General features: G+C 66.6%; 52 protein-coding genes (2 of these 52 cut by a window edge). 21 read left to right on the forward strand and 31 right to left on the reverse strand.

The annotated features are described in order from the left end of the window. Positions 1-430 carry the start of an MBL fold metallo-hydrolase gene (locus ABQ039_RS01195; RefSeq protein WP_184609816.1) on the reverse strand. The gene continues 626 nt to the left of window position 1, outside the view, so the window shows 430 of its 1,056 coding nt (coding positions 1-430); it begins with the start codon at positions 428-430; its stop codon lies beyond the left edge, outside the window. Positions 431-531: 101 nt separating this feature from the next. On the opposite strand from ABQ039_RS01195, the gene ABQ039_RS01200 reads away from it, so the two are divergent. Next, positions 532-1,164 (forward strand): TetR/AcrR family transcriptional regulator, encoded by a 633-nt coding sequence (locus ABQ039_RS01200; protein WP_184609818.1) that lies wholly within the window; start codon positions 532-534, stop codon positions 1,162-1,164. A 158-nt stretch (positions 1,165-1,322) separates the two neighbouring features. On the opposite strand, the gene ABQ039_RS01205 is transcribed toward ABQ039_RS01200, so the two are convergent. From ABQ039_RS01205 to ABQ039_RS01220, 4 genes are all read right to left on the reverse strand, one after another. Further along, positions 1,323-1,670 (reverse strand): VOC family protein, encoded by a 348-nt coding sequence (locus ABQ039_RS01205; RefSeq protein WP_184610428.1) that lies wholly within the window; start codon positions 1,668-1,670, stop codon positions 1,323-1,325. Positions 1,671-1,747: 77 nt separating this feature from the next. Next, the gene (locus ABQ039_RS01210) at positions 1,748-2,476 is read right to left on the reverse strand and encodes a helix-turn-helix domain-containing protein (protein WP_349778245.1); all 729 of its coding nucleotides are present in this window, start codon (positions 2,474-2,476) and stop codon (positions 1,748-1,750) included. Positions 2,477-2,621: 145 nt separating this feature from the next. Then, positions 2,622-3,884 (reverse strand): cation:proton antiporter, encoded by a 1,263-nt coding sequence (locus tag ABQ039_RS01215; RefSeq protein ID WP_184609822.1) that lies wholly within the window; start codon positions 3,882-3,884, stop codon positions 2,622-2,624. Positions 3,885-4,226: 342 nt separating this feature from the next. After that, the gene (locus tag ABQ039_RS01220; protein WP_184609823.1) at positions 4,227-5,183 is read right to left on the reverse strand and encodes a LysR family transcriptional regulator; all 957 of its coding nucleotides are present in this window, start codon (positions 5,181-5,183) and stop codon (positions 4,227-4,229) included. 119 nt (positions 5,184-5,302) lie between these two features. On the opposite strand from ABQ039_RS01220, the gene aceB reads away from it, so the two are divergent. From aceB to ABQ039_RS01240, 4 genes are all read left to right on the forward strand, one after another. Then, positions 5,303-6,919: a malate synthase A gene (aceB, locus tag ABQ039_RS01225; protein ID WP_349778244.1), complete on the forward strand. Its 1,617-nt coding sequence runs from the start codon at positions 5,303-5,305 to the stop codon at positions 6,917-6,919. Positions 6,920-7,097: 178 nt separating this feature from the next. Beyond that, positions 7,098-8,393 (forward strand): isocitrate lyase, encoded by a 1,296-nt coding sequence (aceA, locus tag ABQ039_RS01230; RefSeq protein ID WP_039517647.1) that lies wholly within the window; start codon positions 7,098-7,100, stop codon positions 8,391-8,393. Between the two features lie 312 nt (positions 8,394-8,705). Beyond that, positions 8,706-9,782 (forward strand): diguanylate cyclase, encoded by a 1,077-nt coding sequence (locus ABQ039_RS01235; RefSeq protein WP_184609825.1) that lies wholly within the window; start codon positions 8,706-8,708, stop codon positions 9,780-9,782. Positions 9,783-9,785: 3 nt separating this feature from the next. Then, complete coding sequence (locus ABQ039_RS01240; RefSeq protein ID WP_184609826.1) at positions 9,786-12,446, forward strand: putative peptide modification system cyclase; 2,661 nt, start codon at positions 9,786-9,788, stop codon at positions 12,444-12,446. Here the strand turns inward: ABQ039_RS01240 and ABQ039_RS01245 are convergent. Beyond that, positions 12,386-12,724 (reverse strand): NHLP-related RiPP peptide, encoded by a 339-nt coding sequence (locus tag ABQ039_RS01245; protein WP_349778243.1) that lies wholly within the window; start codon positions 12,722-12,724, stop codon positions 12,386-12,388. The two genes, ABQ039_RS01240 and ABQ039_RS01245, sit on opposite strands and share 61 nt — an antisense overlap. 95 nt (positions 12,725-12,819) lie before the next feature. Between ABQ039_RS01245 and ABQ039_RS01250 the strand changes: the two genes are divergently transcribed. Continuing rightward, positions 12,820-14,028, forward strand: a complete 1,209-nt coding sequence (locus ABQ039_RS01250) for a putative peptide maturation dehydrogenase (RefSeq protein WP_184609827.1) — start codon at positions 12,820-12,822, stop codon at positions 14,026-14,028. A gap of 149 nt (positions 14,029-14,177) precedes the next feature. On the opposite strand, the gene ABQ039_RS01255 is transcribed toward ABQ039_RS01250, so the two are convergent. From ABQ039_RS01255 to ABQ039_RS01270, 4 genes are all read right to left on the reverse strand, one after another. Next, positions 14,178-16,265 (reverse strand): S9 family peptidase, encoded by a 2,088-nt coding sequence (locus ABQ039_RS01255; protein WP_184609829.1) that lies wholly within the window; start codon positions 16,263-16,265, stop codon positions 14,178-14,180. Between the two features lie 103 nt (positions 16,266-16,368). Continuing rightward, positions 16,369-18,396: an acetyl/propionyl/methylcrotonyl-CoA carboxylase subunit alpha gene (locus ABQ039_RS01260; protein ID WP_184609831.1), complete on the reverse strand. Its 2,028-nt coding sequence runs from the start codon at positions 18,394-18,396 to the stop codon at positions 16,369-16,371. A gap of 242 nt (positions 18,397-18,638) precedes the next feature. Then, complete coding sequence (locus ABQ039_RS01265) at positions 18,639-20,249, reverse strand: carboxyl transferase domain-containing protein (protein ID WP_184609833.1); 1,611 nt, start codon at positions 20,247-20,249, stop codon at positions 18,639-18,641. A 10-nt stretch (positions 20,250-20,259) separates the two neighbouring features. Further along, positions 20,260-21,423: an isovaleryl-CoA dehydrogenase gene (locus ABQ039_RS01270; protein ID WP_349778242.1), complete on the reverse strand. Its 1,164-nt coding sequence runs from the start codon at positions 21,421-21,423 to the stop codon at positions 20,260-20,262. Between the two features lie 128 nt (positions 21,424-21,551). Here ABQ039_RS01270 and ABQ039_RS01275 point away from each other — a divergent pair, with 128 nt between their 5' ends. The 3 genes from ABQ039_RS01275 to ABQ039_RS01285 all read left to right on the forward strand — a co-directional run bounded on the left by ABQ039_RS01275 (position 21,552) and on the right by ABQ039_RS01285 (position 23,157). Next, entirely contained in the window at positions 21,552-22,172 is a 621-nt protein-coding gene (locus ABQ039_RS01275; RefSeq protein WP_154831231.1) for a TetR/AcrR family transcriptional regulator, read from the forward strand. Between the two features lie 86 nt (positions 22,173-22,258). Then, entirely contained in the window at positions 22,259-22,633 is a 375-nt protein-coding gene (locus tag ABQ039_RS01280; RefSeq protein ID WP_016902050.1) for a hypothetical protein, read from the forward strand. After that, positions 22,630-23,157, forward strand: coding sequence for an RES family NAD+ phosphorylase (locus ABQ039_RS01285; protein WP_349778241.1), 528 nt, complete (start codon positions 22,630-22,632; stop codon positions 23,155-23,157). The genes ABQ039_RS01280 and ABQ039_RS01285 overlap by 4 nt, the downstream gene beginning before the upstream one ends. A gap of 9 nt (positions 23,158-23,166) precedes the next feature. Here ABQ039_RS01285 and ABQ039_RS01290 read toward each other — a convergent pair whose 3' ends face one another. From ABQ039_RS01290 to ABQ039_RS01305, 4 genes are read right to left on the reverse strand one after another with little or no spacing between them, the layout of a single operon-like run. Further along, positions 23,167-23,502, reverse strand: coding sequence for a DUF3325 domain-containing protein (locus ABQ039_RS01290; RefSeq protein ID WP_016902052.1), 336 nt, complete (start codon positions 23,500-23,502; stop codon positions 23,167-23,169). Next, positions 23,499-25,115 carry a PepSY-associated TM helix domain-containing protein gene (locus ABQ039_RS01295; protein WP_349778240.1) on the reverse strand — a complete coding sequence of 539 codons (1,617 nt, stop codon included), beginning with the start codon at positions 25,113-25,115 and terminating at the stop codon, positions 23,499-23,501. The genes ABQ039_RS01290 and ABQ039_RS01295 overlap by 4 nt, the downstream gene beginning before the upstream one ends. Next, positions 25,112-25,423: a DUF3649 domain-containing protein gene (locus tag ABQ039_RS01300; RefSeq protein WP_024939006.1), complete on the reverse strand. Its 312-nt coding sequence runs from the start codon at positions 25,421-25,423 to the stop codon at positions 25,112-25,114. Before ABQ039_RS01300 ends, ABQ039_RS01295 begins: the two co-directional genes overlap by 4 nt. A 25-nt stretch (positions 25,424-25,448) precedes the next feature. Continuing rightward, the gene (locus tag ABQ039_RS01305) at positions 25,449-26,093 is read right to left on the reverse strand and encodes a DUF4198 domain-containing protein (RefSeq protein WP_024939005.1); all 645 of its coding nucleotides are present in this window, start codon (positions 26,091-26,093) and stop codon (positions 25,449-25,451) included. Between the two features lie 281 nt (positions 26,094-26,374). Here ABQ039_RS01305 and ABQ039_RS01310 point away from each other — a divergent pair, with 281 nt between their 5' ends. Next, entirely contained in the window at positions 26,375-26,893 is a 519-nt protein-coding gene (locus ABQ039_RS01310) for a cytochrome c5 family protein (protein WP_016902056.1), read from the forward strand. Positions 26,894-27,275: 382 nt separating this feature from the next. After that, on the forward strand, positions 27,276-28,994 hold the full coding sequence (locus ABQ039_RS01315; protein ID WP_184609838.1) for an ExeM/NucH family extracellular endonuclease: 1,719 nt from the start codon (positions 27,276-27,278) through the stop codon (positions 28,992-28,994). Positions 28,995-28,998: 4 nt separating this feature from the next. Here the strand turns inward: ABQ039_RS01315 and ABQ039_RS01320 are convergent, their stop codons facing one another. Further along, on the reverse strand, positions 28,999-29,385 hold the full coding sequence (locus ABQ039_RS01320) for a MerC domain-containing protein (protein ID WP_047127835.1): 387 nt from the start codon (positions 29,383-29,385) through the stop codon (positions 28,999-29,001). A 61-nt stretch (positions 29,386-29,446) separates the two neighbouring features. On the opposite strand from ABQ039_RS01320, the gene ABQ039_RS01325 reads away from it, so the two are divergent. Further along, a complete protein-coding gene (locus ABQ039_RS01325) occupies positions 29,447-30,772 on the forward strand; it encodes a GTP-binding protein (protein WP_065033127.1) in 1,326 nt (441 codons plus the stop codon). Positions 30,773-31,209: 437 nt separating this feature from the next. Here ABQ039_RS01325 and ABQ039_RS01330 read toward each other — a convergent pair whose 3' ends face one another. After that, positions 31,210-32,085, reverse strand: coding sequence for an EamA family transporter (locus ABQ039_RS01330; RefSeq protein ID WP_349778239.1), 876 nt, complete (start codon positions 32,083-32,085; stop codon positions 31,210-31,212). 66 nt (positions 32,086-32,151) lie between these two features. Here ABQ039_RS01330 and ABQ039_RS01335 point away from each other — a divergent pair, with 66 nt between their 5' ends. The 5 genes from ABQ039_RS01335 (at position 32,152) to ABQ039_RS01355 (ending at position 36,106) form a co-directional block, all read left to right on the forward strand. Continuing rightward, on the forward strand, positions 32,152-32,814 hold the full coding sequence (locus ABQ039_RS01335; protein WP_065033153.1) for an alpha/beta hydrolase: 663 nt from the start codon (positions 32,152-32,154) through the stop codon (positions 32,812-32,814). Positions 32,815-32,892: 78 nt separating this feature from the next. After that, entirely contained in the window at positions 32,893-33,987 is a 1,095-nt protein-coding gene (gene zapE / locus ABQ039_RS01340) for a cell division protein ZapE (RefSeq protein WP_026064606.1), read from the forward strand. Between the two features lie 147 nt (positions 33,988-34,134). Beyond that, positions 34,135-34,596 carry a MarR family winged helix-turn-helix transcriptional regulator gene (locus ABQ039_RS01345; protein ID WP_184609844.1) on the forward strand — a complete coding sequence of 154 codons (462 nt, stop codon included), beginning with the start codon at positions 34,135-34,137 and terminating at the stop codon, positions 34,594-34,596. 105 nt (positions 34,597-34,701) lie between these two features. Further along, the gene (locus ABQ039_RS01350) at positions 34,702-35,130 is read left to right on the forward strand and encodes an organic hydroperoxide resistance protein (protein WP_016903614.1); all 429 of its coding nucleotides are present in this window, start codon (positions 34,702-34,704) and stop codon (positions 35,128-35,130) included. Between the two features lie 274 nt (positions 35,131-35,404). Continuing rightward, complete coding sequence (locus tag ABQ039_RS01355; protein ID WP_184432496.1) at positions 35,405-36,106, forward strand: alpha/beta fold hydrolase; 702 nt, start codon at positions 35,405-35,407, stop codon at positions 36,104-36,106. Between the two features lie 253 nt (positions 36,107-36,359). Here the strand turns inward: ABQ039_RS01355 and ABQ039_RS01360 are convergent, their stop codons facing one another. Then, positions 36,360-37,169, reverse strand: a complete 810-nt coding sequence (locus tag ABQ039_RS01360; RefSeq protein WP_374057835.1) for a DUF2884 family protein — start codon at positions 37,167-37,169, stop codon at positions 36,360-36,362. Between the two features lie 221 nt (positions 37,170-37,390). On the opposite strand from ABQ039_RS01360, the gene ABQ039_RS01365 reads away from it, so the two are divergent. Continuing rightward, positions 37,391-37,795, forward strand: coding sequence for a hypothetical protein (locus tag ABQ039_RS01365; protein ID WP_039528967.1), 405 nt, complete (start codon positions 37,391-37,393; stop codon positions 37,793-37,795). 77 nt (positions 37,796-37,872) lie between these two features. Here ABQ039_RS01365 and ABQ039_RS01370 read toward each other — a convergent pair whose 3' ends face one another. From ABQ039_RS01370 to ABQ039_RS01385, 4 genes are all read right to left on the reverse strand, one after another. Beyond that, positions 37,873-38,175 carry a hypothetical protein gene (locus ABQ039_RS01370; protein ID WP_024938997.1) on the reverse strand — a complete coding sequence of 101 codons (303 nt, stop codon included), beginning with the start codon at positions 38,173-38,175 and terminating at the stop codon, positions 37,873-37,875. Between the two features lie 143 nt (positions 38,176-38,318). Further along, positions 38,319-39,122: a 2,5-didehydrogluconate reductase DkgB gene (gene dkgB / locus ABQ039_RS01375; protein WP_024938996.1), complete on the reverse strand. Its 804-nt coding sequence runs from the start codon at positions 39,120-39,122 to the stop codon at positions 38,319-38,321. Between the two features lie 73 nt (positions 39,123-39,195). Next, a complete protein-coding gene (locus ABQ039_RS01380) occupies positions 39,196-40,224 on the reverse strand; it encodes an NADP-dependent oxidoreductase (protein WP_349778238.1) in 1,029 nt (342 codons plus the stop codon). 116 nt (positions 40,225-40,340) lie between these two features. Continuing rightward, the gene (locus tag ABQ039_RS01385) at positions 40,341-41,312 is read right to left on the reverse strand and encodes an aldo/keto reductase (protein WP_024938994.1); all 972 of its coding nucleotides are present in this window, start codon (positions 41,310-41,312) and stop codon (positions 40,341-40,343) included. A gap of 232 nt (positions 41,313-41,544) precedes the next feature. Between ABQ039_RS01385 and ABQ039_RS01390 the strand changes: the two genes are divergently transcribed. Next, complete coding sequence (locus ABQ039_RS01390; RefSeq protein ID WP_024938993.1) at positions 41,545-42,399, forward strand: class I SAM-dependent methyltransferase; 855 nt, start codon at positions 41,545-41,547, stop codon at positions 42,397-42,399. 355 nt (positions 42,400-42,754) lie between these two features. Next, positions 42,755-43,333: a pseudouridine synthase gene (locus ABQ039_RS01395; protein WP_184614723.1), complete on the forward strand. Its 579-nt coding sequence runs from the start codon at positions 42,755-42,757 to the stop codon at positions 43,331-43,333. Positions 43,334-43,737: 404 nt separating this feature from the next. Here the strand turns inward: ABQ039_RS01395 and ABQ039_RS01400 are convergent, their stop codons facing one another. Both ABQ039_RS01400 and hrpB read right to left on the reverse strand, forming a co-directional pair. Continuing rightward, positions 43,738-44,169: a hypothetical protein gene (locus ABQ039_RS01400; protein ID WP_016903604.1), complete on the reverse strand. Its 432-nt coding sequence runs from the start codon at positions 44,167-44,169 to the stop codon at positions 43,738-43,740. A gap of 331 nt (positions 44,170-44,500) precedes the next feature. After that, on the reverse strand, positions 44,501-47,002 hold the full coding sequence (hrpB, locus tag ABQ039_RS01405) for an ATP-dependent helicase HrpB (protein ID WP_184609850.1): 2,502 nt from the start codon (positions 47,000-47,002) through the stop codon (positions 44,501-44,503). A 182-nt stretch (positions 47,003-47,184) separates the two neighbouring features. Here hrpB and ABQ039_RS01410 point away from each other — a divergent pair, with 182 nt between their 5' ends. Next, positions 47,185-49,302, forward strand: coding sequence for a methyl-accepting chemotaxis protein (locus ABQ039_RS01410; RefSeq protein ID WP_184609853.1), 2,118 nt, complete (start codon positions 47,185-47,187; stop codon positions 49,300-49,302). A gap of 632 nt (positions 49,303-49,934) precedes the next feature. Here ABQ039_RS01410 and ABQ039_RS01415 read toward each other — a convergent pair. The 8 genes from ABQ039_RS01415 to ABQ039_RS01450 all read right to left on the reverse strand — a co-directional run. Continuing rightward, on the reverse strand, positions 49,935-50,408 hold the full coding sequence (locus ABQ039_RS01415) for a DUF1456 family protein (RefSeq protein WP_016901421.1): 474 nt from the start codon (positions 50,406-50,408) through the stop codon (positions 49,935-49,937). 104 nt (positions 50,409-50,512) lie between these two features. Further along, on the reverse strand, positions 50,513-50,872 hold the full coding sequence (gene uraH, locus ABQ039_RS01420) for a hydroxyisourate hydrolase (RefSeq protein ID WP_016901422.1): 360 nt from the start codon (positions 50,870-50,872) through the stop codon (positions 50,513-50,515). Continuing rightward, positions 50,842-52,263, reverse strand: coding sequence for an FAD-dependent urate hydroxylase HpyO (gene hpyO, locus ABQ039_RS01425; protein WP_349778237.1), 1,422 nt, complete (start codon positions 52,261-52,263; stop codon positions 50,842-50,844). The genes uraH and hpyO overlap by 31 nt, the downstream gene beginning before the upstream one ends. Next, on the reverse strand, positions 52,260-52,751 hold the full coding sequence (gene uraD / locus ABQ039_RS01430) for a 2-oxo-4-hydroxy-4-carboxy-5-ureidoimidazoline decarboxylase (RefSeq protein ID WP_016901424.1): 492 nt from the start codon (positions 52,749-52,751) through the stop codon (positions 52,260-52,262). The genes hpyO and uraD overlap by 4 nt, the downstream gene beginning before the upstream one ends. After that, positions 52,748-53,143, reverse strand: a complete 396-nt coding sequence (gene hpxZ / locus ABQ039_RS01435) for an oxalurate catabolism protein HpxZ (RefSeq protein ID WP_349778236.1) — start codon at positions 53,141-53,143, stop codon at positions 52,748-52,750. Before hpxZ ends, uraD begins: the two co-directional genes overlap by 4 nt. After that, positions 53,140-54,030, reverse strand: a complete 891-nt coding sequence (gene puuE / locus ABQ039_RS01440; protein ID WP_349778235.1) for an allantoinase PuuE — start codon at positions 54,028-54,030, stop codon at positions 53,140-53,142. The genes hpxZ and puuE overlap by 4 nt, the downstream gene beginning before the upstream one ends. Further along, positions 54,027-55,283 (reverse strand): alanine--glyoxylate aminotransferase family protein, encoded by a 1,257-nt coding sequence (locus ABQ039_RS01445; protein ID WP_184457827.1) that lies wholly within the window; start codon positions 55,281-55,283, stop codon positions 54,027-54,029. The genes puuE and ABQ039_RS01445 overlap by 4 nt, the downstream gene beginning before the upstream one ends. Beyond that, positions 55,273-55,938: the 3' portion of an allantoate amidohydrolase gene (locus ABQ039_RS01450; protein ID WP_349778234.1), read on the reverse strand. The gene runs 606 nt beyond the window's last position; 666 of the gene's 1,272 nt are visible here — the last part of the coding sequence; the start codon falls outside the window, past its right edge — the gene reads right to left on this strand; the stop codon is at positions 55,273-55,275. Before ABQ039_RS01450 ends, ABQ039_RS01445 begins: the two co-directional genes overlap by 11 nt.

Genomic DNA, 55,938 nt, shown 5'->3' on the forward strand with positions numbered 1-55,938 from the left:
TGCTGGCGCGGTCGAGGTGGTCGTAATGGTTGTGCGACAGGATCACCCCGGCCAGCGGCGGCAGCTCGTCCAGCGCGATCGGTGGCGCATGGAAGCGCTTGGGCCCGGCGAACGGCACCGGCGAGGCGCGCCTGGAGAACACCGGGTCGGTCAGCCACAGGCCACCGCCCAGCTTCATCAGCACGGTGGAATGGCCCAAGCGATACAGGCTGCGATCGGGCGCGGCAAGCAGTTGCGCGCGTGTCAACGGCTGCACCGGCAGTGGCGCGGACGGCACCGTGGTGCTGGGTTTGTTGAAGAGGAACGTCCAGATCAGGCCGATCTGCTTGCGCAGGCTGAGCGCGGTGGTCGGCAGCGGCAACGCATTGCGGAACCGGCCGCCGCGAAACTGCGGCGAATCGGCATACGGGGAGGGGCGAGAGGAAGCCATGGGGAGTTCGACCGGGGCAGGGAACGGCAGCAGGAGGAAATTACACCGAGCAGTGTAGTTTCATTCCGCTGAAAGTAAACTGTCGGGTGTAAAATGATCCGATGTCGAGCGCATCTTCCCCCCGGCCCGCGCCGCAGCGGCTGACCGACCGCAAGCGCCACGCCATCGTCGAGGCGGCCATTGTCGAGTTCCGCCAGCATGGCTTCGAGGCCACCAGCATGGACCGCGTGGCGGCCACTGCGGGCGTGTCCAAGCGCACCGTCTACAACCATTTCCCCAGCAAGGACGCGCTGTTCGGCGAGATCCTGCGCGGGCTGTGGCAACGCAGCGCCGACGCGGTGAATCTTGTCTACCGGCCCGACCAGCCGCTGCGCGCGCAGCTGATCCAGCTGCTGCAGCAGAAACTGCACCTGCTCGACGACCCGGCGTTTATCGACCTGTCGCGTGTCGCCATTGCCGAAGGCATCCATTCGCCCGAGCGCGCGCGTGCGCTGATCGCGCAATTGGGCAGCAAGGAAGAAGGCACCACCACCTGGGTGCGCGCCGCACTGGCCGACGGCCGGCTGGCGGGCGTGGAGCCGGAGGTCGGCGCGCAGCAACTGCAGGCGTTGATCAAGGGCTTTGCGTTCTGGCCGCAGATCGCCATGGGCCAGCCGCCGCTGTCGCCGCAGCAACGCACCCAGGTGGCCGAATCGGCAGTGGCGATGTTCCTGGGTTTGTACGGGCGCGAGTGATGGCCTGCGATGCGCGTGCCGGCGCAGCGCCGTCCCGCATCGCAGGCCGGATCTTCCTCGCGTTGCATGTCGACCGCAGCGCTGCAGCTGCAACGACTGCGTCTTGCGCCGCGCTGTCTGTGCAACCCATGCCGCTGCAGCCTGCGCATGTTGCGCGCTCAGTCCTTCGACCACACCGCCAGCGCATAGCCATGCGGATCGGTGAAATGAAAACGTCGCCCGCCGGGAAACGCAAAGACCGGCCTGGTGATCTGCCCGCCCGCCGCTTCGATGCGTGCCTGGCTGTAGGCGAGGTCGTCGGAGGCCAGTACCACCAGCGCACCACCGGGCTGGGTGGGGCCGTGGAAGAAGCCACCGCTCAGCCGGCCGTCGCGGAATTCGCAGTAATCCGGGCCGTAATCCTGAAACGTCCAGTCGAAGGCTTGCCCGTAAAAAGCCTTGGCGGCGGCGATCGAGTCGACGGCGAATTCGAGGTAGTCGATGCGGTGCTGCGGCGTGTTGTCGATCATGGCGTGGCGTCCTCCGGGAGTGGAGGTACAGCATGCAGTCGGCGCGCGTGCCTGGCTTGGCGAAAACGGCCAACTCAGCGTGCGTGGCGCCGTACCAAGACGCGTGGGCTCAGGCCGGTGAGCTGGCGCGCATCGCGCACCAAGTGCGGCGCATCGCCGTAACCGGCATCCAGCGCGGCGTCGGTCAGACTGCGGTGCTGGCCGGCGATACGCAAAAAGCGCTGCAGACGCAGCACCCGCTCCAGCGTCTTGCTGCCATAGCCGAACGCATCCTGGCAGCGACGGCGCAACAAGCGCTCGCTGAGACCCAGGGCCTGGGTCAATTCGCTCAGCCGGGCGGGGGTACCGGCACTCAATCGATCGAACAGCCACGCCATCTGGCGGTCTTGCGATGTGCCGTGCTGTCGACACAGCGCCTGCAAGGTGTGCAGCGGGTCGGCACCGTCTTCCAGGCGGTGTTGCCAGGTGCGCCCTTGCACGCCCCACAGCGATTCCAGTGCAACGCGTTGGTCGGCAATGGCATGTAGCGGGAGCTTCAGCAGGCCGGCTGCCGCACCCGCTGCCAGGCGCACCCCGCTCAGCGCACTGCCCGGTGCCAGCGCTGCCATGGCGGCGGCGTGATCGGGCCCGGCAACCAACAGCAGCGTGCCATCCCAGATCAGATCGACGCTACCATCGGGCAAGACCAGCACGGGGTCCGTTGCGGCCGTGCCCTGGCGAAATCGCCAACTGCACTGCAGCTGCGCGTGTAACGCCGGCGGTGCCGGGCTTTCGGCATAACAGGACTCGGAGAGTTCGGACATCAGTGCGTTGTGCGAAGAGGTGGATGCCGTGCAGCTCGGTGGCCGCGGCGATGAGAGTGCATGGCGTCGACCGCATTCGGTCGACATCGCAGGCCCGTGCCGACGCAACCATCGTGGCCGCATCCGGCAGGCTGGCGCTGCCTCGTCAATGCGGGCGGTTGCCCGCGCCCAGCACGTTGGCGGTGACAGTGTGCCGGCCGCGTTGCAACCAGGCCACCATCGGCGAGGCCATCACCGTGGTCACCAGCGTCATGCCGAACAGCAGGGTGAACAGGTCCGGCCCGATCACGCCGCTATCCAGGCCGATCTTGATTACCACCAGTTCCATTAGGCCGCGTGCGTTCATCAGCGAACCCACGCTCAGGCTATCGCGCCAATCGTGGCCGCTCAGGCGCGCGCCCAGGGTGCAGCCGAGCAGCTTGCCGGTGACCGCCACGCCGACCACCAGCGCAAAGCCGGCCACACCTGCGCCGACGAACACACCGGGGCTGGTGGCCTGGCCGGCGACCGCAAACAGCACCGGCATCAGCAAGGTGATCGCCAGGGGTTCGATGTGCCCCGCCAGGTGTTCCAGCAGGCGGTCATCGCGCGGTACGCAGATGCCGAACAGGAATGCGCCGAAGATCGCATGCAGGCCGATCCATTCGGCCGCTGCGGCGCAGGCCAGCACACCGATCAGCACCCACACCAGCGCAGTCGGCGCATAGCTTCCATCGCTTGCGCGCGGCTTTAGCACTCGCGCATACACCGGCTTCAACACGCCGAACACCACCGCAATCAGCACCACCGCACCGGCCGCAGTGAACGCAACGCCGCCATGGCTGTTGCCGCCGGTCAGGGTGAGCACGATCGCCAGGAACATCCACACCGTGGCATCGTCGATCACCGCCGCGCCCAAAGCCAGGCGGCCGGCCGGCGTACGAGTCATGTTGCGGTCCTTGAGGATGCGTGCCAGCACCGGAAACGCAGTCACCGACATCGCTGCGGCAATGAACAAGGCGAAGGGCCAGAAGCCGATGTCTTGTGGAGCAAAGCGCGCAAACAACCACGGTGCGGCGGCCAGCCCCAGCAGCAACGGCAGCACGATACCGGACAGCCCCACCAGCACCGACGCGCGCACCTGCGCAGTGGTGCCTTCCGGCGCACGCAACTCCACGCCGACGATGAACATGAAAAGCACCACGCCGATGTTGGCCAGGCCCGACAGCGGCGGCAAGCTACTGGAGGCGAACAACACGCCATGCAACTCCGGCAGCCACGCGCCGAATGCAATCGGCCCCAGCAGCAGGCCGGCGGCCATCTCGCCGATCACCGGCGGCTGCCCGAAGCGTTGCAGCAGCGCACCGCATGCACGCGCCGCGCCCAGTATCAGCGCCAACTGCACCAGCAACAGCATGGTCGGATTCATTGCGTCAGCCTTGGTTGGTTGAGTCGGCTCGCTTTTGCAGTGCGGGACGGCTGCGCATCTGGTCAGTTGTTTCCCCGGACTGATCAGCAGACATGCCTTCCCCATAGCATCGGCGTAGTCTATGACGACAACCGCCGTGCAGTGGCATCGAGCCGACATGATGCGGCGCAGTGCGGAGTGATTCGTACTGCAGCAGGAACCACCCGTCGGTGCTGCTTGTGTGCGCTTGCGCATGCCGCACACGGCATCGCAGATGGAGCGCGCGTAGCAGCCTCATGCGCCGTGCCTGGCGAGCAAGCTCAGGCGCGATCTGAGCTCACGCGCGCACAGCCGGCAGCAGACTCACCGCTCCGAATCGCCACTCTCGTCATACCCGCGCGGGGTAAACAGATCCGGCTGGATCAGCTCGATGAAGGCACGCGCCTGCGGCGACAGATATTTGCCCTTGCGCACCACCACGCCGTAACTGCGGGTGGGGAAATAGTCCTTGAGCGAGCGGGTGGCGAGTTTGTCGCGGTCTGCATCGGTGACGCAGATCGCGGTGACGATGGAGATGCCCATGTCCATCGCCACGTATTGCTTGATCACTTCCCAGCCGCCCACCTCCAGCGCCACGGTGTAGGGCACGCGTGCCTGCTGGAAGATCAGATCGACCAAGCGATAGGTCACCTGCCGGCGCGGTGGCAGGATCAGCGGATACGGCGACAGATCCTGCAGCGTGACCGTGGACTTGCTGGCCAAGGGGTGGTCGGGCGGGGTGATCAGCAGCTGTTCGAAGCGATACACCGGCGCGTAGTTGAGGTCGGCCGGCACGTCCAGCATCGAGCCGATTGCCAGGTCCACCGCGTCTTCGCGCAGCAGGTCGGTGCCGTCGGCGCTGATGGCGTTGTGCAGGGTCAGCCGCACGTCCGGGTGGCACGCGCGGAAGTTCGCCACGATGCGCGGCAGCAGGTACAGGATGGTGGAGCTGTTGGCGGCGATATTGAGCTCGCCCGCATCCAGCCCGCGCACCTTCTCGCGAAAGCTCGCCTCCAGCCCATCCAGGCTCTCCACCAGCGGCAGCGCCATGTCGTAGAGCAGCTGGCCCTCGCGGCTGGGTGCCATGCGGCGCCCCGAGCGCTCGAACAGGGCCACCCCCAGGTCGCGTTCCAGCGCTTGCAGCTGCAGGGTCACTGCCGGCTGACTCACATATAGCGCCTCAGCTGCCCGTGAGACAGACCCCAGACGCACCGTTTGGCAGAACGCGCGCAGCGGCTTGAGCCGGTCGGATTTGTAGGAAAATCGCGGGGTTGGCGCCATCTGGGTATGTTCTGAAACCCAATATAAGTCAAGCTTATTTACAGCATTGATAAAACTGCTTTGTCAAATAGTTGCCAGCGGCGCACGGTGCAGGTCCGGACGCACAAGGACTCCCCGACATGTCTGCCACCGCTTTTGCCCCACGTCCCACCGAACGCGCCACGCCCGGTCTGTCGCTGACCACGCAGATCGCAGGCCAGGCAGAACTGCTGCCGGCCGCCGCGCTGGCCTTGCTGGTGTCGTTGCACCGCGCGATCGAACCCGGTCGCCAGCAGCGCCTGGCCCGCCGGCGCGCCCGCCAGGCCGAGTTCGATGCCGGCCAGCTGCCGGACTTCCGCCCAGACACCCGCGCCATCCGCGATGGCGACTGGCGCGTCGCCGCACTGCCGTCGGCGCTGCAGGACCGCCGGGTGGAGATCACCGGCCCCACCGATCCGAAGATGGTCATCAACGCGCTGAACTCCGGCGCCAAGGTGTTCATGGCCGACTTCGAGGATTCCACCGCGCCGACCTGGCGCAACCTGCTGGCCGGCCAGCGCACGCTGGCCGCTGCGGTACGCGGCGATCTCAGCTTCGATGCGCCCAACGGCAGGCACTACGCGTTGCGCCCGGAAGCCGAGCGCGCCGTGTTGATCGTGCGCCCGCGCGGCTGGCATCTGGATGAGAAGCACGTGCTCATCGATGGGCAGCCGCTGGCTGGCGGCCTGTTCGATGCGGCGGTGTTCGCCTTCCATAACGGTTGCGCGCTACTGGCCAAGGACCGTGGCCCGTATCTGTATCTGCCCAAGTTGCAGAGCATGGAAGAAGCCGCGCTGTGGGAGACCGCGCTGGCGCATATCGAAGCGATGCTGGGCCTGCCGCACGGGCAGATCAAGGTGACCGTGCTGATCGAAACGCTGCCGGCGGTGTTCGAGATGGACGAGATCCTGCACGCGCTGCGCGAGCGCATCGTCGGGCTCAATTGCGGCCGTTGGGATTACATCTTTTCGTATCTGAAAACTTTCCGCGCGCATCGCGACCGCGTGTTGCCCGAACGTGGCCAGGTCACCATGACCCAGCCCTTCCTCAAGGCGTATTCGGAAGTGTTGATCAAGACCTGCCATCGCCGCGGCGCCCATGCGATGGGCGGCATGGCGGCGCAGATTCCGATCAATCACGACGAGGCCTCCAACGAGCAGGCGATGGCGCGCGTGCGTGCCGACAAGCTGCGCGAAGTCAGCGCCGGCCACGACGGCACCTGGGTGGCGCATCCGGCGTTGATTCCGGTAGCGATGAAGATCTTCGACGAGCACATGCCCACCGCGCATCAGCAGCATGTCTTGCGCAACGACGTGCAGGTGACGCGCGACATGCTGATCGCGCCTTCGCCGGGCACCGTCACCCGCGCCGGGTTCGAAGGCAATGTCGAAGTCTGCGTGCGTTATCTGGCCGCCTGGCTGGACGGCAATGGATGCGTGCCCATCCACAACCTGATGGAAGACGCCGCCACTGCCGAAATCAGCCGCGCGCAGCTGTGGCAGTGGTTGCATCACGGCCAGCACCTGGACGACGGCACTGCGATCGATCAGCCCCTGTTGCAGGCCACGTTGCGTGCGCTGCCGGCACGCCTGGGCGCGACCGATGCACTGCCCGGCGCCGCACGCATTGACGACGCCATTGCACTGCTGGACACACTCAGCCGTGCCGATGCGCTGGCCGACTTCCTCACCGTGCCGGCGTATCGCCTGATCGATTGAGCCAACGCTGCAGCGACACGCCGGCGCACGCGCGCTGTCGCTGCAATCCATCCACGTCATGCACCACACCGCCGGTTGCGCCCACGCGCGCAACGACGGCCTTGCCATGCCCGGCGCGTATCAATGCGCCCCTTCCTTCCTCGTTGCATCCGTCGTATCCCTGCCAGGAGAACGCACCATGAGCAGCACACTGCAGACCGCCGAACAGATCCAGCAAGACTGGGCCAGCAATCCGCGTTGGGCCGGCATCACCCGCAACTACACCGCCGCCGATGTGGTGCGCTTGCGCGGCACCGTGCATGTCGAGCATTCGCTGGCGCGGCTGGGCGCGGACAAGTTGTGGAATGCACTGCACGCCACGCCGTTCGTCAATGCGCTGGGCGCGTTGACCGGCAACCAGGCGATGCAGCAGGTCAAGGCCGGGTTGAAGGCGATCTACCTGTCCGGCTGGCAGGTCGCCGCCGATGCGAACCTGGCCGGGCAGATGTATCCGGACCAGTCGCTGTATCCGGCCGACTCGGTGCCGGCGGTGGTCAAGCGCATCAACAACACCTTGTTGCGCGCCGATCAACTGCATCATGCCGAAGGCAATGACGACATCGACTTCCTGCAGCCGATCGTGGCCGATGCCGAGGCAGGCTTTGGCGGCGTGCTCAACGCCTTCGAGCTGATGAAGGCGATGATCGAGGCCGGCGCGGCCGGGGTGCACTTCGAGGATCAACTGGCATCGGTGAAGAAATGCGGCCACATGGGCGGCAAGGTGCTGGTGCCTACCCGCGAGGCAATCGAAAAGTTGAATGCCGCGCGTCTGGCGGCCGATGTGCTGGGTGTGCCCACGCTGCTGATCGCGCGCACCGATGCCGAGGCGGCCGATCTGATCACCAGCGACGTGGATGCCAACGACCAGCCGTTCACCACCGGGCAGCGCACCGTCGAAGGCTTCTTCAAGACCCGCAACGGGCTGGATCAGGCCATCAGCCGCGGGCTGGCCTATGCGCCGTACGCCGATCTGATCTGGTGCGAGACCGGCAAACCGGATCTGGAATTTGCGCGCGCCTTTGCGCAAGCCATCCATGCCAGATTCCCCGGCAAATTGCTGGCCTACAACTGCTCGCCGAGCTTCAACTGGAAGAAGAACCTGGATGACGCCACCATCGCCAGATTCCAGACCGAGTTGGCGAGCTACGGCTATAAATTCCAGTTCATCACCTTGGCCGGCTTCCATGCCTTGAACTACGGCATGTTCAACCTGGCGCACGGCTACGCACGCCGCCAGATGAGCGCCTTCGTCGAGTTGCAGCAGGCCGAGTTCGCGGCGGCCGAGATGGGCTTTACCGCAGTCAAGCATCAGCGGGAGGTGGGCACCGGCTATTTCGACGCGGTGACGCAGGCGATCCAGCAGGGCCAGTCGTCCACCACCGCGCTGCGTGGCTCGACCGAGGAAGAGCAGTTTCACGGCGAAAAGGCCGCATAACCCAGCGCGCAGGCGCCGCGACCGCGTGCCGGCCGGCCGACGGGTGAAACGGAGCAGCGGGCTTCGCCCACCGCCAAGCCCCCGCTAGCACCGCAGAGCAACGCTGGGGTGGTGGTGGCCTGTCGGAGAGGATGGCGGGCTCTGCCGGGAGCAGGGGAGAGGGGCTCGGGAAACCGAGCCCGATTTTTTTTGCCAATACCCGTCATTGCGTCTCAAGCTTAATGAGAGGGAGTGTGACCTGGTGCTGAACAAAACGCTCCTGTACGATGCTGAGGCAGGCCGGCGCTGCAGGTCGGTCTAAGGGATTTTGGGATGACGTGCCATAACACTGCCGGCGCAGTGGAGCCGACGGGGAGCGTTGCAAAGACGCTGTCGGACGGGCTGCATGCGCTCATGACTGCCGAAGAGCTGGGGTTTTTCGCCCGCTTTGGCCGCGCCCGCGAATTGGCCGCCGGCCAGGCGCTGTTCGAGCGCGGTGCAGTGGGCACGCAGATGTTCATTGTGGTCAGTGGTCAGATCGATCTGGATTTCGGCGAAGACCTGATGCTCAAGCACCTGGGCCCGGGCGAATTCTTCGGCGAACTTGGCCTATTGATCGGCGACCATGCGCGCAGTGCCGGCGCCAGCGCATCCACCGACACCCGTTTGATCGAACTGGCGCACGAGGACTTCCAGCGCCTGGTCGATCACGACCCGTCGATGGTGGCGCATTTCCTGCGCCGCTCCATCGTGCGGGTGGTCAACAACGAGCAGCTGCTGATCCGCCAGCTGCGCCGGCGCAACCACGACCTGGAAGCGGCGCTGGACAACCTCTACGTCACCTCGCACCAGCTCAACCACACCGAGGAACTCAGCCGCACCGACGAACTCACCGGCCTGCACAACCGCCGCGGGCTCGCCCTGCATCTGCAGGAATGCCGGCGCGCCGGTCGCGTGCCCGGGGTGGGCCTGATCCTGATCGATTGCGACCGTTTCAAGCGCATCAACGACGAATTCGGCCATCTCGCTGGCGACCGCGTGCTGCAGAACGTCGCCCACGCGCTGCGTTCGGTGATCGCCGACGGTGACCTGGCCTGCCGGCTCGGCGGCGACGAATTCTGCGTGCTGGTCGCGCAGGGCACCCGGGAGCTGCTGCACCACATCGGCGAATGCATCCTGCGCGCAGTGGAAGCGCGGCTGTGCAATGGCCAGAGCGAGCAGGGCTGCTCGGTCAGCCTGGGCCTGTGCATGATCGATGCCGACGCGGCATGGAACGATTGGTACACGCTGGCCGACAGCGCGCTGTACGAAGCAAAGCGGCAAGGCGGCAATGTGCTGTGCATGCATGAAGCGCTGGGGTCGGGCAGCACGCAGCCACCCGGCAACGCAGCCACGTCGGACAATCGCTGAGCAATGAGCGCCCGCACCCACGCACGCAAGGATGCGTCGTCGGAAGCGATCCAGGCGCCGCGCTTGCGCACATTGCTGCTGACCGACCTGTGCGACTCGACCGCGCTGGTCGAGCGCATCGGTGACAACGCCGCCGCTGCGCTGTTTCGCGAGCACGACCGGCTGGTGGTCAAACTGCAGCAGCAATGGCGTGGCCGGCTGATCGACCGCTCGGACGGATTGTTGCTGTTGTTCGACCGCCCCATCGACGGCCTGGGCTTTGCGCTGGATTACGCCCGTGGCCTCAAGGCGATGGGCGATGCCCGTGCGCTCACGCTGTGCGCGCGGCAGGGCCTGCACGTCGGCGAAGTGCTGACCTGGCGCAATAGCGACGAAGCGGTCAGCATCGGTGCCAAACCGCTGGAAGTCGAAGGCCTGGCCAAGCCCACCGCCGCGCGCCTGATGTCGATGGCGCGGCCCGGGCAGATCCTGTTGTCGGCAGTGGCCGAATCGTTGACCCACCGCGCCGCACGCGAACTGGGCGACCGCGGCGAACGCATCCTGTGGAAATCCCACGGCCGCTGGCGCTTCAAGGGCGTGCCCACGCCGATGGAGATCTATGAGGTCGGCGAGATCGATGTCACGCCATTGCGTACGCCGAAGCATTCGCCGAAGGCATGGCGGGATATTCCGCTGTGGCGGCGGCCGGCGGCACTGTTGGCGGAAACTGCCTTGGTCGTCGCCGTGTGCGTGTCGGCGTGGTTTTTCACCCGTTCCGAGCCAGCCATTGCGTTCTCCGAACGTGGGTGGGTGGTGGTCGGAGATCTACGTAATCTCACCGGCAATACGTTGCTCGACAGTTCGCTCGACCAGGCGCTGCGCATCAGCCTGGAGCAGTCGCGCTACGTCAATGTCCTGAGTGAGATGAAAGTGCGCGACACCATGGCGCGGATGAAGCGCGATCCGGATCGCGTGATCGTTGATCGCGCTATCGCCTCGGAAGTGGCGCTGCGCGATGGTGCAAGCGCTGTGCTGCTGCCGACTGTCGCGGAGATTGGCGGCAAGCTTCGTTTCAGCGTTGAATTGGTGGATCCGCGGACCCAGACCACGGTTTACTCGGAGTTTGTGCAAGGCGATGGCTTGCCATCGGCACTGTCCTCGGTGGATCAGGTGACCCGCAAGCTCAGGCAGGGGCTGGGTGAGGTGGTGGCCTCGATCGACAAGAATTCCGTGCCGTTACCCGCCGTGACCACGTCCAGCCTGGATGCGCTGCGGGCTTATGCCCTGGGGGTTGACGCAACGGCGCAAGGCCAATGGAAAGAAGGGTTGGAACTGTTCGAGCGCGCGGTGGCCATCGATCCGGAATTTGCGCTCGCGTATCTGGGGGCGGCACGCATCAAGGTGGCTATCTCCGATCGCCGTGGTGCGCTTCCGTACCTGGAGAAGGCAATTCGTTTCCGTCAGCGTTTGCCTGAGCGTGACCAGTTGTACATGGATGCATGGGCAGCCGAGTTGCTAGCACCCGACAAGGCATTGACGCTGTGGAGAACGCTGGCCTCGCTCTACCCGGACAATTTTGCCGGCACCGCGAACGCATCGTGGCACCTGTTCGTTGCCAATCGTTTTGCCGACGCGTTGCCGTACGCGCAGGCGGCCGATGTTCCACAGGACCCGCTGCGCGCGATCGCGACCGATCGGGTTGGACGCATTTTGCTGGCACAGGGAAAGGCCGAAGCGGCGCTGCAACGCTTTTCCATTCCCGGCGATGCCGATCGCGCCGGCCCGCTGCGGCGCCAGGCGAACGCGCTTGCGGTGTTGAACCGCCATGTCGAAGCGAAGCAAACGCTCGGCAGGATCATCGAGCAAGGCTATGCCAACGACGATGTGGTGCCATTGATCGATCGCACCAGCATCGCAATCGATCAGGCCGACTGGAGCGCAGCACGTGCAGCGATCGCACAAGGTCTGACGCGCAGCAAGCAAGGCGACGATTTCAACCGTCGCCAGTTCTCGGTCATTGCGGTGACAACCGATGCGTTGGTCGATCCGTCCCTGGCGACGGCGGCAGCGCTCAAGCCGACGTTCGATCGGCTGGTGTCAGCTGTCATTGACGGCGGGTCGGCAACGGTAAACCTGCAGGACAATGCCGCAATGGTATTGATCCTCGCAAGCCAGGCGCAGCGGAGCGGCGATAACAGCCTCACCGCCCACGCGCTTGCGGCGATCAAGCCGGCGCTTGTGCATGAAACACCGGTGCTTGCCGACCTGCGCGCCATTGTCGAAGCCCAGCAGCTGGCACTGTCGGGCGACCGTGCAGCAGCCATCGCGCGCCTGCCGGTCAATGACGATGATCTTTTCCAGACACGCGTGACGCTGTACACGCTGTTGCACGACAGCGGTCGGCACGCTGAAGCGTTGCAACAGGCACGTTGGCTGCTTCTCCATCGCGGGCGTGCTTACATCGAAGCAAATGCGTCGCAAACGCTGCAGCCGCTCAATGTTGCCGATGCGCGTCTGGCCCAGCTCTGGATGGCCGAATCGCTGCATGCACTCGGCCGTAGCCAGGAGGCGCGCGAACAGGCCCAGGCATTTGCGCGCGCCTGGCCTTTACCGAGTCTGCCTGCTTACTTGCGTAACAGGGTCGAACGCATGCTGTCCGATTCGAAGGCGAAGATCACGGTGTGATTGGCCTTTTCGGTCAGGTAGCTCTGCAGCTCGGCGCGAGCCGCTGCAATGTCCTGCTTGGATGCGAGCTGATTGGTGTTCATGCAGTAATAAGCGTCTCCTACGCCGGGGACGGCGTTGTCCGCACTCACGCCAGGTGCGCCGATCTGGGCAAGCGCCTGCGCCGGATTGCATTGAAAGCAGTCGCGGAAGTCGTCATCGGTTGCCAGTAGCTCCAGCAGCTTGTCGGCTGTGGATGCATCAAACGGGAGATGGGTGTCATTGGCTGCGTCGGTCATGGTGTGGCTTGCCTGGAAGGTGAGGGAGTGTGCTGTTGTATGACGTGGGACCTGACACAATATCGACCGTACTCATGCGTCCTTGAGATGTTCCTATGCAAATTCGTCGCTGTGCCACGTTGTTTTTTGAACTGCGCGACGATTCGGTGTTTGATCTTGCACGATTGCTTGCCGGGGGCGATGGCCTGCGTCGCCGCACACGATGGCTGGCGCTCGCGCCTCATCTTGAGGCGGAGGTGGAGGTTTCAGAGGAAGAGCGCGAATGGCTGGGCGAGTTGAGTTCCTCGCGCTGGCAGTCCATCGATCAGGTGCATCCGTTGCCAATCTGGGCGGAGCGTTTGATCGAGCAAGGTCTTGTGATCAGCGATCAACCACAACATGTTCAGCACCGCCGCAACGACGAGTGCGTGCAGCAGCAGCGCTGGTGGCCATTGGCTGCGTTGTGGCATCGATCCGCGCGCTGGAGCGGCGAAGACAGCGTGGCCACCATGGAAGCGCATGGCCTGACAACTGCAGAAGGCATGGTCGGCCGACTGGGCGCCCCCCCGGCAGAAATCGTAGACCGAGGCGAGGGTGGCGTCGAAGCGCGCATTGCCTTGCCGCGGTCAACCCCGGGCACATTCGATGAGCTGCTGTCGCGTCGCGTCACCTGTCGCAATTTCGATACGCAGCGTCCACTGTCATCCATCTTGCTCGGCCAGATGCTTGAGCGCAGCGTCATGGCAAGCGCGCGCATCGAAGTGGGGCACGACACCGCATTCTTGAAGAAGCCGGTACCGTCGGGGGGGAGTCTCCATCCCACCGAAACCTATTTGCTGGTCCAGCGTGTCGAGGGAATGACGAGCGGTCTCTATCACTATCGCCCTGTCGATCATGCTTTGCAGCCATTGCAGTCGCCGCCGCAACCGCTGGTGGACTTCGCGCGTCGCGCCGTGTCCGGGCAGCACTGGTTTGCCGATGCGCCGGTGCTGGTGATCCTGGTGCCGCGATTTTTACGCAGTTTCTGGAAGTATCGAAACCACGCCAAGGCCTACCGCGCGATGATTCTGGATGTCGGCCATATCGCGCAGACGCTTTATCTGAGCGCAACCGACCTGGGGCTGGGAGCGTTTGTCACCTCGGCGATCAACGAGGTGGACATTGAACAGGCGCTTGGCCTGGACGGCCTGCAGGACGGCCCACTGGCCATCTGCGGATTCGGTTGGCGTGGCGAGGAAATGAACAATACCGAGCTGGATCCCGGCGGGGCAGTGTGGCCGGCTGGTCGTGATCCAGAGGCGGCCAAGGACATCGGATCCCATTAGCGAGAGACCATCACACATCTTTCGATCTGGACCGCTTGGCGAGGGAAGTCAGGCATGCCGGCTAGTTGGAGAACCTCGCTACAACCGTCAGCGCTCGTCGTTGCAGGCGAGCGCTGACGTCGATCCAAAGCAAGCACTTCGCAATGGCGTTACCGCCGAATCGCCTGCGTATGCGTCTTCAATGCATCGCTCAGACCGTTCACCTTGTCGGCGCCTTCCGGCACGGTGATGCTGGAGCCGGTCAGGTCGTCGCCGATCGGTTGCACGCGGCCGCCCAGGCACTGGCCCAGGAACCCTTCGGTCACTGCGTTGAAGGCCTTGCTGTTTTCCGGGCGGCGGAAGCCGTGGCCTTCGTCGGGGAACAGCACGTAGGTGACCGGAATGTTCTTGGTCTTCATCGCGTTGACGATCTGGTCGCTCTCGGCCTGCTTGACGCGTGGGTCGTTGGCACCCTGGCCGATCAGCAGCGGCTTGCTGATCTTGTCGACATGGCTGAGCGGGGAGCGCTCGGTCAGCCACTGCTTGCCGGCCTCGGTGGCCGGGTCGCCCATGCGTTTGGTCAGCTGCTTGTAGAAGCTGGCCCAGTACGGCGGCACGGTGCCGAGCAAGGTGTTGAGGTTGGCCGGACCGACGATGTCCACGCCGCACTTGAACGCGTCCGGGGTGAAGGTCAGCCCGACCAGCGTGGCGTAGCCGCCATAGCTGCCGCCCATGATCGCCACGTCCTCGGGCCTGGTCACACCTTGCTTGACCGCCCACTGCACGGCGTCGAGCAGGTCGTCGTGCATCTTGCCGGCCCACTCGCCGTTGCCGGCATTGGTGAAGGCCTTGCCGAAGCCGGTGGAGCCACGGAAGTTCACCGCCAACACCGCATAGCCGCGATTGGCCAGCCACTGCTCATACGGCCCGTAGCCGTAGCTGTCGCGCGCCCACGGGCCACCATGCACGAACAGCACCAGCGGCACCGGCTTGTCGGCCTTGCCATCGTGATTGGCGTCAGCCTCAGAGGGCAGGGTGAGATAGCTGACCAGCTTGAGGCCGTCGCGCGCGGTCAGTTCCTGCGGCCACATCGGGACCAGCGGTTTGCCGTCGAGCGCGGGGCGGGCGGAGAACAATTTGGTCAGCTTGCCGCCATCTGCACGGTCGTAGCGGTAGTAGCTTAGCGGTGTCTCTGCCGCCGAATACCCCACGATCCAGATGCGATCGTCGAGCGTGCGTGCGGCAACGCTGGCATCACCGCTGCCGAGTGACTTGAGCTTTTGCAGGTCGGCGGCAATGCCGGTGTCCAGCGCCTTCCATTCCTCGCGCAGATAGTCGGTGGACACGGCCTGCACCACGCCGGTCCTGGGGTCGTTCAAGGTGGCGCCGACATCGGTGCGCGGGTTTTCGAACAGCAGCGTGCGCGCATTGCTGGCGGTGTCGATGGCATACAGTGCCGCGGTGTCGCGATTGCGCGAATCGTGCATGTACAGCGTCTTGCCGTCGTCGGTCAGTCCGTCGGGCGAGGTGTTGCTGACATCCTCGAACGGGATGCGGTCCACGCGCTTCCAGCGCTTGCCATCCGGTACCAGCAGCTCTCTGCCGGCATCGTCGGTGGCGCGCGTGGCGTAGCGCAGCTGGTAGTTGCCGTCGAGCAGATAGGAATCCAGGCTGTCGGTGTTCTGCTGCACCAGGCTGCGCTTGCCCGAGGCCAGGTCCACCCGATACAGGTCATGCCATTTGGGATCGCGGTCGTTCATGCCGACCATGATCGACTCGGGGTGCTGCGCGCTGACGCGATACACCTCGGCGTTGGTCTTCTTGAACGGGGTGAGGTCCTTGCTGCTGCCATCGCTCAGATTCACCGAGAACAGATGGAAGTCTTCGTCGCCGCCATTGTCGCGCAGGTACAGCAACGTGTTGGGTTGATAGGTCCAGAAATAAGTGCGGATGCCGCGTGCGGTGTCCTTGGTGATCGCGCGCGCCTGATCCGGTGCATCCACCGGGGCGACCCAGACATTGAGCACGCCCTCCAGCGGCGCGACCCAGCTGAGGTACTTGCCATCCGGGCTGATGCTCACGTTCGCCCGTTCCGGGTTGCCGAACAGCGCATCGCGGGTGATCAGTCCGGGGGGGGCCGCGGGTGCTTGCGCAGCGGCCGGTGCCGGCGTGGCGGCCTTGTCGGTGGTGGGCGCGGCGTTGTCGCTGCAGGCGGTCAGCGCGAGCAGCATGCTGGAAACAAGAAGCAGGCGTTGCATGGACGTCTCCGGTCTGGGGCGCGGCCACTCCGGCCGCTTTCCCCCACGCTAGGGCGAGGGCCGGCCCCTGCGGACGTGCCGTTGGTCACGCCACCAGGCGCCGCTACGCAGACGCGGACACAAATTCCACCAACGCGACACCCTCGGCGACCAGCTCGCCCTCGGCCACCAGGTACGCCGCCACCGTGCCGTCGCCGGGCGCGTGCAAGGTGTGCTCCATCTTCATCGCTTCCAGCACCACCAGGGCCTGGCCGCGGGTGACCGACTGCCCCACTGGGGCGACCAGCGACACGATGCGGCCCGGCATCGGTGCGGTCAGGCCACCGGTGTCGTGCGCGGGCTGATCGGCTTCGGCCAGCGTGTCATGGTGGCGGAAGGTCGCCCGCTGCGTGGCATCGCGCAATGTCAGGGTGTCACCGTCGCGCAGGACCTGCATGCGCCATTGTCGGCCATCCATTTCCACGCGCAGTGCATCGCCCTGCAGGTGGTAGCGCAGCGTGTAGGTATCGCCTGCAGTCGTGACCTGCCAGCCATCGCCAAGCGGGCGCACGCCGAACTGGCGGCGCTCGCCTGCGGCCTCCAGCGTCATGGCGTGCGCGGCATGCGCACCGATGCGCCAGCCATCGGTGTGCTGCCATGGCGAAAACGGGTCGGCCGGATCGGCGGCGGCCTTCGGCAACGCGTCGGCAATCAACGCCGCTGCCAGGCACCACCAGGCATTGGCCGGACTGACCGCCTGGGGAAACAACACGGCCTGCTCGCGTTCGATCAGCGCGGTATCCAGATCGGCAGACGCAAACGACGCCGTGCCGATCAGGCGCGCAAGGAACGCGCTGTTGGTGGTCACGCCCACCGCATGGAATTGCGCCAGCGCCTCGCGCATGCGTGCCAGGGCGGCAGGGCGATCCACATCCCATACGATCAGCTTGGCGATCATCGGGTCGTAGTAGGGGCTGATGCTGTCGCCTTGCTCCACCCCGGCATCGATGCGTACATGCGCGCCGGCTGCGGGAAACTGCAGCTGCCGCAGCGTGCCGGTCGACGGCAGAAAGCCGCGGTCGGCATCTTCGGCATACAGGCGCGCTTCCAGCGCGTGGCCATGGATGCGCAGGTCCTGCTGACGCAGCGGCAACGGCTCGCCCGCGGCGACATGCAGCTGCCACTCGACCAGGTCGGTGCCGGTGATCAACTCGGTGACCGGGTGCTCTACCTGCAGCCGGGTGTTCATTTCCATGAAATAGAAATCGCCATCCGGACCGGCGATGAACTCCACCGTGCCGGCACCGACATAACCCACGGCGCGCGCGGCATCCACGGCGGCCTTGCCCATGGCGGCGCGGCGTTGTTCGCTCATGCCGGGAGCAGGCGCTTCTTCCAGCACTTTCTGATGCCGGCGCTGCACCGAACAATCGCGTTCGAACAGATAGACGACCTCGCCCCGGGTATCACCAAACACCTGGATCTCGATATGGCGCGGCCGCTCGACGTATTTTTCCACCAGCACCTGCGCATTGCCAAAAGCCGATTGCGCCTCGCGCTGGCAGCTGGCCAAGGCCTCTTCGAAGGCCGCGCTGGTATCCACCCGGCGCATGCCCTTGCCGCCACCGCCTGCGCTGGCCTTGATCAGCACCGGATAGCCGATCGCATCGGCCTGCGCGCGCAGGAAGGCCGGCGCCTGTTCGTCGCCATGGTAGCCCGGCGTCAGCGGCACGCCGGCGCGTTGCATCAGCGCCTTGGCCGCACTCTTGTCGCCCATCGCGCGGATGGCGGCCGCTGGCGGGCCGATGAACACGATGCCAGCCTGCGCGCAGGCATCGGCAAACGCCGCGTTTTCCGACAGGAAGCCATAGCCCGGATGGATCGCCTGCGCGCCGCTTGCGCGTGCCGCCTCCAGGATCGCATCGCCACGCAGATAACTCTGCTGCGCCGGTGCGGCGCCGAGATGGATCGCTTCATCGGCCAGCCGCACATGCCGCGCATCGCGGTCGGCATCCGAATACACCGCCACGGTCGCGATACCGAGCTTGCGACAGGTGGCGATGACCCGGCACGCGATCTCGCCGCGATTGGCGATCAGGATCTTGTCGAAATAGGGCGGTCTTGCTGCGGTGGTGAGTTCGCGCTGGGTCATGACGAAGTTCTCTGCACGCCGCCATGCTGGCGGGCGCTGCGATGAAAAGACGGTTGCATGGATTGCGCGACACGCCGTGCGATGACAGCTGACGCCGCTGCACCCCAGCGCGATGCGCTGCTCGACGCAGGCAACGCGTGCGCCCTCATGCAATGCTCCAGACGACACGCAATACCTTGCTCGCAGGTGCGTGTGCACCGCCAGACAGCCAAGAGCAGCACCTGCAGACGGACATCATCACCTCACATCCGGAACACGCCAAAGCGTGTCGTCTCGATCGGTGCATTCAATGCGGCCGACAGTCCCAGCCCCAGCACGCGACGGGTATCGGCCGGGTCGATGATGCCGTCGTCCCACAGGCGTGCGCTGGCGTAATACGGATGCCCCTGCTGCTCGAACTGCGCACGGATCGGCGCCTTGAATGCAGCTTCCTCTTCGCCCGACCAGGCGCCACCCTTGGCTTCGATACCGTCGCGGCGCACCGTGGCCAAGACGCTGGCCGCCTGCTCGCCGCCCATCACGCCGATGCGCGCATTCGGCCACATCCACAGGAAGTTCGGCGAGTAGGCGCGGCCGCACATGCCGTAATTGCCGGCACCGAACGAGCCGCCGATCACCACGGTGAACTTGGGCACCTTGGCGCAGGCCACCGCCATCACCAGCTTGGCCCCGTCCTTGGCGATGCCGCCATGTTCGTATTTGCGCCCGACCATGAAGCCGGTGATGTTCTGCAGGAACACCAGCGGAATGCCGCGTTGCGTACACAGTTCGATGAAGTGCGCGCCCTTGAGCGCGGACTCGGAAAACAGGATGCCGTTGTTGGCGATGATGCCCACCGGATAGCCATGCAGATGCGCGAAGCCGGTGACCAAAGTGATGCCGTAGCGCGGCTTGAATTCGTCCAGCTGCGAGTCGTCGACGATGCGGGCGATCACCTCGCGCACATCGAAGGGCTTGCGCGTGTCGGCAGGAATCACGCCATACAGCTCGTCGGCGGCGTAGCGCGGCGGCAGCGGTGCCTGCAGTGCCAGCGATGCAGCCGGCTTGCGCCAGTTGAGCTGCGCGATGATGGCGCGCACGCGCGCCAGGGCCTGCAGGTCGTTGTCGGCAAAGTGGTCGGCCACGCCGGAGATGCGCGTGTGCACATCGGCACCGCCGAGTTCTTCGGCACTGACTTCTTCGCCGGTGGCCGCCTTGACCAGGGGTGGGCCGCCGAGAAAGATCGTGCCCTGCTCGCGCACGATCACCGTTTCATCGCTCATCGCCGGCACGTAGGCGCCGCCAGCGGTGCACGAGCCCATCACGCAGGCGATCTGCGGGATGCCGTTGGCCGACAGGTTGGCCTGGTTGTAGAAGATACGCCCGAAGTGATCGCGGTCGGGAAACACTTCATCCTGCAGCGGCAGGAACGCGCCGCCGGAATCGACCAGGTAGATACATGGCAAGCGGTTCTGCTGCGCGATTTCCTGCGCGCGCAGATGCTTCTTCACCGTCATCGGGTAATAGGTGCCGCCCTTGACGGTGGCATCGTTGGCCACGATCACGCACTCCACCCCGGACACGCGCCCGATGCCGGCCACCACACCGGCGCACGGCACCTGATCGTCGTACATGCCGTGCGCGGCCAATGGCGCGATCTCCAGCAAGGCGCTGCCCGGATCCAGCAAGGCATCGATACGCTCGCGTACCAGCAACTTGCCGCGTGCGCTGTGCTTGGCACGCGCAGCCTCACTGCCGCCCAACGCGGTCTGCGCCAGCGTGCGGCGCAGATCCTCCACTACGGTGCGCATCGCAGCAGCGTTTTGTTGGAAGCTCTCGCCGCTGACCTGCAGCTGGCTGGTGATCGCGCTCATGGTGGCTCCGTCAGGCGGTGCGTTCGAACAGCTCGCGGCCGATCAACATGCGTCGGATCTCCGAGGTGCCCGCGCCGATTTCGTACAGCTTGGCATCGCGCCACAGGCGCCCGGTGGGGTAGTCGTTGATGTAGCCGTTGCCGCCCAGCACCTGGATCGCCTGGCCGGTGAGCCAGGTGGCTTTTTCGGCCGCGTAGAGAATCGCGCCGGCCGCATCCTGGCGCGTGGTCAGCCCGGCATCGCAGGCGCGCGCCACCGCATAGACGTACGCGCGGCAGGCGTTGAGCCCGACGTACATGTCGGCCAGCTTGGCCTGCATCAACTGGAAGGTGCCGATCGGCGCGCCGAACTGCTTGCGCTCGTGCACGTACGGCAGCACCACGTCCATCGCCGCGGCCATCAAGCCCAACGGGCCGCCGGCCAGCACCACACGTTCGAAATCCAGCCCGGACATCAGCACGCGCACGCCGCCGTTGAGCGTGCCCAGCACGTTCTCGGCCGGCACTTCGCAATCGGTGAACACCAGCTCGCAGGTATTGGAGCCGCGCATGCCCAGCTTGTCGAGCTTCTGCGCGGTGGAGAATCCCGGCATGCCCTTTTCGATGATGAAGGCGGTGATGCCGCGTGCGCCGGCATCCGGGTCGGTCTTGGCGTACACCACCAGCACATCGGCGTCCGGGCCGTTGGTGATCCACATCTTGCTGCCGTTGAGCACATAGCGGTCGCCGCGCGCATCGGCGCGCAGCTTCATCGACACCACATCCGAGCCGGAGCCGGCCTCGCTCATCGCCAGCGCGCCGACATGCTCGCCGGTGCACAGCCTGGGCAGGTAACGCTGCTTCTGTTCCGGCGTGGCGTTCTTGCGCAGCTGGTTGAGGCACAGGTTGGAATGCGCGCCGTACGACAGGCCGATGGCCCCGCCGGCCCGCGAGATCTCTTCCATCGCCACCACATGCGCCAGGTAGCCCATGCCGCTGCCGCCGTACTCTTCTTCCACGGTCAGCCCGAGCAGGCCCTGCTCGCCGAACAGGCGCCACAGCTGGGCAGGGAAGACATTGTCCTGGTCGGCCGTAGCGGCGAGCGGGGCAATATGGTGGCTGGCGAAGGCTGCCACGCTTTCGCGCAGCAGATCGATGTCTTCGCCAAGCGCAAAATTCAGGGACGGCACGTGCATGGAGCGACTCCGCAGGGATCGGGATGTGCCGGGTGGGAGCGGGCAGGCCGCACGGCGTTTGTGCGCAGCCTAGCGGTCCGCAATGAAAAAGTGAACTAAAATTCAACTATTGAACCCAGAATCACACCATGGCTTATCGACGCTCCGCCCTGATGGAAGAACGCCTGGCCGGCAATCGCGAACGCATCCTGCACGCGGCCCGCGCCCTGATCGCCGAAGGCGGCTACCGCAATGCGCCGGTGACCGCCGTCGCCGCTGCCGCTGGCGTGTCCACCGGGCAGATTTACCGGCACTTCCCGTCCAAGGCCGAGCTTTTCGTGGAAGTTCTCAATGCGGCGGTGCAGCGCGAGATGACCATCCTGCGCGCCATCACCACCACCCAGGCCAGCGCTGCCGAGCGCCTGCGCAACGCGATCGCCACTTTTGTACGGCGCGCGTTGGCCGGCCCGGCGTTGGCGTACGCCTTCATCGCCGAGCCGGTGGAAAGCGAGGTGGATGCCGAGCGCATCCGTGGCCGACGCCTGTTCGGCGAAGTGTTCCGTCAGCTGCTTGCCGAAGGCGTGGCGGCTGGCGAGCTCCCGCCGCAATCGCTGGACGCGGCGGCAGCCTGCATCGTCGGCGCCTTCACCGAGGCGCTGGTGGGACCGATCGCCCCCAGTCGCGGCGACCCGCAGCAGGGCGAGCAACTGGTCGAGGCGATCTGCGGGTTCTGCCTGCGCGCGGTCGGCGCGCCCCAGCCGGCCGGCTGACAGTGCACTGACTGAGCCTCTAACTGGGCTGTATGAACGCTTCTGACTGTGCATATACTGTGCACTCGCCCTGCTGGAGTCGTGCGATGGTCGCCGTTCTCAATCCCCTGGCCCTGACCGAACGCCTGCGCGTACCGGATCGCACCATCCTGTCGCCCTCGGCCATGGCCGGCCTGCTGGATCTGTCGCAGCAGGAGCTGGCCGAGCTGGCCGGTGTGCATCGCAACAGCCTGCGCGTGCATCCGGAAAGCCCGCGCGTGCAGGACCTGCTACGCAACCTGTCGCGCCTGCTGGTGGCGATGACGCAGCTCCAGCCGGACGAACGCCAGGTGGTGTTCCACCTCAAGAACACCCCGATCCCCGCGTTCGAATTCGCCACCTTGCTGGAAGTGGTCAAACAGGGCCGTACCGACGATGCGCTGACCTATCTGCGCACCGTCGCCTCGGGGGCCGCCGGTTGAAGCTGAGCGCCCCGGCGCACTGCACGCTGTATCGCGCCTTCACCCCGCGCTGGGCCGCCGAACCGCTGAGCGGCGCCGGTGCGGCACGCTCGGGCGGGCGCTTCAATCGTTTCGGGCAGCCGGCGCTGTATCTATCGCTGCAGCTGGAAACCGCTGCTGCCGAATACGCGCAGGCCGCGCTGTTCCTACCGCCATTGACCCTGGTCAGTTACGCCGCCGAGCTGCCGGCGTTGGCCGATCTACGCCTGCTCGATGCAAGCTGGGATCCGCTCTGGGCCGATTGGACCGAGGACTGGCGCAAGGCCCTGGTCAACAAGATCGAACCGGTGAGCTGGGTGCTCGGCGACATGCTGCGCGAGGCGGAGATCCCTGGCGTGATCTTTCCCAGCATGGCGTTGCCGGAGGGCATCAACGTAGTGCTGTTTCTGGACATGCTGCAGCCCGAACAGGTGTTGCGCGTGCTCGACGATGGCCGCCTGCCGCGCGACGGGCATAGCTGGGGCGATCCTCCGATCGAGGCGTAGCGAGGTCCTTCAACCCAGCAACAGCTGCAGCGCACCCGCCAGCACCGGCGCGGCCACGGCCGTGGGCAGAATCAACCCACGCCGATACGGCAGCAGCCACAGCGACAGCAGCGCGGCAGCGCCGGTCAATGTGCCCAGCCACAACACCGGGCCGATGCCCCAGCCTTGCGCGTGTACCGCCAGGCCGAAGGTGAGCAGCAACAGCAGCCAACCCAGTACGCGCAGTTGCCGCGAACGTGCGGCGCCCAGCGTGCGGCCACGCACTTCCTGCTGATGCTTGTCCATCGCCAGGCACAGCGCGGCGAATCCGGAAAAATTCAGCGCCAGCAACAGCCACACGCTCATGCGCTTTCCTGCATCGGCAGGCTGCCTTGCGCAGGCGCGGCCGCAGTGGCGCGCGCGCGTCGTGCCGATGCCGGTTGCGGCGCCTTCCAGTGTTGCAGGCGCCATCCCGCGATCCCCAGGGACACGCCAAGGAACAGGCAGACCAGATCGACCCCGGCCAGTGTCCATTGCCCGGCCGGCAACGTCACTCCCAGATGCACATCGGTGGTCATCGCATTGACCACCGGCACCAACGCGAACAAGGCCGCACCCAGATACAGCTGCAAGCTCCACATCGCACGCCGTGGCCACACGAATGCGGCCAGCAATGCGGTGGCCCATGCGACGAAGAACAGATTGGCCTCCATCGCCGCGCGCCCCTCCAGGCCCACCGGCAACAAGCGGTTGGCCCAGAAGAAACTGGCAAAGGCGATCGGCAGGCCGGCGACCGTGCCGATGTTGAGCGCATCCACCAACCGCAGCCCGAAGCCGATGCGCCCAGCCTTCAGGTGTTTGGGGCGTTCCTTCACTGCCCACATCACCACGCCGCTGGCCACCATCAGGCAACCGAGCAAGCCGGAGCCGAAGAACAGCGCGCGCATCCACGGCCCGGCGAAGTGGGCGATATGCAGGCCCACCATCACCCCACGCGTCTGGCTAGCACCGCCCGGCGGCCCGCTGCGCTGCAGGCGCTGTCCATTGATTGCATCGAACAGGATGGACGGCGCATCGGTGGAGAGATTGCCAGCGCGCTGGGTGACGCCGACCGCCGCATGCGCGTCGTTGGGAAGCGATACCGCCACGTTGCCCACCTCGCCGCCACGCCAGTCGCTGCGCGCACGCGCCATGAATTGTTCCAGCGGCAGCATGCGCGCCGGCGTGCCGGAGGCGCCTCGCGTATCGGCCACCCGGTTGGCGGACTCTTCGTAGAAACGCATTTCGTTGTCGGGGTACTGCGCCTTGATGCCCCACGGCAGGTACATGAACATCAAGGTCACGATGCCGGTGTAGGTGATCATCGCGTGGTACGGCAACGCGGTCACCGCGCTGACGTTGTGGAAATCCAGCCACGAGCGCAGGCCCTTGCCCGGGCGAAAGGTGAAGAAATCCTTGAAGATCTTCTTGTGCGTGATCACGCCGCTGATGATCGCCACCAGCATGAACATCGCGCAGAAACCGACGATATAGCGCGACCACATCACCGGCAGATAATGCAGATCGAAATGCAGCCGGTAGAAGAATTCGCCGCCCAGGGTGTCGCGTGCAGCGATCTCCCTGCCGGTGGCCGGGTCGATGATGGCGTTGCCGTACATCTGCCGGCGGCTGGCCGGTTTGCCATCGGCTGGCGCAGGGTTTTGCCAGTACATGCTGACTACCGGATTGCGCGTGTCCGGCAAGGTGATGTTCCAGCTCTGCGCATCGGCTGCATGCGTCTGCAGATACTGCTCGGCACTGCGCAGCGCGGTTGCGTTGCTCGCCGTGGTGGTGGGCAATTCCGGGCGCATCCAGCGGCTGATTTCGTCGCGGTAATAACTCGCCGTGCCGCCCATGAAGATCAACAGCAACACCCAGCCGACCAGCAGACCGGTCCAGGTATGCAGCCACGCCATCGACTGGCGGAATCCCTGCTTCATGCCACGCCCCGTTGCAGCCATGCGGCCAGTGCGAACATCAGCGCCGCCGGCACCGCGATGCCGGCCCAGGCGCGCCACACGCTGGCGGTGGCGAAGGCCCATAGCGGCGCGCAGGCGCACACCACGATGCCGACCAGCATGCTGGTCAACACCGCCTCGCTGCGTGGCATCGGCAGGACCAGCGCCAGCAGCAGATTGGTGGCGCTGGCGAGTGCATAGCCGCCAAACATCGCCGCCAGCGTGCGCCCAAGCACGCCCAGCCAGGGACGCCTGAACCAGGGAAGCGGCAGGGACGGTGCGGTGGACATCGGATCAGCCAGGCGTGTGGCCGACTTACTCGGCCAGGAAGGTCAACGTGCTGATGTGATGGATCATCGACACCTGCTTGCCGGCGATCTCACGCTTCACCGGCTCCTTGTTGGTGGCGACCAGGATGTGCCGGCCAGCGCGCAGCTTGGGCAGGGTCACCTGGCCCTTGGCGTCGGAGGTCAGCGTTTTCTGCCACTTCTGCGGGTCGATCACCGTCACCTCGACCTTGGGCAGCGGCTTGTTGCGATAGAGCACGGTCAGCGTGTTGCTGTCGGCGGCGGTGGGCACCAGTTCGAAATCGAGCTTGGCCGAGGGCGTGGCGCGCCCGGCGCGTGCGTAGTAGCTCACGGTCTCGAAGCCGCCGGCCTCGCCCTTCCACGGCTCGAACACGCTGTCATCGCTCAGCCAGGCATCGCCGGTGCCGGACAACGGCGCGGTGAGGAATTCGCTGCCGCGCTGCAGGGCGCCAGCCTTGCCGGCGCTGCCGAACACGGTCGGCTTGACCACGCGCTTGATCTCGTCTTCGCCGTGATCCAGGGCCTCCTGCGCCGGCTCGCCGAAGTAGATGCGCACCGGACCGCTGCCGTCGCGCTCGATCCAGATCTCGTGGGCCTGGGCAGACAGACTGATGCTGGCCAAGGCCAGGCAGGACAGCAGGAAGGACTTCATCGCGGCGACTCCTCGTCAGCGGGACCGGGCGAGGCGAGGACCGCATCACCGTGGAATGATGGGAATGATACGCAATTCCCTCAAGCGCGACCAACGTCTCATGCGGCATTGCGGCAATTCATCGGGCTGCGCGGACCGGCGTGCCTGCAAGACCCATAGCGCGCCAGGGCGCAGCGCACACCGCTGCAATCACGGTCATGCACACTGGCCAGACGGGCGCGAACTGTGCTCTATACTCCGGCGCTAGCAGAGGTCTTCGACCAACAGCCAGGGGTGAGCGCGTGCGGAATTACGACCTCGAGTTCCTGAAGAAATTCTCGATGGTGATCGGACTACTGGTGGTGATCACCCTGGGCCTGATTGCCCTGGCAGCCTATTTGCAACGCGCCATTCCCGACGAAGTCTCCCCCACCGCGGCCAAGCGCGTGCAGCAACGCATCGCCCCGGCCGGCGCGGTCTATGCCGGCACCACCGGTGCGTCCGCACAGGCCGCAGCCCAGGCGGCAGCGCTGGCCAAGGCCGCCTCGCAGTCTGCCTACGGCGGCAGCACCGACGGCAAGACCATCTTCGACAACCTGTGCACCGCCTGCCACACCACCGGCGTGGGCAAGGCGCCGACGCTGGACCATGCGCACTGGGACGCGCGCATCGCCCAGGGCAAGGACACCTTGTACAAGCACGCGATCGAGGGCTACACCGGCCCGGATGGCGGCATCATGCCGCCCAAGGGCGGCAACCCGGCGTTGACCGAAGAACAGGTGCGGGCCACGGTCGACTGGATGCTGAGCAATCTGAAGTAAGCGCCTGCAGCGCAGCAGGCGGCTGACACGAGCGGTCGGTGTGCGGCCAGGTGGCAGCGCGCGCCGTGCGCGGGTGCGTCGACCGGTCAATCGCCAGGCTTGCACGCGCTGGAGCACGCTTTAGCTTTTGTAGGCCAGCACCCATTGCGCGAGCGTTTGCACTCGCTGCACGACGTGCTTGCACGACAACCTCAGCCTTGGACGCCCAGGCCGGCGCAAGTGCTTCGGGGAATGCCTGCAGTTACCGGCATCTGTAGATCGGCCACGCTACCCACGCAGCAGCTGGTCGCCACTCGCAACGTTTTGCTAGCCTGTCGCGGTTCTCACGCGCCGCCTTCGGGGCGGCGCTTGCATGTGGTCTACGTCTTTCTGGAGTGTGTCGATGTCGCGTTGCTCGCTGGTTGTGCTCGGTGTGATCGGTCTGTTGGCGCCACTGCTGGGCAGTGCCGCCGAGGGCGCGCCGCAACGTCTGTCGATCGCCGACGTGCAAGGCGAAGACACCCGTAGCCCCTACGACGGCCGTGTGATCGACGTGGAAGGCATTGTCACCGCCGATACGCGTGCCGGTCTGGCCGGGCTGTTCGTGCAGCAGCCCGGCTTCGAGCCGCGGCGCTCGCACGGTCTGTTCGTCACCGGTGCCGGCAATGCCGAGGTGGCGGTGGGCGACCGCGTGCGCATCGTCGGCACCGTGCGCGAGGTGTCGGCAGGCGGCGAGGCGAGCCTGACCACGGTGGATGCCAGCAGCATCGAGCGACTGGCCAGCGGCCAGCCGGTGCCGGTGCGCATGCTCAGCGGGCCGCCGGCCAACTGGGAAGCGCTGGAAGGCGAGCACGTGCGCATCGCTGCGCTGACGCTCAACGGCAGCGATCGTCTGGACACCTATGGCGAGCTGGTCGCCGCGTTCGGCGGGCGCTTGTGGCAGCCCAGCGAAGTGGCCGCCGCCGGCACCCCGGCCTTCGCACAGGTGCAGGCCGACAACGCCCGTCGCCAGGTGTTGCTGGACGACGCGCGCAACGGCCGCAGCCCCAAGGCGGTGGCCTATCTGCCGGCCGATCCGGTGCTGCGCAGCGGCAGCCTGCTCAAGTCGGTCGACGGCATCGTCGACCAGCGTTACGACGGCAACTACCGCATCCAGGTGCTGAGTCCGTTGACGCTGCCGGCCATGCCGACCGCGGTGGCGCCGCAGGTTGGCGGTGACCTGCGTATCGCCTCGTTCAATCTGGAGAACTTCTTCAACGGCAATGGCCGCGGCGGCGGCTTTCCGACCAAGCGCGGTGCGCGCACGCACGAGCAGTTCCAGGCGCAGCTGACCAAGCTGGTGTCCACCATCGTGCCGTTGCACGCCGATGTGGCTGCGTTGATGGAGCTGGAAAACGATGGCAATGACGCCGATGCGGCGGTGGCGCAACTGGTCGCCGCGCTCAACGCGGCCGACAAGGACAAGGACTGGCAGTTCGTCGACACCGGCAGCGGCCCGGGCGATGACGCGATCCGGGTCGGCATCGTGTACCGCAGTTCGCAGGTCACGCCGGTTGGCAAGCCGGCCACGTTGACCGGCGGGCCGTTCGACAGCCACAGCCGGGTGCCGCTGGCGCAGGCGTTTCGCAGCACCCGCGGGGCAACCTTCGTGGTGGTCGCCAATCACTTCAAGTCCAAGGGCTGCGGCAGCGCCAGCGGCGCCGATGCCGACCAGCGCGACGGCCAGGCCTGCTGGAACGCCACCCGCACCGAATCGGCCAAGCGCCTGCACCAGTGGCTGCAGACCGACCCCACCGGCGCGCAGACCAAGCTGGCTGTGTTGCTGGGCGATTTCAACGCCTACGCAATGGAAACGCCGATGCGCAGCCTGCGCGCCAGCGGCTGGCAGGATGCCTTTGCGGTGGCCGGCGTGAAGCAGCCCTACAGCTACGTCTACGATGGCATGAGCGGGCGGCTCGACCACGCCCTGCTCAGCCCGGCGATGGCCAAGCAACTGCGCGGCGCGGTGGAATGGCATATCAACGCCGATGTCATGGACGATGCCGGCTATGCCAAGCGCAACCTGCCCGGTCCGTGGCGCAGTTCCGACCACGACCCGGTGCTGCTGGGTTTTTCGCTATAGCGCGCTAGCTGGCGCACGTCCCGGCGCGGCGGCGTAGCCGCAGGTTGAGCAGGTGCGTGCTGGCCAGCAGCAGGCTGCCGGTCACCGTGATCGGGGTTTCCCAACTGCCGCCGGCAACCCCGCTGGCGCCCAGCACCAGGCCGGCCAGGCCGAAGACCGCCAGCGCCCACACCGGCGCGGGCAGCGCATGCCGGCGATGGCTGCTCCACAGCGCGTAGCCGCTCAGCGGCACGGCAGCCGTGGCGAACACCACATGCACCCATTCGGCCTGACTCCAGGCACCCAGCAGCGGCAGTGCAGCGGCCAGCAATGGCAGCGCCAGGCAGTGCAGCAGGCACAGGCTGGATAAGGCGATGGCCGAGTTGTCCAGCACGGAAGCGGTAACGCGCATCGGGGGTGTCCTGTCGAGCGAATGTTATATAGTAACACTTCACTCCAGCCAGGCTCTCAGGATGTCCCTGTCCCCCAAGCGCGATTCACGCCTCCCCGTCACCGTGTTGTCCGGCTTTCTCGGCGCCGGCAAGACCACCCTGCTCAACCGCATCCTGCATAACCGCGACGGCCTGCGCGTGGCGGTGATCGTCAACGACATGAGCGAGGTCAACATCGACGCGCAGCTGCTGCGCGAGGGCGGCGCGGCCTTGCGACGCACCGAAGAGACATTGGTGGAATTCAGCAACGGCTGCATCTGCTGCACGTTGCGCGACGATCTGCTGCAGGAGGTACGCAAGCTGGCCGAACAGAAGCGCTACGACTATCTGTTGATCGAATCGACCGGCATCGCCGAGCCGATGCCGGTGGCGGCCACCTTTGCGGTGCGCGATGCCGACGGCTTCAGCCTGGCCGACATCGCCCGGCTCGACACCATGGTGACGGTGGTGGACGGCAGCCGCTTCCTGCAGGACTTCGGCTCGGCCGCCACGCTGGCCGAACTCGGCCAGCAAGCCGGCCCGGACGATAGCCGCGGGCTGGTGCAGTTGCTGGGCGAACAGGTGGAATTTGCCGACGTGCTGGTGATCAGCAAGTGCGATCAGATCGATGCACAGCAGCTGCAACGCCTGCGCGCGGTGTTGCGTGCGCTCAATCGCGAGGCGGCGATCGTGGACGCGGCACATGGCGAGGTGCCGCTGCGCCAGGTGCTCGACACCGGCCGCTTCGATTTCACCCGTGCGCAGCTGGCGCCGGGCTGGATGCAGGAACTGCGCGGCCAGCACACGCCGGAGACCGAGGAATACGGCATCAGCAGCTTCGTCTATCGCGCCCGCCGGCCGTTTCACCCGCAGCGTTTTGCGCGCATGGTGCAAGGCGGGCTGCCGCAGGTGATACGTAGCAAGGGATTTTTCTGGCTGGCCAGCCGCATGGATTGGGTCGGCGAATTGTCCAGCGTGGGTGGCGCGACCCAGACCAATGCAGCGGGCTTCTGGTTTGCCGCACGCCATCGCGTGGATGCGCATGCCATCGGCGAGCCGCTGCAGACCAGCATCACGCCATTGCCATATACCGATATCGGCTGGCAGCGTCAGCAGACGCAATGCTGGACCGCGCCGCTGCCGCAACCGCACGAGGTTGGCGATGCCAGCGAGTACGCCGCGATGCAGCGGCTGTGGCACCCGCTGTGGGGCGACCGTCGCCAGGAGCTGGCGGTGATCGGCGTGGACATGGATGCGCCGCGCACGCGCGCTGCGCTGGATGCCTGCCTGCTCAGCGATCACGAGCTACGCCAGGGCCCGGCGCAATGGCAACTGCTGGACGATCCGTTTCCGCACTGGCAGCGCTGATGGCGGCCTGGATCGCGCTGTCGACATCCGTTCGCGCCTGGTTCCGGATGCAATCTGCCGCAGGCTTGCATCTGCAGTGCGGCGTGCGGATGTGCCGCCACGTGGCGGTGTATCGCATGCCTCACCCGCGGCCGCCGGCCAGCGCGCACAGGCAACGGCGCTGTCCGGATCTTCCGCGGTAGCCGTTGTCGCTTGCCTTGCGATGTGCTCTTGCTTTTTCGGCAGACTGGCAACGAGAGCCGTCGTCCAGGCCGGCGACGTGAGGAGGGCGGCGACGGATGTAGGCGCCGAAGTGAGCACACCGCGACGCAATGACGGCTGCCAAACAACTGACCCATGCGCATCACAGTCCCCCTTGGGTCACTGCACGCATGATCTTCAGCGCTGCCCCTTCGAGGCGAGTGGCGAACCGGCGTCGCGCCGGCCGAATGCCGCCATCAGCCCAGCCGCATGCCCCAGGCGATCGCTGCGATTGCCGGCGCCGCCAGCAACAGCCCCACCCAGCCGCGTCGGCCGATGCGTTCGCCGAACCCCAGCTTGCCGACGAGCGCTCCCAGGATGACCACGCCCAGGTTCATGCTGGCGAAGACGGTGGCCGGGCTGTGTGGCAGCAACTGATGGGCGCGCACGTAGCACAGGATGTTGCCGAAATTGAGCGCGCCCAGGAGCACGCCGGCGAGCAGGTTGCGAAAGCTCAGGCGCGCGACACCGCCCCGGCGAACGACTTGCAGGCCAAGCATCAGCACACCTGCCAGGGCAAAGCACAGCGTCAATGACGTCAGCGACGGCGTACCGGCCTGTGCGATGTGCTTGAGCAACAGATCGATCAGGGCAAAGCCCATCCACACGCCTGCCAGCCACGGCCAGCCGATCGAGGTCGGGGCCGAATCCGTACCGGCGGCCTGCCGTGGCCGTTGCAGGATGCAGACGATGGCCAGCAGACCCAGGCCCAGTCCCGTCAGCTTCCAGGCATTGACCGGTTCACCAAAGAGCGTGAACGCCGCCGCCAGCGAGAGCAGGAGCGACAGGCGTTGGGCAATGTCGGTACGGACGATGCCGGCGGTGGCGACCGCGCGTGCCAGCAGCATGAAGATCGAGGGCAGCGCCACCGCCAATGCAAACAGTGCCAGCCAGGGCGTGGTCGGCGCGCGCAGCGTGTCCAGTGACGGATGCAGGGTCAGCCACGCCAGCAGTGCGGCGGTGGCGTAGTTCCAGGTGATCGCCTGCGCAGCATCCAGGCGATAGCGCGGCAGCAGCTTGAGAACCACCGACACCAGGACACTGCAAACGACGGCAAACAGCAGAAAATGCATGGGCAACGCAACGAAGTGTGCAGGCAGGGCGATGAACGCGGCCGGCGGGGCGGCTATTATGACGGTATGTCCAATCCCTTATTCCCCACCGAATCGGCCGCACTGACATTGGACGGGCCGGTCGGTCCGCTCGATGTCGCGGTCGATCTGCCCGAGCCGGACGTTGCCGCGCAACCGGTCACCGCCATCGTCTGCCACCCGCTCTCCACCGAGGGCGGCAGCATGCACAACAAGGTCGTCACCATGGCTGCGCGCGCGCTGCGCGAGTTGGGGATCACCGTGGTGCGCTTCAATTTCCGCAGTGTCGGCAACTCGGCCGGTGCGTTTGATCATGGCGATGGCGAGCAGGACGACCTGCGTGCGGTCGCTGCATGGGTGCGCAGCCAGCGCCCGGGCGACACGTTGTGGCTGGCCGGCTTCAGCTTCGGGGCGTATGTATCGCTGCGCGCCGCCGGCTCGCTCGAACCGCAGGTGCTGATCTCGATCGCGCCGCCGGCCGGGCGCTGGGATTTCAGCGACATGCAGCCGCCGGCGCAGTGGCTGGTGGTGCAGGGCGATGCCGACGAAATCGTCGACCCGCAGGCGGTGTATGACTGGCTGGAGACCCTGGAGCAGCAGCCCGAGCTGGTACGCATGCCCGACACCAGCCACTTCTTCCACCGCAAGTTGATCGACCTGCGCGGTGCGATCCAGCATGGTGTCCGGCGCTGGTTGCCGGCCGCCGTCTGACCGCGGCAGGGCCCATGCGTATCGCCCGGCGATGCGCCGTTGAGCGGGCAAGGCAGCAGCCGGCCCGCGGAGAACACGATGAGTGAGATGACCCCGTCGCAGCGCTACGCCGCCGGCGTACAACGCGGCGACTGGCGCGCCGACCCCGCGCAGCAGGCGGCCCTGGCCGAGCTGGACCGTATCCACGAGGCATTGGTGGACAGCGCGCAGGACGGCTGGCTGGATCGGCTGTCGGCGTTCTGGAAAAAGCCCGAGCCGGTGCGCGGGCTGTATTTCTGGGGCGGGGTGGGGCGCGGCAAGACCTTCCTGGTCGACCTGTTCTACGACGGGTTGCCGATCAAGCAGAAGTACCGCACGCACTTCCATCGCTTCATGCGCGGGGTGCACGAGCAACTGCGCGAGCACGCCGGGCAAAGCGATCCGCTGGCCAAGATCGCGCAGCAGTGGCGCGAGAATTTGCGCGTGCTGGTGCTGGACGAATTCTTCGTCACCGACATCGGCGATGCGATGTTGCTGGCGCGCCTGCTGGAACGCCTGTTCGCCGAAGGCGTGACCCTGGTGACCACCTCCAACACCGCACCGGAAAACCTCTACGCCAACGGCCTGCAGCGCGATAGCTTCATGCCGGCGATCGGCCTGCTGCAGAAATTCTGCGTGGAACTCTATGCAGAAGGCACCGAGGATTACCGCATGCGCGCGCTGACGCGCTCACCGGTGTATCGCGCGCCCCTGGATGCGCAGGCCGATGCGTGGCTGACGCAGCGCTGGGGCGAGCTGAGCGGAAATTCCGAGCCGCGCAGTGGCAACATCGAAATCGAGGCGCGCAAGATTGCCGTGCGTGCGCGCGGCAAGAGCATCGCCTGGTTCGATTTCGCCGCGCTGTGCGAGGGCCCGCGTGGCCCGGGCGATTACATCGAGATCGCGCGCGAATTCACCACCGTGTTGCTGGGCGGCATCCCGCACTTCGATCGCATGAATGAGGACGCCGCACGTCGCTTCGTCAATCTGATCGACGAGCTGTACGACCGCCACGTCAACCTGGTCTGCACCGCGCAGGACGCCCCGCCCGCGTTGTACAGCGGCCAGCGCCTGGCCGGCGCCTTCGAGCGCACCGCCTCGCGCCTGATCGAGATGCAGAGTGCCGAGTATCTGGCCACCGCACATCGGGCCTAGACATGCAGACGCGGCCCGGCCCCGGACTGCACAAGATCTTGTGACCGATCAGGACGGCGGCCTGGGCCAGTTCGGCGGCGGTGCCTGGTTACATAATGGATCAAAAAATCGCTTGCAATTAAATAGCGCGCTATGTAAATTGCAGCCATGGACACCGCCATAGCCACCACCGCCCGGACCAATGCGCTGCTGCAGCTCGACAACCAGCTGTGCTTTGCGCTGTATTCGGCCAACCTGGCGATGCACAAGCTCTACCGCGGGCTGCTGAAGACGCTGGACCTGACCTATCCGCAATACCTGGTGCTGCTGGTGTTATGGGAAACCGACGGCCGCAGCGTGTCGGAGATCGGCGAGCGCCTGTACCTGGACTCGGCCACGCTGACCCCGCTGCTCAAGCGGCTGCAGGCTGCCGGGCTGGTCACCCGCACACGCGCCGCCAGCGACGAGCGTCAGGTGATCATTGCGCTGACCGATGCCGGCCGCGCACTGCGCGCCAAGGCCGGCGCGGTGCCGGAGCAGGTGTTGTGCGCCTCAGCGTGTTCGTTGGACGAATTGCGTCAACTCAAGCAGCAGCTGGAAACGCTGCGCTCAAACCTCGGCACGGGGTGAGCGTGTTCCGCATCGCCCACACTTTTTGCAACATGTCGTACACGATTCAATCGTCAACTACTCAGCTACATCACGCGCTGACAGCGCTCATTCTGGAGAACCACCATGGCCTCACCTGAAAAAGTCCTCTACACCGCCCATGCCACTGCCACCGGCGGCCGCGAAGGCCGCGCCGTGTCTTCCGACAAGGCGCTGGACGCCAAGCTGTCCACCCCGCGCGAGCTGGGCGGCGCCGGCGGCGACGGTACCAACCCGGAGCAGCTGTTCGCTGCCGGCTACGCCGCCTGCTTCATCGGCGCGATGAAGGCTGTCGCGGCGCAGGACAAGCTCAAGCTGCCGGGCGAAGTGAGCATCGACAGCAGCGTCGGCATCGGCCAGATTCCGGGCGGCTTCGGCATTGCCGTGGAGCTGCGCATCGCAGTGCCGGGCATGGACCAGGCCGAACTGCAGACGCTGGTCGACAAGGCCCACCAGGTCTGCCCGTACTCCAACGCGACCCGCGGCAACATCGACGTCACCCTGACCCTGGCCTGATCCACGCCAGCACCACGCGTAACACGTGGTGGAGTCAGAAACGGCCCGGCGCCTGCGTCGGGCCGTTTTTGTTGCAGCAGCAGCGCTGCCCTGAAGAACACAGGCAGCCGGCGTCGCTGTGTCAGCGCGACCTGGCATGGACGCAAGACACGCCAACGAGGCGATGCACCCGCGTCCGGGTGCGCACGCACGCGCTGGCGATGGGCGTCACCGCGCGGCACACTGTTGCAATGACAGTGCCTGCTTCTGCGATCCCGATCGGACTTCCCTGCGCATGAGCGCAACGCGTCCCACCTTGTTGCTGCTCCCCGGTCTGCTCAACGATGCGCAGCTGTGGCAGGCACAGCGCGTGGCCCTGGCCGAGCTTGCCGACTGCGTGGTCGGCGACATCACCCAGGGTGAGAGCATGCGCGCGCTGGCGACACAGCTGCTGGCGCAGATGCCTCCGCGGTTTGCACTGGCAGGATTTTCCTTGGGTGGCTACGTCGCGCAGGAAATCCTGCGTATCGCGCCGGAGCGCGTGGAGCGGCTGGCCTTGCTGGACACCTCGGCGCGTGCCGATTCGCCCGAGCGTGCGGCGCAACGGCGCGCGCAGGAAGCGAGCGTGCGTGGCGCCAGTGCCTTCCACGGATTCGGCGAACGGCTGCTGCGGCACTACGTGCATCCCTCGCGCTGGCAGGACGAGGCCTTGCTGGAGCGGGTGCGTGGCATGACCCAGCGCCTGGGCGTGGAGGTGTTCCTGCGGCAGAACCGGCTGGAGCGTGAAGACGGCCGCGCGCTGCTGCGCGCCTATGCCGGCCCGCTGCTGGTGCTGTGCGGCCAGGACGATGCGATCACCCCGCCGGCATTGCACGAGGAAATGGCCGCACTCGCAGTGCACGCGCGCTTGGTGCAAGTGCCTGCGTGTGGCCATCTGTCGCCGCTGGAACAGCCGCAGGCAGTGTCGGATGCACTGCGGCAATGGCTGCTCGCCTGATACGACGACGACCGAGCTGACCCAGCCAGGCCTGCCGCCGTGCGATCCCATGCGGCGAGATGGCATCAACCAGTGCGCGATGAGGGGCTCTGAACCAATAGTCTTGGAAAGGTGATCAGGGCGCCGTCGGCTGCTACGCAGTGCCTGCATTCATGCATGCAAGGTGTCGTACGCAGTCACGGCAGCCATCTGGCCGAAGCGACTCGTTGGGCTGCCACAAGGCGTCAAGTTCCCCTGCGCTACACCGCCGCCGTCACCGCGCGGCCGTCGCCACAACGCTGTTGGATACCGGCGCATCGGCGTCGTCTTTCTGCTGATGCGTGTGGAGTTCCAGCATCTGCAGCCGCTGCCCCTGGAAGCGATATTCCAGCGCCTGCTGCACCCCATACAGGGCCTGCGCCTGCGTGCACAGCGTCTGTGCCTGCGCTTCCAGCGCCTGGCTGCGTACCTGCATCTGCTGCTCCATGTGCGCATCCAGCTGCTCGCCGCGTCGCTCCAGCTGCGCAGCGCGTCCGGTCATCACCGTCCACATCACGCTGCGGGTCAGGCTGCCGGCCAGGTCGTCGGCAGCGCGTTCGACACTGGCTTCGAAACGTTCGTCGAACAGGGCCTGCTCCCAGCGCCCACGCCCCAGCGTGGCATCGACCTGCGCGAGTGCGGTGCCGCGCAGTCGCTCCACCTTGCGCTCCTGGCGCGTGCTGTCGGTCAGCATTTGCACCACGCCGGCCAGTGCGTCGAAGCTGATGTCGACCACCGAGCGGGCAATGGCGGTCACGGCCGGCATCAGTGCGCGGGCACCCTGCTCGAGTTCGCGCAGGCGTTGCGCGTCGGCAGCGCTGATTGCTTGCGGTTGGCGATCGATGTTGAGTTCGCCACCGTGGAAGAAAATCTCGCGCGGCACGCCTTGCTTGCGACGCAGCCAGATACCGCCGCTGTCGGCCAGCAAGTCGTAGGAGGTGCTGACGTCACACTGCTGTGCGGACACCTGCGGCCTGGCGGTTGCAGCCTGTGCGCTACAGGCCGCCAGCAGCAGGAGCGGGGCCAGGAAGGTGCGGATGCGCATGGGGCGGATGCCCGGGAGTGGTGATGCGGCAGCATGGCGCGCGGCTGCACGCCGGGCCATGGGCAGGAAGTCAGGGTGCCGTAGCGGCGTTTTGGCCCCTACTGCGCAAAGCGTGAACCGGGTCGAGCATCGTTGCGCCGACATCCTGCAAACGTTTGGCTCACTTGATTCTCACGGTGTATGGTGTGAATTATGTTGCACAGCAGCATCGGAGCTCAGCAATGCTCGACTCACGCATCGAAAAGGTTGATCTGGCACTCACCGAGATTGCCAAGGACCCATCGGAGAAGGTGGCGCTGTGGCAGTGGGCGTGCCGCGAGATGCTGCACGAGACGCTGATCGGCATGCACCAGCTCTCGCACCTGGCCGGCATTTCCCAGCAGGTTGCCAACGACTGGCGCGCGCCGGTGGATGTGATCGCACCCGAGAAGCCCTATCTGGCCCCCTCCGCGCTGGCCGATCGCCGCCTGCCGCAGGTGCTCGATGGCCTGGGCAATACGCATGACGACAACGACCGCGCCACGCTGTGGCGGCTGCGCTATGCCAGCCTGATCGCCGCCACCCTGCAGGGCATGCAGGCACTGGCCGACAAGCACCGCATCGACCGCCAGGCGATGGCACTGTGACAGTGAGCTGACAGCGCTGCGCGGCCGCAAGCGCTGCGCCGGCTTCCGAACGGTCGCTTCACGTCAACATGCTTGCTTCAATGCCGGACGGCGGCCTCTTCCAGATGCCGCCACGCATGCCGCACGATCCAGCGCGCCTGGTCCCAGGGCACCGACAGCAGCGGTTGATAGTGGTAGTAGCCGTCCTGCAGCACGCGATACAGCTGCGCCTCGGTCGCGCGCGGATAGGCCAGATAGATGTCGTAGCCGAGCGTGAGTAGCCGGGCGTAATCGGCGAAGGCGTAGCCACCCAGATGGCCTTCGGCGTGGACACCGCGCCAGTAGGCGATCTCGGTGTCGAGATCGACGCTGCGGCGGGTCAAGACGGATGCGCTGTGCATGGGTAGGACTCCGTTGCCGAGACTACCCCCTGTGCCCGGCACCGTAGCAGCGCCTGCCGCGTGCAACCAGCACGCGACGACGAGCGGTCGTCACGGTGACGATGCCACGGGCCGGACAGCGCCGACCCATGGCAGCCGGGACCTCAATCCCAGTCGGGTGCGATGGCCTTCGGGTTGGCCAGCCGCTGCCCGCGGTCCAGTGCGGCGATCTCGGCCATATCCTGCTCGCTCAGCCGCAGCGTCTGCGCCTTGAGATTGCTCTCCAGATTGTCGCGCTTGGTCGAAGACGGAATCACCGAATAGCCCTGCTGCAGCGCCCAGGCCAGGGTGACCTGCGCCGGGGTGGCGTCATGGCGTGCGGCGATCGCCTGGATCACCGGGTCCTTCAGCACCTCGCCCACCGCCAGCGTCATGTACGAGGTCACGTGGATGCCTTGCTCGCGCAGGAACGCGATCAGGCTGCGGTTCTGCAGGTACGGATGCACTTCGATCTGATTGGTGGCGATGGCCTCGGCGCCCAGGATCTCGATGGCCTGCTTGATCAGCGCGATGGTGAAGTTGGAGACGCCGATCGCGCGGGTCAGGCCCTGCTGCCGGGCCTCGTTCAAGGCTTCCAGATAGTCGCGCATCGGCACCTGATCCTTGGGCGAAGGCCAGTGGATCAGGGTCAGGTCGACATGGTCGGTGCCCAGTTTGCGCAGGCTTTCCTGCAGGCTGGGCAACAAGGCGCTGCGGTCGAACTTGTCGACCCAGATCTTGGTGGTCAGATACAGCTGATCGCGCGGCAGGCCGGATGCAGCGATGGCCTGGCCGACCTGTTCTTCGTTGTCATAGATCTGCGCGGTATCGACGGCGCGGTAGCCCAACTCCAGTGCATTGCGCACCGAGTCGATGACGACCTGGTCCTTGAGACGGAAGGTGCCGAGGCCGAATGCGGGGACTGTCATTGTGTTCCTTTGGTAATCGGGAATGGGGAATCGTGAATCGCAAAAGCTGATGTCGTGGGGGCGCTGTGAGCCATTAGTCCAGTGCGACGACGGCCTTGCCGAAGTTCTCGCCGCGCAGCAGGCTGATCAGGCCCTGCGGGGCGCTGTCCAGCCCGTGCAGGACGTGTTCGCGGTACTGGATCTGGCCGTCGCGCAGCCACTGGCCCATCTCGCGCAGGAAGGCGGGCATCAGGCGGATGAAATCGTGCTGGATGAAGCCGCGCACGGTCAGCCGCTTGCGCAGCACCTGGCCCATGAACTCCGGCAGGCGATCCGGCCCCGGCAAGGCCTGGCCGCGGCTGTTGTAGGTGGCGATCACGCCGCATACCGGGATGCGCGCGAAGTCGTTCAATTGCGGCAACACCGCGTCGAAGACCTTGCCGCCGACGTTCTCGAAATAGATGTCGATCCCGTCCGGGGTGGCCGCGCGCAGCTGCTCGGCAAAGTCGTCGGCGCGATGGTCCAGCGCCACATCCACGCGCAGCACCTCGCGCAGATACCGCACCTTTTCCTCGCCACCGGCAATGGCCACCACGCGCAATCCCTGCAGACGCGCCAGCTGGGCCACGGTGGCGCCGACCGACCCGCTGGCTGCTGCCACCACCAGGGTTTCGCCGGCCTGCGGCTTGCCGATTTCGTGCAGGCCGGCGTAGGCAGTGAAGCCGGGCATGCCGTACACGCCGAGCGCGGTGCTCAGCGGCAGGGCATCGTCCTTGGGCAGCTTGCGCAACGGCGCGGTGGGCGTGAGCAGGCTATGGCTCTGCCAACCGCCGGGCAGTACCAGCAGGTCGCCTGGCTGATAGCCGGCATGGTGCGACTCGAGCACCTCGCCGACGGTGCCGCCTTCCATCACCGCGTCGATCTCCACCGGGGCGGCGTAGGACGGGCCTTCGTCCATGCGTCCGCGCATGTACGGGTCCAGCGACAGGAAGCGGTTGCGCACCAGAATCTGGTCGTGCCCGGTGGGCGGCAAGGCGACGTCTTCAATGCGGAAGTTGTCGGCGCTCGGCTCGCCGTGCGGGCGAGAGGCCAGCACGATGCGGCGATTGGTGATCGATGTCATGGGGGATTCCTTGCGGAAAGGGCCGCGCGTACGCGACCGGGGGAGCGCAGCCGCAATGGCGGCTGCGCGCGGAAAGACGCGCGTGGTCGACTGCGTGCGTGATGCAAGCCGATGCGTCAGGCTGCGTCGGCCGGCTCGGGGGCGCTTGCGGCATCGAGCTGTGCAATCTGATCGGCGCTCAACGACAGCTGCGCGGCGGCCAGCACATCGTGCAACTGGGTCACGCTGGTAGCGCTGACGATCGGTGCGGTCAGGCCGGGGCGTGCGATCAACCAGGCCAGTGCGATCTGTGCCGGTGTGGCGCGGTGGGTGGCCGCCAGATCGTCCAGCGCCTGCAGAATGCGCAGGCCGCGCGGATTGACGTATTGCTTGACCACCGAGGCACCGCGCGCGCTGCTCTTGCCGGCGTCGTCGGCGCTGCGGTATTTGCCGGTCAGAAAACCGCTGGCCAGCGAGTAGTAGCTGATCACGCCGAGCTCGCGTTCGCGCACCAGCGGCTCCAGCTCGGCTTCATAGCCGGCGCGGTCGTAGAGGTTGTATTCCGGTTGCAGGCTTTCGTAACGCGGCAACTTGTACTGCTCGGAGATATCCAGGGCATCGCGCAGGCGTGCGGCGCTGTAGTTGGACGCGCCGATCGCGCGCACCTTGCCCTGTTCGATCAAGCGGCCGAACGCGGCCAGCGTGGCTTCCAGCGGAATCGATTCGTCGTCTTCGTGCGCCTGGTACAGATCGATCACATCGGTCTGCAGGCGGGTGAGCGAATCTTCCACCGCGGCGGCGATGTTCTCCGGCGACAGGCCCGGATGCTCGCTCCATTTGGCCACCTTGGTGGCGATCAGCACCTTGTCGCGCTTGCCGCTGCGTGCGAGCCAGCGCCCGATGATGGTTTCCGACTCGCCACCGCGATTGCCCGGCACCCAGCCGGAGTACGCATCGGCGGTGTCGATCAGGTTGAAGCCGGCATCGACGAAGGCATCGAGCAACGCGAACGAGGTCGCCTCGTCGGCGCTCCAACCAAACACATTGCCACCGAACACGATCGGTTGAACCTGCAGGCCGGAGCGGCCTAGCGCGCGGGAGTGGGTCATCACGGTTGCTCCTGATTCGAACTGCCGACAGGATAGTCATGCGTGCCGATGTTGCGTGTGACACCTGCGTGGATTCAGCGTTCCGCAGATCGCCCTCATCGACTCACGTCGTCTGAACATGTCGTCCGCCGCGCCTGGTGCGGCGCGTCATGCGGCGTACGGATCCGTGCACATGGCAGGCTTCGGGCCGCATGCTAGGCTCGCGCTACTTTTTCCCGCAAAGGGCGCTGCGATGATCCGCAACAAGCTGGTGTGTGCATGTGTGGTGGGGATGGCAGTGGCGATGAGCGCGCCACTGGCAATGGCAATCAAACCGGCCGATAGCGCCAGCTTGCCGGCGCCCGATGCGGCGCTGCAAAAAGCCATCGACGGCAACTGGCGCGATCGTGTCTACGTGCAGCGCGACGTCTATCGTCATCCCGGCCAGACGCTGGCGTTCTTCGGCATCAAGCCGACCCAGACCGTCATTGAAATCACGCCGGGTGGCGGCTGGTATTCGGAAATCCTGGCGCCGTACCTGCGCGATAAGGGCAAGTATGTTGCCGCAGTGGTCGACCCGGCGGCGGTGCCGGAGGGGCGCGGCCGCGATTCGGCACAACGTGGGCGCGACGAGCTGGAGAAGAAGTTTGCCGCCAAGCCGGAGGTGTACGGCAAACCGTCGTTCGTTTCCTATGTGCCCAAGACGCCGTCGTTCGGCGTGGACAACTCGGCCGATCTGGTGCTGACCTTCCGCAACGTGCATAACTGGCGCATGGCCGGCAATGCCGAGGCGATGTTTGCCGGCTTCTACAAGGTGCTCAAGCCCGGCGGCGTGCTCGGCGTGGTCGAGCACCGTGCCAAGGCCGACGTGCCGGCCGACGACAAGAGCGGCTACGTCGGCCAGGCGCAGTTGATCGCGATGGCCGAAGCGGCCGGATTCAAGCTCGCCGGCAAGAGCGAAGTCAATGCCAACCCGCGCGACACCAAGGACTATGCCGGTGGCGTGTGGACCCTGCCGCCGAGCAACAACCACGACAAGGCCGACGACGCCAAGTACAAGGCGATCGGTGAGAGCGACCGCATGACCTTGAAGTTCGTCAAGCAGTGAGACGCGGCCTGCATGCCGACGCACGCGCGTCGGCATGCAGGTCCTGCACTGCCCGCGACGGTGCGTCGATGCTGTCATGGCGCGCGGCATGCGATGACTGCGCAATCGGCTGCACGACCGTAAGGACGGCGCGGGCAGCGCAACGACGGCCAGTTGGGCCAACGCTGCGCTGGTTTGCATGCGGCAGGCCACTGATGCACAACCGCCCCGCGTAGCGATGCCGGCTGCGTCAGCGTGCAACGCGGTTGCATGCAGCAGCACATCGCCTGCCGCCGGTGGCGCGACCTCTTCAACCCGGTGCATGACCCACGCGCCACGCGCGTGGCCTGCAACGACCTTGCGCAACAGGATTGGCATGTTGGTGTTGTTGAACAAACCCTATGGCGTGCTGTCGCAATTCAGCGACCGCTCGCAGCCGCCCAAACGCACGCTGGCCGAATTCGGCCTGCCGGCCGACGTCTATGCAGCCGGTCGCCTGGATCACGACAGCGAAGGCCTGTTGCTGCTGACCGACGATGGTGCACTGGCGCATCGCTTGACCGACCCGCGCCACAAGCAACCCAAGACTTACTGGGTGCAGGTGGAAGGCGACCCGAAGCCCGCGCAACTGCAGGCCTTGCGTGATGGCGTACTGCTCAACGACGGCCCGACCCGCCCGGCCGAAGTGCGCAGGCTCGATCCGGCACCGCAGCTGTGGCCGCGCGATCCGCCGGTGCGCGTGCGCAAGACCGTGCCCGATGCCTGGCTGGAGCTGCAGATCACCGAAGGCCGTAATCGTCAGGTGCGGCGCATGACCGCCTCGGTGGGCCTTCCGACCTTGCGTCTGATCCGCGTGGCGATCGGCGACTGGACCCTGGATGCGCTGGCGCCGGGCCAGTGGCGCATCGAACAAACGCGCGGCGCGCGTCCAAGTAGGACGCGACGCGGAGCCTGATGCATCCGGTACAGCGGTCGCTGCACCGCACGCGGCGCTGAGCTCGATGCATCTTGGACGGCGCTGCTTATAGAATCGCTCATGCGGCATGAGCAGCAGGATTGGTAACGCGAACACAGATGCAGCGGTTGCGTGTCTGCGTGGCCGATCCACCCTGCGATGCGGCAATACGGCGCGGGTCAGGCCAAGCGCGGTAATGACAAGCGCGCGGCTATGGGCAAGCAACGCGATCACACGCGATCGTTAATCGCCGCGGACCTGCACATGTAGTGCCGCATTCTTCGACCACGCGAGTGGGTGTCGATGACTTGGCGATTTAACGGTGGCATCGATCGTCGTCCACAAACAAAAACGCCACGGCGCAGGGCAGTGGCGTCATGTTTTGTGCCTGGAACGACGACGGCTTACTCGATGCCGTCGCTCGGAGTCACCGCACCGCGACGCTGGTAGGCGGCGCGACGTGCGCTGGCATTGCTGGCGTGTTCGCGGTCCAGACGGTGGACGTTGCCGCCAAGCACCTGCTGGTCACGCTGGCGCTTGCGATACACGGCATAACCGATCAGGCCCAGGCCGGCGACGGCAGCAGCCACCGTGACGGCCGGGTTGCGCTTGACCACTTTGCTGACGACCTTGCCGCCGGTGCGCACGGCACCCAGGGCAGCACCGGTCTTCAGCCATTCGCTGGCGCCCGGACCGAAATGACGCAGGCTGCTGCCTGCATGACGGGCCTGATCGCCAGCATTGGAGGCGGCGTGACGCAGATGGTCGCCCGCATTGCCAGCCAGTTCCAGGGCACGCTCCAGGGCGCGTTCGGTGATCACAGTCAGCTTGCTCATTGGAGGCGTTTCCTTTCTGAGTACGTGGGCCGCAGTGTGTGGGCTGTTGCGTATAGACGGTGTTAGCGGTGGCAGGGCTTGTTTGGGTTGCGGTTAAGTAATGATGCGGGGCGGTGCTGTGATCGGCGTTTACCTGGATCCGGTATCTACCTGGATGCGGCAGAAGCCTGACCTGGCCGGTGTCGACGCTGACGTCGCTTCTCCCGCCGGAAGTAAGGTGCCCGAAGGGTGGATGAGGGGACGGGCGAAGCCACGTGCAGTTGTAATTACAACGAGGGCTTCGCACCGTACCCGTACCCCAGCCCCTCTCCCGAGGGGAGAGGGGCTTACATCAGGTGCCGCGCGGTTTTGCCCGATGGGTTGCAGTCGCGGTCCATGGATCTTCCGGCCACGGATGTCTGGGATACCGCCCTTTCATCTCCTTCCTGACATCCGGGTACGTGGTGACCCAGAAGCTCTTCAAATCCTGCGTGACCTGCAACGGGCGTCCGCCGGGCGAGAGCAGATGCAGGGTCAGCGGGATGCGGCCGTCGGCGATGCGCGGGGTTTCAGCCAGGCCGAACAGTTCCTGCAGCTTGACCGCCAGCACCGGCGGCAACGGTTGCTCGGCGTGGTCGAGGGCGTAAACGATCTGCCGCTCCATGCCCGAGGGCACGCTGATGCGGGTGGGCGCATGGCGGTCGATCAGCTGGCGGCGGTCCCACGGCAGGGCGGCCTTGAGCGCCTCGCCCAGATTGGCCTCGTCCAGCGCATCCAGGCGGGTCTTGCCAGCGAAGGCCGGGCGCAGCCAGGTGTCCAGTGTCTCCAGCAACGCGGCGTCGGACAGGTCGGGCAGTGCAAGCTCGGGCATCCAGGCTTGCAACGACTGCAGGCGGGCCCGCCATTGGCGCAGGCCGTCGGTCCACGGCAAGGCATCCAGGCCGAGCTGCCGCACCGCCTCGGTCAGCGCACCGGCGGCTTGCGCCGGATCGACGCGGCCGGCCGGGCGGCTGTCGAGCACGATGCGGTCGAAGCTGGATTGCCGACGCGCGACCAGGGCGCGCTTGTCCGCGTCCCACTGCACCAGATCCTGCTGCACGAAACGCTCGGGCACGCTGCGGCACAGATAGCCTTCGTCCACCGGCGCTGCGCGCAACAGCAGCGCGTCCTTGGCTTCGTAACGCAACTCGCTGGCAACCAGCCAGGGTTCGCCGCGCAGGTCGCTGTGGTCGAACAGGCGCGCGCTGCGGCCGTTGGCCAGCAGGTAGCGCAACGGGTCGTTGGGATGGCGTGCGGCAATGCGGTCGGGGAAGGCGTGCGAGAGCAGGTCGCCGAGCGCGTGCGCCTCCACGCTGGCGGGCGGAGCGCTGTCGCAGCGCAGCCGCCGTCGCCATTGTTTGGCGGCGCTGTCGATCGCGGCCAGGCCGCCGCGGTTGGCATCGTGCGCGCTGCGGCCTTGGCGGAATGCGGCCAGTGCGCGCCAGCGTGCAGCCAGTCCATCGCCGCCTTGACGCAGCGGGTCGCGCGCTTCCAGCAAGGCGGCCAGGTCGCAGGCCAGCGCCACGCGTGTCGCGTCGCCAGCCTGCGCCAGCATCGCGGCCAGACGCGGATGGGTGCCCAGCGCGAGCATGCGCCGGCCCAGTGCGGTGATGCCGCCGCTGCCGGTGAGCGCGCCCAGCCGCTGCAGCAATTCGTGCGCGGCGGCCAGCGCACCGGCCGGCGGGGCATCGACGAAGCGCAGCGCAGCGCTGCCCCAGGCGGCCAGTTCCAGCGCCAGGCCGGCCAGCTCCACCTGGGTGATCTCCGCGCGCCGCTGCGGTTCCAGCCGCTGCGATTGCGGCCACAGCCGGTACGCCCAGCCGCTGGCCACACGCCCGGCGCGGCCGGCACGCTGGTCGGCCGAGGCCTGCGCGATGGTGGTGATGTCCAGGCGCGAGAAACCGCTGTTGGGATCGTAATGCGGCTCGCGCGCCAGCCCGCTGTCGATGACCACGCGCACGCCGGGCAGGGTGACCGAGGACTCGGCAACATTGGTCGCCAGCACCACGCGGCGGCGGCCGGACGGGTCGGGTTGCAGCACCTGGCTTTGCGCCTCGACCGCCAGCTCGCCGTGCAGCGGCAGCACCTGCACCGCCGGATCCAGCACGTCCTGCAGCGCGCTGTGCACGCGTGCGATCTCGCGCTGGCCGGGCAGGAACACCAGCACATCGCCCGGGTGGGTGGACAAGGCGTGTTCCACCGCGCGCCGGGTCTGCGGCTCCAGCGCTTCGTCGCGGCGCGCGGGAAAGTGCGCGATCTCCACCGGGAAACTGCGCCCGGCGCTGCTCAGGCGCGGCGCATCGAGAAAGCCGGCCAGGCGCTCGCCATCCAGCGTGGCCGACATCGCCACGATGCGCAGGTCCTCGCGTACCTGCGCCTGCACGTCCAGCGCCAGCGCCAGGCCAAGGTCGCCGGCCAGATGGCGCTCGTGGAATTCGTCGAACAGCAACGCGCCGATGTGCTCCAGCATCGGGTCGTCCTGGATCAGCCGGGTCAGGATGCCCTCGGTGACGACCTCGATGCGGGTACGCGCAGAGGTCTTGTTCTCGAAGCGGATGCGGTAGCCCACCGTCTCGCCGACCGGCTCGCCCAACTGGCGCGCCATGAACACGGCGGCGCTGCGGGCGGCCACGCGCCTCGGTTCGAGCATCACGATCTTGCGGCCGGCCAGCCAGGGTGCGTCCAGCAAGGCCAGCGGTACCTGGGTGGTCTTGCCGGCGCCGGGCGGGGCTTCCAGCACCAGCCGCGGATGGGCGGCCAGGCTGTCGCACAGCTGCGGCAGCAGGGGGGAGATCGGAAAGGCAGGCTCGGTCATGCGCGGGAAGGATACGGGCACGTCACAGATGGCGCGATGGTCGGGCCGTCGGGTGAAGCCTGTCGGGGAATCCGGAAGTGCTATTACCTTTTAGGCATTCAAGGCTGACTTTGGCGCCGGCGCTGCTTCAGGCCGGCAGCGTGCCTGTCGATAACCGCTGTACTCCCCGATTTGGACGCCCCATGTCTGCTGCCACCCCGAAATTCGTCAGCCTGCAAAGCAAGCTGCTCGGCGCGCTCGCGCTGGGCCTGTCGGTCATCCTGCTGTGTGCCCTGGGCGGTTTGGGCACGGCGTGGCTGAGTCTGTCCGGCAAGGTGCCGCCGGAGGTGGCGCAGGCTTCCAGCAGCGAAGAGATCACCCGCGATTTCCGCCTGCAGGTGCAGGAGTGGAAGAACGTGCTGATCCGCGGGCGCGATCCGGCGCTGCTGGACAAGCACCTGAGCGCCTTCCGCGAGCAGGGCAGGAAGGTGCAGGCCAGCACCGCGGCGCTGGCCAAGGCAACCCAGGACCCGCAGGTGCGCACGCTGGCGCAGGACTTTGCCAAGGCGCATCTGGGTCTGCAGCGCAATTACGAAGCGGCGCTGGGCAAGTTTGCCGAGGCCGGCTACGACACCCAGGTGGGCGACCAACTGGTCAAGGGCCAGGACCGCGCGCCCAGCCACACCCTCGAAGAACTGGTGAAGCGCAGCAAGACCCTGGCCGATGCGGCGGTGCTGGCCAGTTCGCAATCGGCGCAGCACAAGCTGGTGCTGTCGGCGGTGGCCACGGTCGCTGCGGCGCTGTGCCTGGTGGCAGTGCTGGGCTGGTGGATCCGTCGCTCGATCGTGCGCCCGATCGAAAACGTCGCGCGTGCGGCACGCCAGGTGGCGGCCGGCGATCTGTCGGCGCGCGCGGCGGTCAGCACGCGCGATGAAATCGGTCTGCTCGGCCAGGCCATGGGCCAGGTGGTCAACACGCTCACCGACGTCTCCACCGCGCAGGCCGACATGGCACAGCGCCACGAAGCCGGGCAGATGAGTTACCGCATGGACGCGCAGGCCTTCCCGGGCGCGTACGGCCGCATGGTCGACGACACCAATGGCTTGATCGGCGCGCAGGTCGGTCTGATCGGCGACATGCTGCAGGTGATGCAGCATTACGCGGTCGGCGACATGTCGGTGGACATGCCCCGCCTGCCGGGCGAGAAAGCGCAGATCACCGAGGCGATGGACACCACCAAGCGCAACCTGGCGGCGATCAATGGCGAAATTCGTGGCCTGGTCGACGCGGCTGCGGCCGGCGACTTCGCCACACGCGGCAATGCCGAGGCCTACCAGTTCGAATTCCGCGCCATGGTCAGCGGCGTCAACGGCCTGATGCAGAACGTGGACCAGAATCTGGCCGAGCTGTCGCAGCTGCTCAAGGCGATCGCCGATGGCGACCTGACCGCGCGCATGCACGGCAACCAGCAGGGCGTGTTCGCACGCATGCGCGACGATGCCAATGCCACCGTGCAGCGCCTGACCGATATCGTCGGCGACATCACCGTGGCCGCGCAGACCATTCGCACCGCCTCGGCAGAGATTGCCGCCGGCAACAACGACCTGGCCCAGCGCACCGAACAGCAGGCTGCCAACCTGGAAGAAACCGCTGCCTCGATGGAAGAGCTCACCTCCACCGTGCGCCAGAACGCCGACACCGCGCAGCAGGCCAGCCGCGGCGCGCAGGCGGCCGCGGAGATCGCCGGCCGTGGCGGCGAGATGGTGGCCAGCGTGGTCGACACCATGGGCGAGATCGAGGTGTCGTCCAAGAAGATCGCCGAGATCATCAGCGTCATCGACGGCATCGCCTTCCAGACCAACATCCTGGCCTTGAACGCGGCAGTGGAAGCGGCGCGTGCCGGCGAACAGGGCCGCGGCTTTGCCGTGGTCGCCTCGGAAGTGCGCGCGCTGGCACAGCGTTCGGCCGGCGCGGCCAAGGAGGTCAAGCAGCTGATCGACGCCTCGGTGGACAGCGTGGAGCGCGGCAGCGCGCGCGTGGATCAGGCCGGGCAGACGATGCAGCAGATCGTGCAGTCGGTGCAGCAGGTGACCACGCTGATTGCGGAGATTTCCGCCGCATCGCGCGAACAATCCTCCGGCATCGAGCAGGTCGCCCGCACCGTCAACGACATGGACGAAACCACCCAGCGCAATGCCGCACTGGTGGAAGAAGCCTCCGCCGCAGCCCGTGCGATGGAAGAGCAAGCAGTGGAACTGAGCGAAGCGGTATCGGTGTTCCGCCTGGATGCACGCCGGCCGCGCCTGGCGGCTGCGGCTTGATTGCGTAAGGCGTTGTAGCGGCCCAGGTGCAGCTGCTTGAATCAAAAGCCCTGTGCGTCGAGGGCGCGGTGCCCTCACCACCTGCGGGACACGCCGTGCATCCGTCCATGGAGGCTCCTTGGCGGCCTCCATGCCGCCAAGGGTCCCGCAAGCGGCGGGGACGCCGCACCAAGCTTTGGTCGATGGGCGCGTGAAAACCTGGTTTTGCTTTGGGGTGCCGAGAAGTTTGAGATCGCTTCGTTCAAGGCTTGCCTGTTGCTCGAATTCGATTGAGGGGCTAACTGGGCTCCCACAATCCGAACAACGCACATCGTGCATTGCTTGCACCAAGCACACCGACCATCTCGCTTGGTCCTTGCCCGTCCACCGTCGCGGGACCTTACGCGGCATGGATGCCGCGTAAGAGCCTACACGGACGTACTTGCGGCGTGTCCTGCGATGGTGGGCGGGCAAGGGCCCTGCAACCAAGCCGCAGATCGACCGCTCCAGATCGACCACTCCACGACCGCTCTATCCGCACCATCCAGTCACTTCGAGACACACGAAACTGCGCTAAAAACCTGCGGATTCAAGTCGCAGCGTCGTCGGACGACCAAGCCAGGCCAAACCAGTCCGACCTCAGTATCCGGTCATCAACCCGCTTCGCGCATCCGCGCGGTCAGGCCCTTGAGGAAGGCGCGCAGCAACTGGTCGCCGCAGGGGCGAAAATTCTTGTGGCCGGGCTGGCGGAACAGCGCGGACAGTTCCGGCTTGGACAGCGGGAAGCCGGCGCTGGCGAAGATGGCGTGCATGTCCACGTCTTTCAGCTCGAAGGCCACGCGCAGTTTCTTCAGCACCAGGTTGTTGCCGACGCGGGTTTCCAGCGGGCGCACCGGCTGGCTCTCGTCGCGGCCGCGGAAACGCAGCACCAGGCCATCGAGGAAGCGCGCCAGCATTGCGTCGGTGCAGGGCTCGAAACCGGGCTCGTCTTCCTTCTTCAGCCAGGCCTGTACCTGCGGCTTGTCGAGCGCGAACTCCGGGTCGGCCAGGTGGGTGATCTCCACCACCTTGTCGTCGCTGAGGTCGAGCATGTAGCGGATGCTGCGCAGTACATCGTTGTGGATCATGACAATTCCGGGGCCCCGGCCTGTCGCCGGAAAGGCGCCATTCTACGGGGCCGATGCGGAACGCGGCGTGTGCCCCGCCGATCCGTTGCCGAACCGGCTGCCGCTCAGCTGCCGCGATAGGTGGAATACCCGTACGGCGAGAGCAGCAGCGGCACGTGGTAATGGCCGTCGTCGGCAATGCCGAACGCGATCGGCACCTGTTCCAGGAAGGGTGGGTCGGGCAGTGCGGTGCCGGCCGCCCGCCAATAGCCGGCCACCTCGAATTCCAGCCGGTAGCGGCCGGGTTGCAGCGTGAGCGCGGCCAGTTCGGGGCAGCGCCCGTCCTGGTTGGTGACCCCGTCGAAGTGCAGCGTGGCGCCGGCGAACAGGCGCAAGGCGATGCCGGCGGCGGGGCGGCCCGTGGCCGTATCCAGCACGTGGGTGGAGAGCGTGCTCATGCCACCGCCTGGGTCGGTTGCGGCCATTGGCCGACGAACTCGGGCTGGTCGTAAGCCAGATAGCTGTCGACGATGGCCTGGCGGTCGTCCAGGAACAGCTGGTCGGCCACCGCGCGGGCCAGCCGCGGCAGCGCGACCTTGAGCCCGGACAGCGCCGCCGCCGACGGGCCGTGGTTGATCAGCGCCGAATAGTTGAAGGCGAACAAGCCGTGCAGCAGTGCGGCATCGTCGGGCGTGCGCGGCAGCAGTTCGAAGCCCGGCCCCAGGTAGGGATGCGCATCCAGCACCGGATTGGCCTGGCCCGGCGGCGGCTGGTAGCGGTCGCCCCAGCAGGCGATGCGCCCGGACAGCGCGGCCAGTTCCGGGCGCAGTTGCGGGTCGGTGACCAGGCCGGTGGCAACGGCCAGAAAATCGAAGCGGTGCTCGCCCTGCGGCGTGCGCACCACCACCCCGCCATCGCGCTCGGCCACCTCCAGCCAGGGCGCGCCCAGGTGCAGCGCGAAGCCGGCATGCGCGCAGGCACGCTGGAAGGTGTCGTTGGTCGGCGGCTGGTTGTGTGCGAAGAAGCTGGCCATCATCCGGTACTTGTCCGCATCCGGCAGCGTCAGAAAGCGCGGGATGATGCCGGCCTGTTCCATGTGGCGGAATGGATTGATGCGCGGCAATGCGCTGCGGCGCACGAATACCTCGGCACTAGCGACGCCTTGATCCAGCGCGAAACAGGCATTGTCGAACGCGGAGGCGCCACCGCCCAGGATGCCCACGCGCTTGCCGGCCAGCGCGGCGAAGTCGATGTGGCCGGAGGTATGCGCATAGCGCTGTGCAGGCAGGGCGCCGCTGATCCAGTCCGGCACCATCCACTGGCCGCCGCCCTGGATGCCGGTGGCCAGGATCAGCTTGCGCGTCAGCAGCGGCGCGCCCATCGCCAGATGCAGGCGATGGATGCCCGGCGCCACGTCCGGCTCCACCCGCGCCAGCCGCGTGGCATTGCGCACCGGCAGACGCAGCACCGCGCGGTACCAGCGCAGGTAGTCCATCCAGCTGCCGCGCGGGATCTTGTCCAGCGCGTCCCAGCCAGCGCCGCCGTGTTGCGCCTCCCACCAGGCGCGAAAGGTCAGCGATGGCACGCCCAGGTCGATCGAGGTGATCTGCTTGGGCGTGCGCAAGGTCTGCATGCGCGCGTAGGTCACCCACGGGCCTTCCTGCCCGGCCGGGTTCTCATCGATGACCAGCAGGTTGTGCACGCGCTCGCGTTGCAGTGCGAACGCCGCGCCCAGGCCGCTCTGGCCGGCGCCGACGATGACCACGTCATACACATGCCCTGCCGGATGCACGCGCGGCTGCGTCCAGGCATCGCCGCCGTGGGCCAGGCGTTGCAGGTCGTGGTGGAGCTCGCGTTCGAGTTGGGCCAGGCTCATGGCAGTGCCTCCAGGCGCAGTTGCACGATCTTGCCGATCTCGGCGAGGGCGGTGGACAGTTCTTCGCTGCGCGAGGCATCCAGCCGGCGTTCCAGTGCGGCGAGGATGCCGGCCTTGTCGTGCAGCCGCACACAGATCACGAACGGAAATCCGAAGCGATGGCGATAGGCCTGATTGAGCGCGTGGAAGCGCTTGAATTCGGCTTCGCTGAGCCGGTCCAACCCGGCCGAGGCCTGCTCGGCGGCCGACGCGGCGGTGAGCGTGCGGTCGATCGCCGCCTTGCCGGCCAGCTCCGGATGCGCGCGGATCAACGCAACCTGGTCTTCCTGCGACGCGTCGAACACCACCTGCATCAGCCCGCGGTACACATCGGCGAACGGACGCCGCCGTGCAGCGCGTTCGACCACCCACGGCGAATGCTCGAACAGCTCGCGGTAGCGCGCCACGAAGGCGGCATCGTCCAGCACGCTGTCGTCGATCACGCTCATGCATGCGTCCCCTGCAGCGACACATGCGCGGCCACCACTTTCCAGCCGTCGGCAAAACGCACCCAGCTCTGGCTCTGGCGGCCGCGCGCGCTGCTGCCGTCGCGGATAAATTCTGCGTGCGTGGTGGCAAAGTCGTGGCCGAAGCCATGCACCTGCATATGCACAAGCCGGCGTTGCGGCGAGCCACCGCGGCCGATGCGAAACGCGCGGATTGCCTCAATGCCGTACAGCACCTCGCCCACGCCGTAGCGCACCGTGCTGGGTGCGGGGTGGAACAGCGCATCCATTGCGGCGATGTCGTCGTCCATCAGGGCCTGTTCGTAGGCATGGAAGGCGGCGGTCACTTGCGCGATCACCTCGGGCAGGTCGATGTCGGCGGTGTCGATGCTCATGCCGGATGGACCTGCAGCCAATGCCGCGCAATATCGATGCGGCGCGCAATCCAGGCATCGCCGCTGGCCAGCACGTGATCGACGAAACGTGCCAGGGCCGCCGCGCGCGCCGGCTTGCCGACGATGCGCCCATGCAGGCCGACCGACAGCATGCGCCCGCCTTCGCTGCGCAGTTGCTCGAAGCCATCGCGCAGATAGCGGAAGAACGGCTCGCCATCGGCAAAGCCGTTGTAGGCGACGAATTTCATGTCGTTGGCGTCCAGCGTGTACGGCACGATCAACTGCGCACGGCCGTGCCGGTGGTCGTAGTACGGCACATCGTCGGCGTAGCTGTCGGCGTCGTAGACAAAGCCGCCTTCCTCGGCGACCAGCCGCGCGGTGTTGGGGCTGGTGCGGCCCTGGTACCAGCCGAGCGGGCGGCCGCCGGTTGCGCGGGTGTGCACGGCGATGGCTTCGGCGATATGCGCACGCTCGGTGGCTTCATCCACATGCTGGTAATCGATCCAGCGCAGGCCGTGGCTGGCGATCTCCCAGTCGGCGGCCTGCATCGCGGCGACTGCCTCGGGATTGGAGGCCAGCGCGTGCGCCACGCCGAATACGGTCACCGGCACATTGCGCGCAGTGAACAGCCGGTGCAGCCGCCAGAAGCCGGCACGGCTGCCGTATTCGTACAGGCTCTCCATCGCCATGGCGCGCGCGCCGGGCTGTGCTTGCGTGCCGACCATCTCCGATAGGAAGGCTTCCGAGCCGGCATCGCCGTTGAGCACGCAGTTTTCCGCGCCCTCTTCGTAATTGATGACGAACTGCACCGCGATGCGCGCGCCACCGGGCCACTGCGCTGCAGGCGGGGTGGCGCCATAGCCGACCAGGTCGCGCGCTGTGCTCATGCCTGCGGCTCCGCGTGCCAGGCCGCCAGTGCGGCTTCCACCGCCAGCCCTGGTGTGCAGGCGTAGCCTTCGGCGCGCAGCACCGCTTCCAGCGCGGCCAGGGTGATCAGCACCTTGTGCTTCATCGCGTTGTAGCCCATCGCGCCGATGCGCCAGATCCTGCCCTGCAGTGGCCCGAACGCGGTGCCGATCTCGATCTCGAAATCCTCGCGCATGCGCCGGCGCACCGCATCGCTGTCGATGCCGTGCGGAATCACCACGCCGGTGACATTGGTCATGCGGTGCGCATCGTCGCCGAACACCTCCAGCCCCAGCGCGCGGATGCCGGCACTCACCGCACGCCCGGCGGCGGCGTGACGGGCGAAGCGGGCGTCCAGGCCTTCCTGCAGCGCCACGCGCGCGCATTCGCGGGCGCCGTACAACATGGTGGTGGCCTCGGTGTGGTGATTGAGGCGCTTGTCCGACCAGTAATCCATGATCATCGCCAGATCGAAATAATTCGAGGCGATGCGCGGCCCGCTGCCGTTGACGATGTCCTCGCGCACGATGCCGCGCTCGACATGGCGACGCGCGAAGATCGCCTCGGCCGCCGTGTCGGAGACGGTGATCGGCGCCGAGCCGGATGGCCCGCCCAGGCATTTCTGCAGGCCGCCGGTGACCACGTCCACGTCCCAGCGATCGCTGGCGATGGGCATGCCGCCGATGGTGGCGGTGGCATCCACGTAACTCAGCGCGCCGGCCGCGCGGCACAGCGCACCGAGGCCATCTAGCGGCTGGGCAATGGTGGTGGAGGTGTCGCCGTGCACGGTAGCGACCAATTTGGGTGCCACGCGCTCGATCGCCTCGGCGATTGCAGCAAGCGGCACCACCTCGCCCCATGGCGCATCCACGGTGTGCACGTCGGCACCGAGCCGGCCCAGGATCTCGGTGAGCAGCAGGCCGAAGCGGCCGAAGTTGATCACCAGCACGCGGTCGCCCGGGCTGACCAGCGACACCAGCGCCGCCTCGATGCCGGCGCGCGCGGTGCCGTCGACCAGAAACGTCCAGCGATTCTCGGTGCCGAACAGCGGCCGGTACAGCGCCATCACCTCGTTCATGTAGGTGGTCATTTCCGGATCGAACTGGCCGAGCAGATCGGCGGCCATCGCGCGCAGCACGCGCGGATGCGCATTGACCGGGCCCGGGCCCATCAACAGCCGTTGCGGGGGATCGAGCTCGCCGAAGGTGTGCAGGTGACGCAGATCAGGTGACAAGGGGATCTCCCAGGTGTTCGATGAAGTGGCGCATGACCGCCAGTGCGAGCTCGGCATCGGCCGGGGCCACGTGTTCGTCCGGATGATGGCTGATGCCGCCGGCGCAGCGCACGAACAGCATCGCGGTGGGGCAGAGCGCGGCCATCACCATCGCATCGTGGCCGGCGCCGGACACCAACTGGCGCGGCGCGATGCCTTGTGCGGCGACTGCGTGTTGCAAACGGGTCATCAGTGCCGGTGCGCAGGGGCTGGCGGCCAGCGTCTGCAACGGGTCGATGGCGATGGCGATGTTGCGGGTTTTGCTGATACGGGCCAGTGCGCGTTCGATCTCCAGCACTGCCGCATCGCGCGTTGCATCGTCGCCGGCACGCACGTCCAGCGTGCAGTCCACTCGGCCGGGCACCACGTTGGTGGCGCCGGGTGCGACCTGCAGCTTGCCGACCGTGGCGACCAGGTCGTCGCTGCCGGCGCGTGCAATCCCTTCGATCGCCAGCAGGGCCTCGGCAGCGGCGCTCAATGCATCGCGACGCAAGGCCATGGTGGTGGTGCCGGCGTGGCCGGCGCGGCCGTCGAAGCGCAGGGCAAAGCGCCGCTGCGCGGCGATCGCGGTGACGATGCCGACCGGCAGGCCTTCGGCTTCCAGCACCGGGCCTTG

Origin of the sequence: Xanthomonas sp. WHRI 6108, from assembly GCF_040202385.2 — a bacterium.
GTDB lineage: Bacteria > Pseudomonadota > Gammaproteobacteria > Xanthomonadales > Xanthomonadaceae > Xanthomonas > Xanthomonas arboricola.

Excerpts from the sequence above, each read along its gene's own strand:
- ABQ039_RS01365 (WP_039528967.1), top strand. The coding sequence starts at position 37,391 with ATGCTCGACTCACGCATCGAAAAGGTTGATCTGGCACTCACCGAGATT.
- ABQ039_RS01300 (WP_024939006.1), bottom strand. The coding sequence starts at position 25,423 with ATGTCCACCGCACCGTCCCTGCCGCTTCCCTGGTTCAGGCGTCCCTGG.
- ABQ039_RS01385 (WP_024938994.1), bottom strand. The coding sequence starts at position 41,312 with ATGACCCACTCCCGCGCGCTAGGCCGCTCCGGCCTGCAGGTTCAACCG.
- ABQ039_RS01215 (WP_184609822.1), bottom strand. The coding sequence starts at position 3,884 with ATGAATCCGACCATGCTGTTGCTGGTGCAGTTGGCGCTGATACTGGGC.
- ABQ039_RS01350 (WP_016903614.1), top strand. The coding sequence starts at position 34,702 with ATGGCCTCACCTGAAAAAGTCCTCTACACCGCCCATGCCACTGCCACC.
- ABQ039_RS01295 (WP_349778240.1), bottom strand. The coding sequence starts at position 25,115 with ATGAAGCAGGGATTCCGCCAGTCGATGGCGTGGCTGCATACCTGGACC.
- ABQ039_RS01220 (WP_184609823.1), bottom strand. The coding sequence starts at position 5,183 with ATGGCGCCAACCCCGCGATTTTCCTACAAATCCGACCGGCTCAAGCCG.
- ABQ039_RS01270 (WP_349778242.1), bottom strand. The coding sequence starts at position 21,423 with ATGCACGTGCCGTCCCTGAATTTTGCGCTTGGCGAAGACATCGATCTG.
- ABQ039_RS01390 (WP_024938993.1), top strand. The coding sequence starts at position 41,545 with ATGATCCGCAACAAGCTGGTGTGTGCATGTGTGGTGGGGATGGCAGTG.
- ABQ039_RS01400 (WP_016903604.1), bottom strand. The coding sequence starts at position 44,169 with ATGAGCAAGCTGACTGTGATCACCGAACGCGCCCTGGAGCGTGCCCTG.
- ABQ039_RS01280 (WP_016902050.1), top strand. The coding sequence starts at position 22,259 with ATGGTCGCCGTTCTCAATCCCCTGGCCCTGACCGAACGCCTGCGCGTA.
- ABQ039_RS01200 (WP_184609818.1), top strand. The coding sequence starts at position 532 with ATGTCGAGCGCATCTTCCCCCCGGCCCGCGCCGCAGCGGCTGACCGAC.
- ABQ039_RS01330 (WP_349778239.1), bottom strand. The coding sequence starts at position 32,085 with ATGCATTTTCTGCTGTTTGCCGTCGTTTGCAGTGTCCTGGTGTCGGTG.
- ABQ039_RS01315 (WP_184609838.1), top strand. The coding sequence starts at position 27,276 with ATGTCGCGTTGCTCGCTGGTTGTGCTCGGTGTGATCGGTCTGTTGGCG.
- ABQ039_RS01260 (WP_184609831.1), bottom strand. The coding sequence starts at position 18,396 with ATGACCCAGCGCGAACTCACCACCGCAGCAAGACCGCCCTATTTCGAC.
- ABQ039_RS01325 (WP_065033127.1), top strand. The coding sequence starts at position 29,447 with ATGTCCCTGTCCCCCAAGCGCGATTCACGCCTCCCCGTCACCGTGTTG.
- ABQ039_RS01335 (WP_065033153.1), top strand. The coding sequence starts at position 32,152 with ATGTCCAATCCCTTATTCCCCACCGAATCGGCCGCACTGACATTGGAC.
- ABQ039_RS01370 (WP_024938997.1), bottom strand. The coding sequence starts at position 38,175 with ATGCACAGCGCATCCGTCTTGACCCGCCGCAGCGTCGATCTCGACACC.
- dkgB (WP_024938996.1), bottom strand. The coding sequence starts at position 39,122 with ATGACAGTCCCCGCATTCGGCCTCGGCACCTTCCGTCTCAAGGACCAG.
- aceB (WP_349778244.1), top strand. The coding sequence starts at position 5,303 with ATGTCTGCCACCGCTTTTGCCCCACGTCCCACCGAACGCGCCACGCCC.
- ABQ039_RS01250 (WP_184609827.1), top strand. The coding sequence starts at position 12,820 with ATGCAAATTCGTCGCTGTGCCACGTTGTTTTTTGAACTGCGCGACGAT.
- ABQ039_RS01355 (WP_184432496.1), top strand. The coding sequence starts at position 35,405 with ATGAGCGCAACGCGTCCCACCTTGTTGCTGCTCCCCGGTCTGCTCAAC.
- hpyO (WP_349778237.1), bottom strand. The coding sequence starts at position 52,263 with ATGAGCCTGGCCCAACTCGAACGCGAGCTCCACCACGACCTGCAACGC.
- hpxZ (WP_349778236.1), bottom strand. The coding sequence starts at position 53,143 with ATGAGCATCGACACCGCCGACATCGACCTGCCCGAGGTGATCGCGCAA.
- ABQ039_RS01210 (WP_349778245.1), bottom strand. The coding sequence starts at position 2,476 with ATGTCCGAACTCTCCGAGTCCTGTTATGCCGAAAGCCCGGCACCGCCG.
- ABQ039_RS01265 (WP_184609833.1), bottom strand. The coding sequence starts at position 20,249 with ATGAGCGCGATCACCAGCCAGCTGCAGGTCAGCGGCGAGAGCTTCCAA.
- ABQ039_RS01380 (WP_349778238.1), bottom strand. The coding sequence starts at position 40,224 with ATGACATCGATCACCAATCGCCGCATCGTGCTGGCCTCTCGCCCGCAC.
- ABQ039_RS01235 (WP_184609825.1), top strand. The coding sequence starts at position 8,706 with ATGACGTGCCATAACACTGCCGGCGCAGTGGAGCCGACGGGGAGCGTT.
- ABQ039_RS01255 (WP_184609829.1), bottom strand. The coding sequence starts at position 16,265 with ATGCAACGCCTGCTTCTTGTTTCCAGCATGCTGCTCGCGCTGACCGCC.
- ABQ039_RS01290 (WP_016902052.1), bottom strand. The coding sequence starts at position 23,502 with ATGAGCGTGTGGCTGTTGCTGGCGCTGAATTTTTCCGGATTCGCCGCG.
- uraH (WP_016901422.1), bottom strand. The coding sequence starts at position 50,872 with ATGGCCGCAACCGACCCAGGCGGTGGCATGAGCACGCTCTCCACCCAC.
- puuE (WP_349778235.1), bottom strand. The coding sequence starts at position 54,030 with ATGAGCACAGCGCGCGACCTGGTCGGCTATGGCGCCACCCCGCCTGCA.
- ABQ039_RS01305 (WP_024939005.1), bottom strand. The coding sequence starts at position 26,093 with ATGAAGTCCTTCCTGCTGTCCTGCCTGGCCTTGGCCAGCATCAGTCTG.
- ABQ039_RS01245 (WP_349778243.1), bottom strand. The coding sequence starts at position 12,724 with ATGACCGACGCAGCCAATGACACCCATCTCCCGTTTGATGCATCCACA.
- hrpB (WP_184609850.1), bottom strand. The coding sequence starts at position 47,002 with ATGACCGAGCCTGCCTTTCCGATCTCCCCCCTGCTGCCGCAGCTGTGC.
- ABQ039_RS01240 (WP_184609826.1), top strand. The coding sequence starts at position 9,786 with ATGAGCGCCCGCACCCACGCACGCAAGGATGCGTCGTCGGAAGCGATC.
- aceA (WP_039517647.1), top strand. The coding sequence starts at position 7,098 with ATGAGCAGCACACTGCAGACCGCCGAACAGATCCAGCAAGACTGGGCC.
- ABQ039_RS01415 (WP_016901421.1), bottom strand. The coding sequence starts at position 50,408 with ATGATCCACAACGATGTACTGCGCAGCATCCGCTACATGCTCGACCTC.
- ABQ039_RS01410 (WP_184609853.1), top strand. The coding sequence starts at position 47,185 with ATGTCTGCTGCCACCCCGAAATTCGTCAGCCTGCAAAGCAAGCTGCTC.
- ABQ039_RS01345 (WP_184609844.1), top strand. The coding sequence starts at position 34,135 with ATGGACACCGCCATAGCCACCACCGCCCGGACCAATGCGCTGCTGCAG.
- uraD (WP_016901424.1), bottom strand. The coding sequence starts at position 52,751 with ATGAGCGTGATCGACGACAGCGTGCTGGACGATGCCGCCTTCGTGGCG.
- ABQ039_RS01360 (WP_374057835.1), bottom strand. The coding sequence starts at position 37,169 with ATGCGCATCCGCACCTTCCTGGCCCCGCTCCTGCTGCTGGCGGCCTGT.
- zapE (WP_026064606.1), top strand. The coding sequence starts at position 32,893 with ATGAGTGAGATGACCCCGTCGCAGCGCTACGCCGCCGGCGTACAACGC.
- ABQ039_RS01320 (WP_047127835.1), bottom strand. The coding sequence starts at position 29,385 with ATGCGCGTTACCGCTTCCGTGCTGGACAACTCGGCCATCGCCTTATCC.
- ABQ039_RS01395 (WP_184614723.1), top strand. The coding sequence starts at position 42,755 with ATGTTGGTGTTGTTGAACAAACCCTATGGCGTGCTGTCGCAATTCAGC.
- ABQ039_RS01275 (WP_154831231.1), top strand. The coding sequence starts at position 21,552 with ATGGCTTATCGACGCTCCGCCCTGATGGAAGAACGCCTGGCCGGCAAT.